51 protein-coding genes, 4 tRNA genes and 1 pseudogene are annotated in these 50,758 nt (G+C 35.0%); 3 read left to right on the top strand and 53 right to left on the bottom strand.

The window, feature by feature from the left end; genetic code table 11:
- Nucleotides 1-89: 89 nt before the first annotated feature.
- From NTU58_00840 to NTU58_00830, 3 genes are all read right to left on the bottom strand, one after another.
- A complete protein-coding gene (locus NTU58_00840; protein MCX6764242.1) occupies nt 90-1,061 on the bottom strand; it encodes an alkaline phosphatase family protein in 972 nt (323 codons plus the stop codon).
- Nucleotides 1,058-2,176 carry a DNA polymerase III subunit gamma/tau gene (dnaX, locus tag NTU58_00835; protein ID MCX6764241.1) on the bottom strand — a complete coding sequence of 373 codons (1,119 nt, stop codon included), beginning with the start codon at nt 2,174-2,176 and terminating at the stop codon, nt 1,058-1,060. Before dnaX ends, NTU58_00840 begins: the two co-directional genes overlap by 4 nt.
- Nucleotides 2,177-2,263: 87 nt before the next feature.
- On the bottom strand, nt 2,264-2,878 hold the full coding sequence (locus NTU58_00830; GenBank protein MCX6764240.1) for a GtrA family protein: 615 nt from the start codon (nt 2,876-2,878) through the stop codon (nt 2,264-2,266).
- A gap of 120 nt (nt 2,879-2,998) precedes the next feature.
- Between NTU58_00830 and cysS the strand changes: the two genes are divergently transcribed.
- From cysS to recR, 3 genes and pseudogenes are all read left to right on the top strand, one after another.
- A complete protein-coding gene (gene cysS, locus NTU58_00825) occupies nt 2,999-4,372 on the top strand; it encodes a cysteine--tRNA ligase (protein ID MCX6764239.1) in 1,374 nt (457 codons plus the stop codon).
- A 60-nt stretch (nt 4,373-4,432) separates the two neighbouring features.
- A pseudogene (locus tag NTU58_00820) lies at nt 4,433-5,697 on the top strand (replicative DNA helicase).
- Between the two features lies 1 nt (nt 5,698).
- Complete coding sequence (recR, locus tag NTU58_00815) at nt 5,699-6,328, top strand: recombination mediator RecR (GenBank protein ID MCX6764238.1); 630 nt, start codon at nt 5,699-5,701, stop codon at nt 6,326-6,328.
- Nucleotides 6,329-6,556: 228 nt separating this feature from the next.
- Here the strand turns inward: recR and NTU58_00810 are convergent, their stop codons facing one another.
- From NTU58_00810 to NTU58_00565, 50 genes are all read right to left on the bottom strand, one after another.
- The gene (locus tag NTU58_00810) at nt 6,557-6,814 is read right to left on the bottom strand and encodes a hypothetical protein (protein ID MCX6764237.1); all 258 of its coding nucleotides are present in this window, start codon (nt 6,812-6,814) and stop codon (nt 6,557-6,559) included.
- 569 nt (nt 6,815-7,383) lie between these two features.
- On the bottom strand, nt 7,384-7,695 hold the full coding sequence (gene rplU / locus NTU58_00805; protein ID MCX6764236.1) for a 50S ribosomal protein L21: 312 nt from the start codon (nt 7,693-7,695) through the stop codon (nt 7,384-7,386).
- Between the two features lie 12 nt (nt 7,696-7,707).
- Nucleotides 7,708-8,739 carry a DNA recombination protein RmuC gene (locus NTU58_00800; GenBank protein ID MCX6764235.1) on the bottom strand — a complete coding sequence of 344 codons (1,032 nt, stop codon included), beginning with the start codon at nt 8,737-8,739 and terminating at the stop codon, nt 7,708-7,710.
- A 35-nt stretch (nt 8,740-8,774) separates the two neighbouring features.
- Complete coding sequence (locus NTU58_00795; protein ID MCX6764234.1) at nt 8,775-9,734, bottom strand: sodium:calcium antiporter; 960 nt, start codon at nt 9,732-9,734, stop codon at nt 8,775-8,777.
- A 6-nt stretch (nt 9,735-9,740) separates the two neighbouring features.
- Nucleotides 9,741-10,841: a hypothetical protein gene (locus NTU58_00790; protein MCX6764233.1), complete on the bottom strand. Its 1,101-nt coding sequence runs from the start codon at nt 10,839-10,841 to the stop codon at nt 9,741-9,743.
- A gap of 263 nt (nt 10,842-11,104) precedes the next feature.
- The gene (locus NTU58_00785; protein ID MCX6764232.1) at nt 11,105-11,992 is read right to left on the bottom strand and encodes a hypothetical protein; all 888 of its coding nucleotides are present in this window, start codon (nt 11,990-11,992) and stop codon (nt 11,105-11,107) included.
- 396 nt (nt 11,993-12,388) lie between these two features.
- Nucleotides 12,389-12,715: a hypothetical protein gene (locus tag NTU58_00780; GenBank protein ID MCX6764231.1), complete on the bottom strand. Its 327-nt coding sequence runs from the start codon at nt 12,713-12,715 to the stop codon at nt 12,389-12,391.
- Nucleotides 12,716-12,871: 156 nt separating this feature from the next.
- A tRNA-Glu gene (locus NTU58_00775) sits at nt 12,872-12,944 on the bottom strand.
- 50 nt (nt 12,945-12,994) lie between these two features.
- Nucleotides 12,995-14,698: a penicillin-binding protein 2 gene (locus NTU58_00770; protein MCX6764230.1), complete on the bottom strand. Its 1,704-nt coding sequence runs from the start codon at nt 14,696-14,698 to the stop codon at nt 12,995-12,997.
- Nucleotides 14,699-14,744: 46 nt separating this feature from the next.
- On the bottom strand, nt 14,745-14,876 hold the full coding sequence (locus NTU58_00765; GenBank protein ID MCX6764229.1) for a hypothetical protein: 132 nt from the start codon (nt 14,874-14,876) through the stop codon (nt 14,745-14,747).
- Between the two features lie 210 nt (nt 14,877-15,086).
- Nucleotides 15,087-15,980, bottom strand: a complete 894-nt coding sequence (gene rsmH, locus NTU58_00760) for a 16S rRNA (cytosine(1402)-N(4))-methyltransferase RsmH (protein MCX6764228.1) — start codon at nt 15,978-15,980, stop codon at nt 15,087-15,089.
- Nucleotides 15,981-16,068: 88 nt separating this feature from the next.
- Entirely contained in the window at nt 16,069-16,500 is a 432-nt protein-coding gene (mraZ, locus tag NTU58_00755) for a division/cell wall cluster transcriptional repressor MraZ (protein ID MCX6764227.1), read from the bottom strand.
- A gap of 189 nt (nt 16,501-16,689) precedes the next feature.
- Entirely contained in the window at nt 16,690-19,239 is a 2,550-nt protein-coding gene (locus tag NTU58_00750; protein ID MCX6764226.1) for an AAA family ATPase, read from the bottom strand.
- Nucleotides 19,240-19,242: 3 nt separating this feature from the next.
- Nucleotides 19,243-19,641 carry a hypothetical protein gene (locus NTU58_00745; GenBank protein ID MCX6764225.1) on the bottom strand — a complete coding sequence of 133 codons (399 nt, stop codon included), beginning with the start codon at nt 19,639-19,641 and terminating at the stop codon, nt 19,243-19,245.
- 86 nt (nt 19,642-19,727) lie between these two features.
- Nucleotides 19,728-21,059: an FAD-dependent thymidylate synthase gene (locus tag NTU58_00740; protein ID MCX6764224.1), complete on the bottom strand. Its 1,332-nt coding sequence runs from the start codon at nt 21,057-21,059 to the stop codon at nt 19,728-19,730.
- 89 nt (nt 21,060-21,148) lie between these two features.
- On the bottom strand, nt 21,149-21,661 hold the full coding sequence (locus NTU58_00735) for a dCMP deaminase family protein (protein MCX6764223.1): 513 nt from the start codon (nt 21,659-21,661) through the stop codon (nt 21,149-21,151).
- A 4-nt stretch (nt 21,662-21,665) separates the two neighbouring features.
- Nucleotides 21,666-22,088 carry a 50S ribosomal protein L11 gene (rplK, locus tag NTU58_00730; GenBank protein ID MCX6764222.1) on the bottom strand — a complete coding sequence of 141 codons (423 nt, stop codon included), beginning with the start codon at nt 22,086-22,088 and terminating at the stop codon, nt 21,666-21,668.
- A gap of 11 nt (nt 22,089-22,099) precedes the next feature.
- Complete coding sequence (gene nusG / locus NTU58_00725) at nt 22,100-22,645, bottom strand: transcription termination/antitermination protein NusG (protein MCX6764221.1); 546 nt, start codon at nt 22,643-22,645, stop codon at nt 22,100-22,102.
- A gap of 6 nt (nt 22,646-22,651) precedes the next feature.
- Complete coding sequence (gene secE, locus NTU58_00720) at nt 22,652-22,855, bottom strand: preprotein translocase subunit SecE (GenBank protein ID MCX6764220.1); 204 nt, start codon at nt 22,853-22,855, stop codon at nt 22,652-22,654.
- 140 nt (nt 22,856-22,995) lie between these two features.
- The gene (locus tag NTU58_00715) at nt 22,996-26,616 is read right to left on the bottom strand and encodes a hypothetical protein (GenBank protein ID MCX6764219.1); all 3,621 of its coding nucleotides are present in this window, start codon (nt 26,614-26,616) and stop codon (nt 22,996-22,998) included.
- A gap of 33 nt (nt 26,617-26,649) precedes the next feature.
- Complete coding sequence (locus NTU58_00710) at nt 26,650-27,669, bottom strand: CapA family protein (GenBank protein ID MCX6764218.1); 1,020 nt, start codon at nt 27,667-27,669, stop codon at nt 26,650-26,652.
- Nucleotides 27,670-27,792: 123 nt separating this feature from the next.
- Entirely contained in the window at nt 27,793-29,778 is a 1,986-nt protein-coding gene (gene gyrB / locus NTU58_00705) for a DNA topoisomerase (ATP-hydrolyzing) subunit B (GenBank protein MCX6764217.1), read from the bottom strand.
- Nucleotides 29,779-29,840: 62 nt separating this feature from the next.
- A complete protein-coding gene (locus tag NTU58_00700; GenBank protein ID MCX6764216.1) occupies nt 29,841-30,983 on the bottom strand; it encodes a hypothetical protein in 1,143 nt (380 codons plus the stop codon).
- Between the two features lie 209 nt (nt 30,984-31,192).
- Complete coding sequence (locus NTU58_00695) at nt 31,193-31,351, bottom strand: hypothetical protein (protein MCX6764215.1); 159 nt, start codon at nt 31,349-31,351, stop codon at nt 31,193-31,195.
- Between the two features lie 69 nt (nt 31,352-31,420).
- On the bottom strand, nt 31,421-32,122 hold the full coding sequence (locus tag NTU58_00690) for a DNA alkylation repair protein (GenBank protein MCX6764214.1): 702 nt from the start codon (nt 32,120-32,122) through the stop codon (nt 31,421-31,423).
- Nucleotides 32,115-32,348: a hypothetical protein gene (locus NTU58_00685; GenBank protein ID MCX6764213.1), complete on the bottom strand. Its 234-nt coding sequence runs from the start codon at nt 32,346-32,348 to the stop codon at nt 32,115-32,117. The genes NTU58_00690 and NTU58_00685 overlap by 8 nt, the downstream gene beginning before the upstream one ends.
- A 114-nt stretch (nt 32,349-32,462) precedes the next feature.
- Complete coding sequence (locus NTU58_00680) at nt 32,463-33,800, bottom strand: hypothetical protein (protein MCX6764212.1); 1,338 nt, start codon at nt 33,798-33,800, stop codon at nt 32,463-32,465.
- A gap of 446 nt (nt 33,801-34,246) precedes the next feature.
- Nucleotides 34,247-35,176 (bottom strand): peptidoglycan-binding protein, encoded by a 930-nt coding sequence (locus NTU58_00675; GenBank protein MCX6764211.1) that lies wholly within the window; start codon nt 35,174-35,176, stop codon nt 34,247-34,249.
- Nucleotides 35,177-35,485: 309 nt separating this feature from the next.
- The gene (locus tag NTU58_00670) at nt 35,486-36,832 is read right to left on the bottom strand and encodes a HAMP domain-containing sensor histidine kinase (GenBank protein MCX6764210.1); all 1,347 of its coding nucleotides are present in this window, start codon (nt 36,830-36,832) and stop codon (nt 35,486-35,488) included.
- Nucleotides 36,833-36,839: 7 nt separating this feature from the next.
- Entirely contained in the window at nt 36,840-38,294 is a 1,455-nt protein-coding gene (locus NTU58_00665; protein ID MCX6764209.1) for an Ig-like domain-containing protein, read from the bottom strand.
- A 172-nt stretch (nt 38,295-38,466) separates the two neighbouring features.
- Nucleotides 38,467-38,874: a hypothetical protein gene (locus tag NTU58_00660; GenBank protein ID MCX6764208.1), complete on the bottom strand. Its 408-nt coding sequence runs from the start codon at nt 38,872-38,874 to the stop codon at nt 38,467-38,469.
- A gap of 101 nt (nt 38,875-38,975) precedes the next feature.
- Nucleotides 38,976-39,665 (bottom strand): hypothetical protein, encoded by a 690-nt coding sequence (locus tag NTU58_00655; GenBank protein MCX6764207.1) that lies wholly within the window; start codon nt 39,663-39,665, stop codon nt 38,976-38,978.
- 47 nt (nt 39,666-39,712) lie between these two features.
- On the bottom strand, nt 39,713-40,150 hold the full coding sequence (locus NTU58_00650) for an EamA family transporter (protein ID MCX6764206.1): 438 nt from the start codon (nt 40,148-40,150) through the stop codon (nt 39,713-39,715).
- 84 nt (nt 40,151-40,234) lie between these two features.
- Nucleotides 40,235-40,600 (bottom strand): hypothetical protein, encoded by a 366-nt coding sequence (locus tag NTU58_00645; protein MCX6764205.1) that lies wholly within the window; start codon nt 40,598-40,600, stop codon nt 40,235-40,237.
- 433 nt (nt 40,601-41,033) lie between these two features.
- On the bottom strand, nt 41,034-41,468 hold the full coding sequence (locus NTU58_00640) for a winged helix-turn-helix transcriptional regulator (protein MCX6764204.1): 435 nt from the start codon (nt 41,466-41,468) through the stop codon (nt 41,034-41,036).
- 155 nt (nt 41,469-41,623) lie between these two features.
- Nucleotides 41,624-42,091, bottom strand: coding sequence for a hypothetical protein (locus NTU58_00635; GenBank protein MCX6764203.1), 468 nt, complete (start codon nt 42,089-42,091; stop codon nt 41,624-41,626).
- A gap of 41 nt (nt 42,092-42,132) precedes the next feature.
- Complete coding sequence (locus tag NTU58_00630; GenBank protein ID MCX6764202.1) at nt 42,133-42,789, bottom strand: hypothetical protein; 657 nt, start codon at nt 42,787-42,789, stop codon at nt 42,133-42,135.
- A gap of 358 nt (nt 42,790-43,147) precedes the next feature.
- Complete coding sequence (locus tag NTU58_00625) at nt 43,148-43,453, bottom strand: hypothetical protein (protein ID MCX6764201.1); 306 nt, start codon at nt 43,451-43,453, stop codon at nt 43,148-43,150.
- Between the two features lie 195 nt (nt 43,454-43,648).
- Nucleotides 43,649-43,882, bottom strand: a complete 234-nt coding sequence (locus tag NTU58_00620) for a hypothetical protein (protein ID MCX6764200.1) — start codon at nt 43,880-43,882, stop codon at nt 43,649-43,651.
- 452 nt (nt 43,883-44,334) lie between these two features.
- Nucleotides 44,335-44,634, bottom strand: coding sequence for a hypothetical protein (locus tag NTU58_00615; protein MCX6764199.1), 300 nt, complete (start codon nt 44,632-44,634; stop codon nt 44,335-44,337).
- A 180-nt stretch (nt 44,635-44,814) separates the two neighbouring features.
- A tRNA-Asp gene (locus tag NTU58_00610) sits at nt 44,815-44,888 on the bottom strand.
- A gap of 12 nt (nt 44,889-44,900) precedes the next feature.
- Nucleotides 44,901-44,972: transfer RNA gene (locus tag NTU58_00605), tRNA-Met, on the bottom strand.
- Nucleotides 44,973-45,192: 220 nt separating this feature from the next.
- Nucleotides 45,193-45,263, bottom strand: a tRNA-Met gene (locus NTU58_00600).
- Nucleotides 45,254-45,496, bottom strand: coding sequence for a GIY-YIG nuclease family protein (locus NTU58_00595; protein MCX6764198.1), 243 nt, complete (start codon nt 45,494-45,496; stop codon nt 45,254-45,256). The genes NTU58_00600 and NTU58_00595 overlap by 10 nt, the downstream gene beginning before the upstream one ends.
- A gap of 104 nt (nt 45,497-45,600) precedes the next feature.
- Nucleotides 45,601-46,152 carry a hypothetical protein gene (locus NTU58_00590; protein ID MCX6764197.1) on the bottom strand — a complete coding sequence of 184 codons (552 nt, stop codon included), beginning with the start codon at nt 46,150-46,152 and terminating at the stop codon, nt 45,601-45,603.
- 4 nt (nt 46,153-46,156) lie between these two features.
- On the bottom strand, nt 46,157-47,578 hold the full coding sequence (gatA, locus tag NTU58_00585) for an Asp-tRNA(Asn)/Glu-tRNA(Gln) amidotransferase subunit GatA (GenBank protein MCX6764196.1): 1,422 nt from the start codon (nt 47,576-47,578) through the stop codon (nt 46,157-46,159).
- A 5-nt stretch (nt 47,579-47,583) separates the two neighbouring features.
- Complete coding sequence (gene gatC / locus NTU58_00580; GenBank protein ID MCX6764195.1) at nt 47,584-47,886, bottom strand: Asp-tRNA(Asn)/Glu-tRNA(Gln) amidotransferase subunit GatC; 303 nt, start codon at nt 47,884-47,886, stop codon at nt 47,584-47,586.
- A 5-nt stretch (nt 47,887-47,891) separates the two neighbouring features.
- Nucleotides 47,892-48,947: a rod shape-determining protein gene (locus tag NTU58_00575; protein ID MCX6764194.1), complete on the bottom strand. Its 1,056-nt coding sequence runs from the start codon at nt 48,945-48,947 to the stop codon at nt 47,892-47,894.
- Between the two features lies 1 nt (nt 48,948).
- Nucleotides 48,949-50,193: a His/Gly/Thr/Pro-type tRNA ligase C-terminal domain-containing protein gene (locus tag NTU58_00570; GenBank protein MCX6764193.1), complete on the bottom strand. Its 1,245-nt coding sequence runs from the start codon at nt 50,191-50,193 to the stop codon at nt 48,949-48,951.
- Between the two features lie 4 nt (nt 50,194-50,197).
- A partial coding sequence (locus NTU58_00565) for an acetyl-coenzyme A synthetase (GenBank protein ID MCX6764192.1) occupies nt 50,198-50,758 on the bottom strand: 561 nt, incomplete at its 5' end.

Below are 50,758 nucleotides of genomic sequence, written 5' to 3'. Positions count from 1 at the left end.
AAGAAACAGTTCTTAAATAAGGTTATGGATGTGCTAATAGAGGCGCGCCTTAAAGATAAATCGGAGTTCTGGGATGGGCATACGGGTAATTATATAAAGGCATTAGTTAAATCAAATCTCAATCTCAAAAACCAACTTATTCTTTTCAACCAACGAATGTCGTTTAAAAGTTCCTCAACTTGATGGATAATCATTCCCTTTTCAGCGTCAGTACCGTCTATTACTTCGGTCTTTAAATTGCTTTTTATTGTTTCTTTCAATGACTTTTTAAAATAATCCTTAAAGGGCAGGGATTGGATTTGGCCGTGGTCGGTAATAACAAAAAAATCGTAATTTATCAAATTGGTTTTATTAGCCAAATCATAAATTTTTTTAATCTCATTGTCTATATTTTTTATTGTCAATTTGGTTAAAATATTATTTTTACCCAATCGATGAGACCTTCGATCAAAAGCCGTAAAATTAACATACAAAGAAGGAGTCCCTCTTTTAACGGCTCTTTGAGCTAATTCTGAAGTATAAACATGTAAAATTTTTTCTATAAAAACTCCTTCAAAAAAAGCTCCTTTTTTCAATCTGGTAAATAAGGCGACAATAAGGTCTATTATTATCGCAAAAACAGCGGAAATTAAATAAAAAAATATTTCCAATTTTGAAAAAGAACTCAAAAGCGCAGCAAGCGAAGGACCATTTATGTTGGCGACCGAACCCAAGCTTTCTTTGGACCCACCGGAAAAAACGGCACCAACGGTTGCCCCGCCCTGAAAAATCCCGCCTTTCAATTTTTTATCAAACTCTTTAATGTCATTAAGGTCGTACATACTGACAAACCTATTTTTTTTCTTATCAAACCAGGTCAATCCGGGAAAATCTTCCTCTTTCCCATACATCAGACATACCAATCTTTTTAAAGGTGAAAGCCCGCAATAGGTTTTATGAATTTTAAATTTTTGGTTTTTAACCAAATATCTTAAAAAGGGGGTATTTCCCCTTTCTATCGCCCCCATAAGGTCGCCTAAAGAAAACCCGTCTATTTGAAAGATTATAAATCCTTTTTTCATCTTGAGTTGATAGCTTCAATAAGCGCCAGCTCCAGAGGAAGCTGGATAATTGATGAATATCGCATTTTTTCCTGGGCCTCAATAAAAAGATTTAGCATTTTTAAAATATCTTTTTCTTCAAAATTTTTAATCTGATTTTGAAATTTTATTTTTTCATCCTCGCTTAAGCTTAAAAGTAAGGGATTTTGCAAGCCGGAATCAATTTTAAAAAGCAGAACTTGCCTCAAGTATTCAATAAGAGTTTTGGCAAACTCCTTGGGGTCGTATCCTTTTTCCAGCGTCTCATTTAAAAAATCTATCGCTCCCCGGCTGTTTTTTTCAGCAATAAAATCCACTAATTTTGCCACCGTATTTATTTCAACCAATCCCAATAAATCTTTAATGTCTTCCATTTTTATTTCTTTTTGTTTTTCAAAACCGGCAAAAATTAAAGCTTGGTCTAAAAATCCTTCCGCGTCCCTGATTGAACCTTCTGAATTCAAGGCGATCAGATTCAGGGCTTTTTCTTCGATATTGGCTTTTTCCTTTTGAATTATGGTTTTCAATTTTTGAACTATTTCTTTGGATGTCAATTTTCTAAAATCAAATCTCTGACAACGGGAAATTATCGTTGGAATCATTTTATGAATTTCAGTGGTGGCTAAGATAAAAATGGCGTGGGAGGGCGGCTCTTCCAAGGTTTTCAATAATGCATTGGCAGCGTCTTTTGAAAGCTGATGACATTCATCGATAATAAAAACTTTGTACCTTGATTTGGTCGGCAAAAATCTGATACCATCTCTTAGCTCTCTCATCTCATCAATTCCCCGATGAGAAGCGGCGTCAATCTCAATCAGGTCTATTGATCTCCCGTGGCTTATTTCCAAGCAAGAAGAACATTTATTGCAGGGTTCCCATTCTTTTTCCTGGCGGCTGGAACAATTAACGGATTTTGCCAAAATTCTGGCTATGGTTGTTTTTCCCGTTCCTCGGGGACCCGCGAATAAATAAGCATGTGAAACCATGCCCTCGGAAATCGCGTTGCTTAGGGTTCTCACTATATGATTCTGGCCGACAATTTCGGCAAAATTTTCCGGCCGATATTTTCGATATAAAACCAAATTTTGTTCTTTCATATTTAAATAAGTTTATCACAACTAAAATCCGAATTCAAAATCAAACACCCGCTTTTTGGCGAGTGTTTTTTGATAAAATAAAAATTATTATTTCTTGAAAACAAAAAACTTGGAAGCAAAAAAATTCCAAGCTAAACCTATAAAAGCAGCTCCAATTGCCCCGACATTCGCCCAGCTTTCTTTTGAAAAACCAAACATAGGATTTATTTTTACGATAAAAGAAGCTATGGCAACGTTTATCAGCAAACCAACGATGCCAACTATGATAAAGCCTCCGAACTCTTGTTTTTGTTTCCCCTTTTCCGATTTCTCGAAAACCCATAATTTTGCCGGTAAAAACTTAACCATTAAAGCAACTATGCCCGAGATAAACTTAAAAACAGAAAACCATTTGCCGGCATAAATTTTAAAAATCCACATCAGAACATTAAGCACTCCTAAATCAACAAGGGTAATTCCGGTCCCTGTTAAAAAAAATTTACTGAATTGCAAAATAATTAAAAACTTCTTTCCTAAAATAGAGGCGATCCATAGGGCAATTATTGTTAAAATTGGAAAGGATATCGGCAAAAGCCAGTAAATTGAAGCCGGACTCATCCCGATTTTTCCTGCGAAAACGCCCAATTCTTTTATGCTTAACAAAAAATACCACGCTACCGCTTCTCCTAAAATAATACCCAAAATTATATCTAATTTTTTCATATAAGATTTAAAGATTATTAATATTACATAATTATGACATAAATAATTACATAGTTACAACATAAATAATAAAAATTGTGGAAAAATTGAAAAATATGATAATATGATAAAATCAATTTCATGCTGAAACTATATAATACCTTATCTCAAAAAAAAGAAATATTTAAACCGCGCCAAAAAAACAAGGTGAATCTTTTTGTTTGCGGACCCACGGTTTATGATTTTTCCCATTTAGGACACGCCAGAAACAATCTTGTTTTTGACATGATCGTCAATTTTTTAAGAAAAACTGGGTTTGATGTTTTTTATCTTCAAAATATCACCGATATTGACGATAAAATAATAAAAAGAGCTAAGGAAAAAAATATTTCTCCAAAAATTCTGGCTTTGCAGTTTGAAAAAGAACACTTAAAAGACATGGAAAGTTTGAAAATAGACAGCGTCAGTAAGTATGCAAAAGCCACCGAGCACATTCCCGAAATCATAAGCCAAGTAAAAAGATTAATTGAAAAAGGGTTCGCCTACCAGATAGAAGACGGAGTTTATTATAATATCAGCAAGTTTAAAGAATATGGAAAATTATCCAAAAGAACAGCTTTGCAGGCCCAAGATGGGGTTTCCAGAATTGATGAAGGAAAAAATAAAAAAAACAAGGGTGATTTTTGTTTATGGAAACTATCCAAGCCCGATGAACCCAAATGGGAAAGCCCTTGGGGTGAAGGCCGGCCCGGCTGGCACATTGAAGATACGGCGATCACAGAAAAATATTTCGGTTTTCAATACGATATCCACGGCGGAGGCCGAGATTTAATCTTCCCCCACCATGAAGCGGAAATCGCCCAAATGGAAGCTATTTCCGGGAAAAAACCTATAGCAAAATATTGGCTTCATGCCGGATTTTTAACAATAGAAAACAAAAAAATGTCCAAATCCCTTGGTAATTTTATTATTATAAGGAATTTTTTGAAAGAAAATTCGGCCGAACTTTTGCGATTATTTGTTTTTTTAAGCCACTACCGCTCCCCCATTGATTACAATTTGAAAAAAATAAAACAGGTAAAGAATACGCTGGAAAGAATAAATGATTTCTATAAAAAAATTGGGGAAAAAATTAACCATCCCGCCCCGAAGGGACAAAAATCGGCTCTTGTTAAAAAATTCTTAAAAATTCTGGAAGATGATTTTAACACTCCAAAATTTTTTTCTTTGCTTTTTGATTTAATCAGGAAGTCAAACAAAAAATTCAATAAATTGTCTGGAAAAGAAATTAAAGAAATTTACGAGCTTTTGCTTTTTACTGATGAAATTTTTAAAATTTTTAAAAAAGAAGGAGAGATTCCGGCTAAAATCTTGGAAATGGCGAGCTTTAGAGAAAAATACCGCCAGCAAAAAAATTGGGAAATGGCCGATAAAACAAGAAAAGAAATTGAAGCTTTGGGGTTTTCGATTGAAGACGCAAAAGATGGCCAAAAAATAAAGAAAAATATTTCTTAGTTTTCCCTACTTTTTCCTCTTGTCAACGATTTTAATCTTTGTTAGATTTCAAAGAGACAAATGGCAAATAATAATTACTCAAACTTTAACAATACGGATAAAATTCCTCCTCAAGACCTGGAAGCGGAAAAATGTATTTTGGGTTCTTTAATGTTGGACAAAGAAGCTATTTACAAAGTGGCAGATTCCCTGAATGCCGACGATTTTTACAAAGACGCTCACCGGAAGATCTATCAGGCGATGATAGATCTTTTTGAACGTTCTGAACCCATTGATTTTCTTTCCCTTTCCACCCGCTTAAAAGAAAAAGGAGAGCTGGAAGATTTGGGAGGTTCAGGTTACCTGACCGAATGCGTTAATACTGTTCCCACTGCCGCCCATGTATCTAATTACGCAAAAATCGTCCAAAGAAAAAGAACTTTAAGGGATTTGATTTCAACCTCTTATGAAATAAGCAGTTTGGGATACAATCAAACCGAAGATGTTGACACTATTTTGGATGAAGCTGAAAAAAGAATTTTCAGCGTCGCCCAAAAAGGATTAACTCAAAGATTTCTACCGGTAAAAGACGCCCTGGAAGAGGCTTTCCAAAGAATTGATAATTTATCAAAACACAAAAGCGCGATTCGGGGAGTTTCAACGGGATTCGTGGATTTGGATAAAATTCTTTCCGGGCTTCAAAAATCAGACCTGATAATTTTGGCTTCCAGGCCCAGTATGGGAAAAACTTCTCTGGCCATGGATTTTGCGAGACATATCGCTGTCCACGAAAAAGACATTTATCCAATTCCGGAGAAGACAATGATTTCGCAAGAATCAGGGAAGCATTGGGAGTTTTAAACGAAGCTCCTATTTACATTGATGACGCGGCAGTCACTAATGTGTTGCAAATGAGAGCCATGGCTAGGAGACTGCAGGCTGAAAAAGGATTGGGACTGTTGGTTATTGATTATTTACAACTAATAGAACCTAAAAAAACCAATGAAGATTCTATTGTCAGGCAAATAACCGACATCTCAAGGTCTCTTAAGGCCCTGGCAAAAGAAATGAATGTTCCGGTTTTAGCTCTTTCCCAGTTATCCCGCGCGGTTGAACAGCGGACTCCCCAAATTCCAAGATTAGCTGATTTAAGGGAGTCAGGCTCTCTTGAACAGGACGCGGACGTGGTAATGTTTATTTACAGGGAAGACCGCTATCGCCCCGAGACCTCCAGAAGGAATATCGCCGATATCCTTATTGCCAAGCATCGTAACGGACCAACGGGAAAAGTGGAATTATATTTTGACGAAACCAGGGTTTCTTTTAGAAACTTAGAAAAACAATAAATTGTATCCAAAATCAATCCAAAAATTAATTGATAAATTCTCCAAGTTCCCTACTATCGGGCCCAGAACCGCCGCCCGATTTGTTTTTTATTTGCTAAAATCGAAAAAAGAAGAAGTCGAGGAACTCGTTAAATCAATCTCCGACCTTTCTAAAAATATCAAACTCTGTAATTTTTGTTTCAAACCATTTGAAGGCGAAAAAACTCTTTGTGAAATTTGCTCAGATAACCAAAGAGACCAAAAAACACTTTGCATCGTGGAAAAAGAAACGGACTTGGACCCCATTGAAAAAACAAAAAAATACACGGGCCTATATTTTATTTTGGGCGGAAACGTTTCTCTTTTAAAAAAAGACGCGGAAAAAATTCGAATTGAAAAGTTGCAAGAAAGAATAAAAAATCCAAGCTCTTTTGGCTTGGCTCAGAATACTGGCTTTCAAGAACTGATAATCGCCACCAATCCGACAACCGAAGGAAATGCCACCTTCTTATTTTTGGAAAGAAAATTAAAGCCATTATTGGAAGAAAGAAAAATTAAAATTACCAAACTCGGTCGTGGCTTGCCGACGGGTGGAGAACTGGAGTATGCCGACGAAGAAACCCTAAGCGAAGCCCTTGAGAGGAGAAGATAATTTTTTAAAAAATTAGTGATTTTAAACGGAAAAAGGAGAGAAATAAATCTCTCTTTTTAGGTTTTCTAAGCAATTGCTTAGATCCTTATAAAAGTAGATTTATAATCTCTCCATAAGTCTGATAAAAAAGAAAAGGTAAGAGAAGTTAGAGTAAAGGTTCTTGTTCTGTTAATCGCTCTATAAATAGAGAGAAAACAATTACCCTTTTTACGGAAAATTACCTCAAACTCACTTCTCTAGGGTGACCATAAGGTCTTCGAAAACTTCTCTGATAACTATACTTACAAATTCTAAAGCTTCTTCTTTGGTGACGTTGATTTTTTGCATTTCCGGTTCTTTTAGAGAATTTCCAATATTTCTTTTTATTTTTTGAATATCTCTAAGAGAGAACTCGTGCCTAAGATGAGCTTTAAAGGCTTGTTTAGCTATCAGATTAATTCTTGCTTCTTCGATATTTTCACCTCCTTTTTCTTTTTTTCTTCGCACCTGACATCTTTAATTTTTTCAAGGTGCAATGTTCGGAAGTTAAGAAGAATATTTCTTCTTAATTCCATATAAATTATAGCATATTAAAAATATTTTGTCAATAAAAATATTCTTCGTAAAAAACAAAAAAAAGCAGTTTTTTGAACTGTATGAAAAAGGATGGGAAGCAAGGAGATATCTCTTTATAGGTCCTCTTTAATTTAGTGGATTTTACTCCACAAGAATTGGTATAAAGAGATACTATTGAACTCCTAGCTTCCCATAAGCCAAAAATGGCAATAAATTTTTAAAATGAACAGAGGATTCGCACAAGAATCTTGTTTAGATTACGGTAGTACTCCATTGCGGCATACTGCCTTATCCGTCTGGTGGTCCATTATATTGAACCCCTACTAACAAAATTCTTTTAATCCCATGTTGCTACTGATTCTGGGTCTTCATAGACCCTAATCATGGTTCCTTCCATCTCTCATTTCACCTCGCCTACATTATATCATACTATATTTAATTTGTCAATAGCTGAACCAAATTAAAATCCCGAAACAGCTTCTTTCGGGATTAAATTTTATTTACATCTCAATCTTGTCAATCTCTACTAAAGTAAAGGGTTGTCTGTGTCCTTGTTTTCTTTTGTGCCTGGTTTTAGATTTAAACCTTAAAATGGTTATTTTCTTGCCTCTCCCCTGCTTTAAAATTTTACCCAAAACTTTAGCTCCCTTTACAAAGGGATTTCCAATTTCCAAGGCATTCCCCTTCTCTACCAATAAAACTTCTTTAAAGGCAATTTCCTTGCCTTCTTCTTCGTCTATTTTCTCTATTCTTAATTTTTTACCGGGAGAAACTATATATTGTTTGCCTCCGGTTTTGATTACGGCTAACATAATTTTTAAATTTTAATCTTCTAAAAGAGGCGGTTCAACCTCATCAATTTTTGTTTTTGATTCACCGCCCGCAATTTTTACAACATCTTTATCAACTTTGGAAAATTCCTTGCTGGCTTTGTTATAGGTGTTTACGGTTGTGCCCAAGTGTCCTCCCAGTTTTTTCATATAGTCGCCATAAACCAATAAATGCCTGCCTAATTTTTCCACTTCCCTTATAATCTCCTGGGCTCTTTCTGAAATCTTTTGATTTCTTAAACCCTGTAATACCGTTTGCAAATAAGCCAAAAAAGATGTGGGAGAAACGATTATCACCTTTTTCCTGGCAGCGTAATAAATAAGGCTGTTTGTATCTTCGTTGATTACGCCAACCTTGTTAATCAGCAGGTCATAATAAATGGCTTCCGAAGGCAAGAACATGAAAGCGAAATCCATTGTTTTTTCTTCGGGCCTCACATATTTTGCGGTTTCCTCGATTCTGTTTTTGAGGTCGCCGACAAAAGCAACTTCGTATCTTTTTTTCTCTGACTCGTCCCTGCTTTCTAAAATCCGGTTATAGTTTTCCAGACTGAACTTCGAATCAATGCAAATTATGTTTTTATCAACAAAAACCGCCGCATCCACTATGGTTCCATCTTCAAAGGGATACTGCATTTGATAGGAACCCGGCGGTAAAACATTTTTTAAAACCGTTTCCAGATAGTATTCTCCTAAAATTCCTCGTTGCTTCGGGTTAATCAGGGTATCTTGCAATTTTTTCAACTGGTCGGCAAATCCCACAACCTGCTTGTTAGTTTCATCCAATCTTGTAAGTTTTTCTGTAACATCCCGGATTATTTTAAAGCTTTGGCTGTATTGCTCCTGAAAACTTTTATTTGATTCGGAAAGCTTATTATCCAATACCTGGCTGATACGGTCGATCTGCCCTTGAAGCATTAAAAAAGAAGAATCTGAGTTTTCCTTTTTTTTGCGCGTTAATAAAAAAATAATCGCAATTAACCCCAAAATTATGATAAAAAATAAATAAATGAACAAATTATCCATAAAACAATATTATAACAGTTTTTTTAAAAAATCAACTATTTAAAGAATATTTCGCAAATCAAAAACGCAATATATAAAAACAATAAAAATAAACCCTCTTTTTGCGTAATTTTTTTATCCGTTTTAACAAAGAAGAAAAAGAAGATCGCCGAAGCTATCATAAAAAATCTCGCTACAGCAAAAGAAGAAAAAGAAAAACCGGACATTTCTATTGGAGAAATTAAAGCGACTATCCCCAAAACAAGCGTGGCCGGAATAATGACTGCCCCCGTAATATCCCCTAAAATAAGCCAGTCTTGCCCTTTCTTGGCGGCAATCAAAGAAAAATAAATTTCAGGCAAGGCATTTCCCAATCCTACGATTAAAATTCCGACCAAGGGTAAAGAGATATTAAAAATATCGGAAAAAGCAATTGAAGATTTAATAATCCCCTGGGCGGCAAACAGTAAAACAATAACCCCGATAGATAGTTTAATCAAATCTTTCAAAAATACTCCTGATCGTTTCTTTGTTTTTTTCTCTTGGTAAACCTTACTGAATCTTTCTTTTTTAGAAAAAAGCCAATAAATATATATAAAAAAGACCGAAATTAAAATTACTCCGTCTGCCCTGCCTAAAATCCCGTCCCAAATCAAAAGCAAAGGTAAAATCGCTATTATAAAAGTAAAAACCATGGACGACTGCACTACTCGGCTGTTGGTTGTAATCCCTCCCCTTGAAATTAAAGCCGCCAACCCGACGGCAATTGTAAAATCAACAACGTTTCCCCCAACAACATCTCCGAAAGCCAGCTGCGGAATTCCTCTCAGCGCAGAAGAAATATCAACAAAAAAGTTAGGAATACAACTGGCAAAGGCCATAACAAAAAAAGCCATCACAAACTCCCTCAGCTGTAAAAAATGAGCCAGGCCAATTAAAGAATCGACCACCCATTTTCCCATTAATAAAAGCAAGGTACAAGAAAAAATAAAAATTATAATATTAAGCAAAAGCATGATTTTTTATTTTAAAAAATATATTATTTGATAAATAATTCCCAAAATAAAAATTAAAATTAAGGGATACGCGAACAAAGAAAACTTTTTTTGTTTTATTTTTTGGTACATTAAAATAATCAAAATTCCGTCAATGCCGACGGTAATTCCTCCGACAAAAGATATCACATCAATAAAATTTTTGAAACCTATTAAAAAAAGAATGAGGGGCGTGAAACAAACTATTGCGGAAGAAACTTTTTTATTTATTTTCAAGTCATAATTAAAAACTTTTCTTAAGGTCAAACCAATACTGATAAAAGAAGTAAAAGTAGTTAAAAGGCCGAAAAACAAAGCCAAAACTATCGTCTTTGGGCCAAGAATGTTTTTTAATCCTTCTATTGCTTCCTGGGAAGTGCCGGAACCCGTAACTCCCGTAACCAAAAAAGTAAAAGCCAAATAAGTGATTATTGGAATTAAAAGGGCAATGAAAATTATTTTTCTTAAAAGTTTTTTATCTTTTCCCAGCATTTCTTCCACTTCAGGAATTAAAGCCGCGCCCCATAAAGCAAATAAAATCGGACCGTATGGTAAAAATAAATCTTTTTTAGGGCTGGATAAGAATAAGTTTTCTATTTTAAAAAATGGAACAGAGTTTAAAAATATAACGAACAAAATTATGAAAAAAATAATCAGTCCCCAGAATTCCACCCGAGAAATGGCTTTAATGCCAAAATAAATAAGTAAAGAGCCGAAAATAAAATATAAAATAACGCCGAATAATTCATTTTGAAAGCCCAGCAAAATGCTTAAAAATTTTCCGCCAATGATTAAATAAGCCAAATTAGCGCCAAAAAGTCCCAGAATAATGGAAACTAAAGAAATTTTTTCCGCCGTCTTTCCAAGATGAAGCCGGGCAAAACCAGCAAATCTTAAATAATCTGGAGTCGCAATTGATACTTCTCCAAATAACAAATGAACAATAACAGTTAAAGTCCCTAAAGCCAAAAAATAAAAAAGCATCATCCAAATTCCCGCCTGATAAGCGATGTAAGGCAAAGAAAAAAGACCGACTCCGATAATCGTTCCCGCCAATGTGCAAACTCCGTAAAAAAACCTTTTATTCATGTTAATTAATTATATACGAAAAAAGAGCTGATTTGTAGCTCTTTTTATTTTGTAGACTTCGTGAGGGCAAGTTGGAACCAAATTATAGAAGATTTGAAGCTTTGGCAAGGGATACTCCAACCAGTTACTCCTCGCTCTAGCGAACGATTCTTGTCCTGAGCCCATCGAAGAACCTGTCATGAGTATTCCCGAAGAATTAAAACCAGGATTATGGAAGATAAGAGGGTTTATATAATGGATTTAGCTCCCCTTCCCAAACAGTGTTAGAGCCTGTTTGGCGATATAGAATTTATAGGTTCCTTTAAGCTACCGCTTTTTATTAATAATAATTGAGGAATAATTGTTACAAAAAGACTAATTATTAAAGAGTCTGGAATAAATTTATATAAGTAGTTTAATGCAAGAAAACTACCCTGCAATATAATTAACATTAAGGAATGCAAAGTTTTTGATTCTTCGTTTGAATATTTGGCAATAATAGGCTGAGTATTTTTTATTATTGCCTGCATTGTTTGTTTAAATGGTTGAAGTCTAAAACTTTTTCCTCCTTGAATTACAGTAAAAAATAAGAAAAAGCACAATACATTACAGGCAAGATACAGAAAGGTTGCACCCATAAAAAAAGAGTTAATTAGGGAAACCTGCCCGATTTTTTCAGTAAAACTAAATGAAAAAAAACTTCCACGAATGAAATAATGAGTTAGTAAAAAAACATCAATAACTAAAAACCATAAATAAAGCATTAATTTCTGATAATTTTTTAATTGAAACTTTGTAAAAGAAACAAAAATTACTCCAATCGTAGGTGGTAATGCACATATTATTAAAAAAGGATTAAATTGAAATCTTAGCAAAAATACATACCAAAAAATTAAAGTAAAAGACAATAAAATAAGTTCGTTAATTTGAATCAAAAAATCTTTTATAAAAACAGCTAAAAATAAAATCGTAAAAACAAAAATGAAAATAATAATGAAGCCTTGGGGGGTATAATAATTTGCTTTAATCGCAAACCAAATAAAGATAAAGAAAGTAAGAATAGTAACAAATTTTAATAATGCTAAAAATCTCTTATATTCAGTATTTCTAACTAACAAAAATGCTTGTAAAATAAAACCTAAAATAAATAATGCTAAATGTTGAATCTGCATTTGGTTTATTATTACTTTATTCTACCAAAAAACCGCTTTATTGGCGATTTTTAGAACTAAAATTATTAAATCTGGAAAGATTTATATGTCTAGTTTGGTTCTTGCTTAAAAGTATTATAAATTATCAGACATTTAAAGTTGGCTGGTTTTTTTTCCTTTATACCAATTTACCAATAAACCAACTATTCCTATAATGAACAAAAATATACCCAAGAAAAAGGTAAAAAACGTAATAATAACATCGGGTGTCCCCGTTATAGTCATGTATGCGAAACCTATTACTGCTAAAATTGCACCAATAATAGTAGTATATTTAGGATTTAAATTTTTTGATTGCATGTTTTTTATTTAATAATTTTTTTAAATAAAATATTAAAATTAATAATATTTTTATAACTAATTAATCCTAACCGGAAATCCAATTAAATAGCTCAGTGCGAGCCAAAGAAAGAAAGTGATAAAACATATTAAGTTTGCATTTTTCGCTTTTATGGGTAAACTCTTTCTCCATCCAAAATATAAAATAATGTCCGTCCAAATTGGATTAAAAAGAGCTAATATCCAAATTTTAATTCTTTCATCTTTTGTTAAAGGTTCTTGAGATACTTGCCCTACCGCTAATTTTGCTTTAATTCTTTTCATTATAATAATAGAACCTATTATGGAAACTACTATTCCTATATATATAATCAAGTCTGAGGTTGATTTACTAATAATATGCATGGATTTAAATTAATTTTTTTAATAATACGACCTTTCTCTCATTCTACCAAAAAACCGCTTTATTGAAAAGCGGCTGTTGCTGGCTTGCCATTCCGAAGCTTTAGCGTAGGATGGTGGGCTTTGTCCGTCCGAAGTTTCAACGTAGGAGGAGACTTGTAGCCCCAAGGGGATTTGAACCCCTGTTACCGCCGTGAGAGGGCGATGTCCTGGGCCACTAGACGATGGGGCCCTTATTACTTTTAAAATTTTAACATAATTTATTGATATTGTCTATTTCTCCTACTCTTCGTAATCGGGCGGTATTTGATAATAATCAACTATATATTTTGCCAAATCATGGAAAATGGGGACTGCCGAATATTCGGCGGTTTTAGTTTTGGGATTGTCCAGCTTAATTAAAATTAAAAATTTAGGGTCAAAAGCAGGAGCAAAACCGATAAAGGATTGAACGGTTTTATCGGAATAACCGGCTTTATTAATTCCCATAGAAGACCAGGAAACTTGGGCAGTGCCTGTTTTGCCTGCAACATAATAACCCGGAACTTTGGCTTTCTTGCCAAATCCGTTTTCAACTACGCTGACCAACATTGCCGTTACTTTGGAGGCGGTATTTTGAGAAATAACTGAAGGATTTTGAGTTTCCGGTTGAACCTCTATGGTTTGGCCGTTTTTTTTAATAATCTTTTCCACCAGATAAGGCTTCATTAACTTCCCGCCATTAGCTATTGAAGAAAAAGCCCTGACCAACTGAATCGGCGTCATTTCTATTCCCTGCCCGAAAGCAGCGGTGATAAAATTTAATTCATATCCTTTTTTTAATTCTTCGTTTTTGGAAGAAACTTCGCTTTGCAAATCAATGTTAGTTTTATCGAAAATTCCAAATTTTTCAATATAATTCAAAAAAACGTCATGGGGAATTTGCTCTTCCACGAAAACCGCGCCCGTATTAATTGATTTCTCTAAAACCTCAGTCATCGTACGCTCTCCGTAAGTTCTTCTGTCGTAATTGTAAATTGTGTCAGGTCCTACCTTCACAAAACCTTCATCAATATAAGTGGTTTGAGGCGTAATTTTTCCCTCTTCCAAGCCTATTGCCATGGTAATGGGTTTAAAAACGGAACCTGGTTCAAATATTTTTTGAGATACAGAATTAATAAAAATCGAAAAATCGTATTTTGAATATTCGTTGGGGTTAAAATTAAAAAGAGAAGTCATGGCAATTATTTTTCCGGTTTTTGGCTCTGCTACTATGATCTGACCGTTTTCAATGTCCAAATCTTCTTTGGCTCGCTTTAATAATTCCTCGGCTTTTAATTGAATGTAAAAATCAATGTTCAATATAAGGTCAAACCCTTCTTCGGGCAAAGAAGATTTTTCCGAATCAAAAAAAACCAAATCCCCTCTTGAGCTTTTCTCTCCCCTTATCAAACCTTCCTGGCCGCTTAATTCTTTATTGTAAAAAGCTTCAATTCCATATTGGCCAATGCCCTCTCCTCCTAAAAATCCCAGAATATTTGAACAAAACTCGCCTTCAGGATAATAACGTAAAATTTTATCGTTCAAATAAATTCCTTTAATTTTTAAATTTTTAATGCTTTCTTTTTCTTCCTTTGTTAAATCTTCCTTGATAGAAACAAAAGCGCTTCCCTGTTGATTAAATGCCTCTAAAATTTTATCTTTTTCCAAATTAATAATTTTAGATAATTTTTCAGCCGTTTCTTCTTGATTTGATATTTCCTCCGGTGAAGCTAAAACATAGCTTGATTCTTTATTGGTGGCTAAAATATAATATCCGTCGCTTTTGTCTCGAGCAAAGATTTCTCCGCGGTTCGGGTTTATCGATTCAAATAACACCTGCTGACCCTTGGCCAAAGCCAAATAATCTTTATGTTTTAAAATTTGGATATAAAACAAGCGACCTATAATAGTCGCTCCGAAAATAAAAATTATGATAAAAATTAAACTGGCTCGCAAATTCCTCATTTTATATTTTCTTGCTCTAAAACTACGGGCGTAAGCCCATGGATTTCTATTGTTTAACTGCAAAAGAAGTATCCAAAACTTTTATATAATCTACCTTAGCTATTTTTTCAAAACCCAGCTCTTCAAATGATTTTTCAACATTTTTTAAATAATTTTTTTGGGAAAAAGCCAATTCCAAGCTTCCATTCTCATTATAAAGTTCTTTTTTCTTTTCTTCAAAGTTAAGAATCAGGGATTTCTCTTGAATTTGCTGGCTTACCTGAAAAATATAAAAAATAACAAATACTACGATTCAAAGAAGGGAAATTAAACTGAGAAGCCTTAAAAAAGCTATGGTTCTCAAGGGAAAAGCGATGGCTATTGTTTTTGACGTAAATTTTTTCATTTTTTAATTTTTTTTCTCCGCGACTCTCAATTTTGCGGAACGAGAACGGGGATTTATTTTTAACTCTTGTTCGCCCGGGATTACCGGCTTTTTGGTTAAAATTTTTATTATTTCTTGCCTTTCTTTTTCTTTAAAAAAATTTTTAACGGCTCTGTCTTCCAAGGAATGGAAGGAAATTATTGCCAACCTTCCTTTTGGATTCAGAACTTCCATTGATTCGGCCAAAACGGTTTCAAGGTTTTCTATCTCTTTGTTGACGAATATTCTTAGGGCTTGAAAAGTAAGGGTGGCAAAATGAATTTTTCTTTTTTGGTACCAAAGGGGCGTTGCTTTTTCAATTATTCCTACCAGGTCTGTCGTACTTTCAATTGGAGACCCGTCTCTTTCTTTGACTATCCGAGAAGCAATCTTTTTGGCAAACCGTTCCTCGCCGTATTCTCTTAAAATTTTTTCGATTTCGCTTTGAGAAAATTTATTTACCACATCGCTCGCTTGAAGTCCGCTGCCCCCGGAATTATACCTCATATCCAGTGTTTCCTGTTTCTGGAAAGAAAATCCTTTTTTGCTGTTTTCCAGGTGCCAGCTTGAAAAACCAAGGTCAAGCAATATAAGGTCCGGTTTAAAATTATTTTTTTCAACGATCTTTTTCAAATTCGCAAAATTGTCGCAAACAAGAATAAAATTATCTTTTTTTTCCCGATCTTCCTTAATTCTTTCCTGAAAATTATTTATCATCTCCAGGTCCCAATCTATGCCTAAAATTTTTCCTTCGGGTAAAATTCTTTCTAAAATTATCAAAGAATGTCCTCCCTCCCCTAAAGTGCAATCAATTAAATTTTCGCCGGGCTTGGGGGATAAAAAATCAATTATTTCTTTTTGTAAAACTGGGACATGCATAAATAAATTATATTTCTCCCCGATAAATCGGGGCGACCAAAGGGGGCACCCCTTTGAAATTCTCATCTTTCGGGGATTCCCCGAAAGATTAAACTCCCATCTCTTTTAATCGCTCGGCGATATCCCCTACCGACATTTCAGTTTTCTTTTTATACTCCTGCCAATTTGCTTCGTCCCAAATTTCCAATTTGTTAAAAAAACCGATTATCACCGCGTCTTTTTTTAAGGAAGCATAATCTTTTAAATAATCGGGAATTAAAATTCTTCCCAAATTATCCAATTTCGAATCCATTGCTCCGGCCAGCATAATCCGAGAAAATTTCCTGGCATCAGCTTGGGTCGCCGGTAAAGAGCCAAGTTTTTTTGCGAAATCCTCCCATTCTTTTATCGGATAGACAACTAAACAATTATCAATTCCCCTTGTAATAATTGCCTTATCTCCCAACTCCTTTCTGAACTTAGAAGGAATGGCTAATCTTTTTTTTGAATCTATTGTATGAGAATATTCGCCAATAAACATGTTTTTTCCCCAGATCTGGGGTGTTTTCCCACTTTTATCCACAATTTTCCTTTACGCATTCATAATATTCCACCAAGACCCATTGTGTCAACACCAAAAAAAACGCTTTTTTTCCACAAATTATCCACAACGTAAAAATAGCCGTTTTAAGGCTATTTATAAAGTTAATTGCTGTTAAATTTAAAAATTTTACTCGTTAATCAAAATTTCAAAATTATCCGGATTAATTTTTACGCTATATCCTCTTTTCACTTCTTCTTTTAAAATGGCTTCGGCAAATTTATTTTCTATTTTATCCTGAATCACTCTTTTCATTTCTCGGGCGCCAAAAATAGGATTGTATCCCATGTCAACTATTTTTTCTTTAAGGTCCGGAGTAATAACAAAATCAATTTCTTTTCTTTTTAAATTTTCTTTTAATTTTAAAAGCAAAAGCTCGGCTATCGCTATTAAATTTTCCCTGCTCAGGGGTTTGAAAATAACAACTGCATCAAACCGATTGACCAGCTCGGGACGGAAAATTTTATTTTGGAATATAAAATCTAAAAGCAGAGTTTTCACTTTCGAAAAAGGAGTTTTATTTTTAAAGGCATCCAGAATCACCGAGTATCCGGCATTGGAAGTTGCAATAATAATGGTGTTTTGAAAATAAACCTTTCTTCCCATGCCGTCGGTTAAAAAACCTTCATCAAAAACTTGTAAAAAAAGATTTAAAATATCCGAATGCGCCTTTTCAAATTCATCTAAAAGAATGAGGGAAAAAGGATTTTCTCTCACCCTGGTAGTTAAAAATCCCTCCTCTCCTCTTTGGCCAAGCAGTCTTTTAATGTCGTCTAATGCTTGAAATTCGGACATATCCAGCCTTATCATTCTTTGGGCTGAACCGAAATAAACTTCAGCCAGGGCTTTTACGGTTTCGGTTTTTCCGACACCGGTGGGTCCCAAAAATAAAAATGCTCCCATGGGACCTTTTCTTATTGTAATATCAACTCTTGCCCTTCTTAAGGCCGCACTCACTTCGCTTACCGCTTCCTCTTGATTGATAATTCTTTGATGAATTAATTCTTCAAGATTTAACAAAGTTTCTTTTTCTTTGGTTTCTATTTCACCGACCGGAATTTCCGTTTTTTCTGAAAACAATCTTGCTACGTGTTCAGGCAAAATTATTTTTCCTTTTTCCAAAGCAACCTCAACCATTGCCTCGTTTAACAAATCAATCGCCTTTTTAGGAAAAGGAACGTCTCCCATATATTTATCGCAAAAATCTATTATGTCTTTCAGGGCAAGATAAGAAATAAATTTTTTATATTTTTTTTCTAAAATCAAAGACAGGTCTTCTATTATTCGCAAGGCCTCTTTTTTAGAAATTTGAAAAACTTCGACTTTTTCGAAAAGAGATAAAATAGCGGTATTTTGCTCCAAGCAATTATGAAGTCCTTCGGGAGTGACAATCGCTATTACCGGAAAATTGGTAAGATTTAAATATTTGGAAATAATTCCGGCAATATCGACAACGCCGGGCTTGGCTTCCTTACCAATATAATTATGAAAATCATCAATAACCAAAATAATGTTTCCGGTCGAAACCACCTCTTTAAAAACCCTGTCTAAGATAATCTCTGTTTCTTCCAAGTTTTGCGTCCTTGCCAAAAGAGTTGCCATGTCCAATTCGATGACTCTTTTGTAGTTGACTTCCGGCAAACACTTGCCTTGGGCGCTAAGCTCAGCCAAAGCCCAGGCTATGCTTTTTCTGCCCACGCCCGTTTCTCCGACAAGCAAAACATTGTTTTTTTCTGCTCGAGCTAAAATTCTTTCCACGGCTTTTATTTCTTTTTTATGCCCCGATCTTTCAGAAAAATTACTGAATTTGGTTCTTGAGGAAATATTAATTGAAAAGTTGTCCAAAGTAACGGAATAACCGCAAGCCCAATCTCTGGCTATACTGCCTTTTTTAGCCAAATTTTGCCAATCTAAAATATTTTTTATCTTTTTATTTTTCTTTTCCAAGGACTCCAACCAAGAAGTCAAACTCTCTATGTCTTCTTTTTTTATTTTTAAATTAATTAAAATTTTCTTTAAAATGGAACTGTGCTCTGAAAGGGCGGTTAATATATCGCCTATCTGAACTTTCGAGTTTTCTTTTTCCATGGCCACTTCCAAAGATTTTAAAATTGTTCGTTGAAAATCGTCCGAATAAAATCCGTTGATATTTTCTTTTTTTAAAACTTTTAAATGGGCTTTGAATAATTTCTTTACGTCTTTTAAATTCAAAAGAAGCCTGCTGAATATGAAATTTAAATTCGGATTATCTTTCAGGATAAAATAACCCAGAATCGATGAATCTAATTCCGGAATTTTTTTTAATTTGGCGAAATTTATGGATTTAGCGACGGCACTTGCCGCTTCAAAACTTAAAAATTCGGCCAAGTTAAACTCAGAAGGACTTATTATCGCCTCTTCTAAAGTATCTTTTATTTTTGGATTTTTAAGTTTTTCTTCAAAAAAAAGCTCTTTTGTCCAAAAAATTACAGTTAAGGGCAAGGAAATAAAAAAACTTCCTAGAAGCAATTGCAATATTTTTTTTATAAAAACATCCTCAAAAAATCCATAAACAAATAATAAAATAAAAGTAAAACTTAAAACTAAAAACAACTTTCTCAGTTTTTTAAACAAATCAAAAGTGCCCGACCATTTAACTGCCTGATAAATTTTTGCTTTTTTTAAATCAAAATTGAACATGCTTTAAATAAAAAAATCAAAACCTAATATGAAAAAACTGATTAAAATAAACGGTAAAAAAAACCAGATTATTAAAGCTGAAATACCGATTAAAATTATAAAAAATTCCAAAATAATCCCGAAGATAATTAAAAATAACCTGAGCGATGCTCCGATGAACCTCATGATGGCATTAGAAAAAAAAGCCTCTAAATATATTTTAAAATCAAAACCCCGGCAATAAGGCCATTTATATTTTCGCCAAGGAGAAAAAAAAGTTTTTAAAAGCAAGAGAATGGAAAAATAGTTCAAATTAAAAAGGAGTAAATTTCTCCAAGCTTTTAAAATTGCACCGGGTTTATCAATTAAATACCAAATCAAAAACTGGAGAATAATGCTTTGTTTTTTGTCTGTTTTTGCCATTATTTTATTATAATCTAAAATGAGTCAAAAAAATAGGTTTTCAAAAATAAAAAAGGGCATTTATTTGCCCTTATCGGTTTTTTTCTCTATGCCTTGAAAGTGGTATATTTCTCTTCGAGCGTATCTAATAATGCTGGCAAACTCCCTTTCCATATTCCCTGGTCGCGCAAAAAAGCTTTGCAAATATTTTTCTTTGTCTTAAAAGTTGCCGGCTCAATACATCTTCTTTCTCTATAACATCGAGGCCCGATTTCTTTATTATTCCCTGTTATTGACGGATGTTTCAACAGTTTTCTTGTTAAGGGAATTCCTACTTTGTTTCTTATTTCCCATTGAGCAACGCCTTCGCTCCTTGACTTTGAGGTTTCAAGAACGCTGAATCCTCTGCCATATATATCAGCCCAAGCCTCCTGTCCCAGTAAAAGGAAATAAACAAAGTCAGGGTCTTTATTCATCAATAATTTCATCTGTTTTCCAATGGCAATAGAAGCAATTTCTTGGTATTCTTTCTTAATGCTTTCTGGAAAACTGGCCGGAAGAACGAAAACTCCTTTACCGACAATCCTGGCCAAAGATTCAATATCACAAAGAATTTGTCTTTGTCTTACCAACTGGGCATACATTGCTAAACTCCCCTTTATTCTCATTTGCAAAGAAATCGAATGTTCTTTTCGACCATAATTCAAAGAAATTTCTTCTTTTAATGGATGACTTTTATATTCCCAAAAATTCCATTCTGAAGCCGGTTTTTCTTTAGGCATTTTCAAACCGAATTCTTTTGAAACAATTGAATTAATTTCTGATCCGATTTCTTTTAATTCAATTAAGGGTGAATCGCAGAGATTGTTGCCAAGTTTTAACAAATGGCGAGGCGGAGCCGTAAAAATCATTCTGGTTAATGTTCCCTCCGGCAAAAGATATCTTGCGTCTTGTTCTGGAACTCCTTGTTCAACAGCTTTCTCATAAACCTCAAAGGCAATTTTACCCAATTCACTGACAGCTGTATTGTATCTGTTCGGTCTCATAACTCGGAAAGAAGCTTCCAGTCCCGCTCCGTAAACTAAATTTTGAGCATTTACGTTGCGCCACAAATAAAGAGCCGCAAACCTGGAAAGACCTTCCATAAATACAGCATAAGGAAGAAATTCGCCGAAAATCAAGTGTCCGGATTTTTCAATTATGGCGTTAACCATCTCCCGAGAGTTGGCTATTCTTCTCTTAATTTCTTTTTCTAATTCTTTGGCTTTTTCTTTCTCCCCGTTTCTTTCCAACCTTTTTACTTCTTCCTCCAATTTTTTACCCCGACATTCTTCATAAAGATCTTCTATGCTTCCTTTCTCAAAAGGCGTCTGGGATATCTTAGCTGCTACAGCTGCAATAATTATAGGTTCGTCTTCTAAAAAACCAATCTTTACCATACATATCAACCCCTTTTTAATGTTCTAAATAAGTTTAGTCAAAATAAAAAAACTGTCAAATGAACAGCTTTAAATTTTCTTAATTAATTTTAATTTTGGTCTATTCCGTATTGGTTCTTATCGTCCACGATATCGTTTTCCTGCCAATCCTTTACCCAATCTTTAATATTAAAAATTTTATAATCCCCTTCTTTGTTCGAACAAATCATCCTGTTCAAACCGGCGTTAATAATCATTTTCTTACAAATAAAACAAGGGAGCCCGTCAATAACCTTTCCTTCTTTGTCTTGGGCGTATTGATACATGTCACCCCCCAAAAGACTGACTCCTGCCCTGGCTGAATTTATAATAGCGTTTTGTTCGGCATGACAACTCCGGCAAAGTTCGTATCTCTGGCCATGGGGAATATTTAACTGATTTCTAAGGCAAAACCCTCTTTCATAACAATCGAGGGTTTTTCGAGGAGCTCCGGCATAACCAGTAGCGATAATTTGGTCGTCCCGAACAATTACCGCTCCTATTTTTACTCTTAAACAAGTTGATCTTTGGGCTACTTCTCTGGCAATATTAAGATAATATTTTTCCTTGCAAGGCCTTTCCATATAATTATTTAATTTCTAATCCCATATTTTTAGCAGTGCCTTCAATTATTTTCATAGCGCCTTCTATGTCGTTGGCATTCAAGTCCTCCATTTTTCTTTGGGCAATTTCTTTTAATTGCGCCCTGGTAATTGAACCTACTTTCTTTTTATTCGGCTCTCCGGAACCTTTTTCAATGCCGGCGGCTTTTTTTAAAAGCTCGGAAGCGGGCGGTTGTTTTAAAATAAAGTCATAGCTTCTGTCTTCGTAAACTTTAACTTCTACCGGAATTACCCAGCCCTTTTGGTCTTTGGTTTGCTCGTTAAATTTTTTACAAAATTCGGCAATGTTTATTCCATGTTGGGCCAAGCTGGGACCTATCGGAGGCGCCGGGGTGGCTTGAGCGGCGGGAATATGTAATTTTACCGTAGCTTTTATTTTCTTTGGCATAAAGTTATAATTTATATTTTTTTAATTTGAAGAGAGTCCAACTCCACCGGAGTGTCTCGGCCGAACATATTAACCAAAACTCTTACCTTTCCCCGCTCGGTGTCAATTTCCGAAACCTTGCCGTCAAAATCCTTGAAAGGACCATCTACAATTTTAATAGCGTCCCCCGGGGTAAACTCAACTTTATATTTCGGTTCTTTAACTCCTATCCTTTGTTTTAAAGTATCAATTTCATTTAGTTTTACGGGAATTGGCGTGGTACCGGCTCCAATAAATCCGGTAACGCGGGGCGTATTTCTAACCACATACCAGGAGTCATCAGTCACTATCATTTCCACCAAGATGTAACCCGGATAAATTTTTTCTTCCACTGTTTTTCTTTTCCCGTTTTTAATTTTTATCTTTTTTTCTTTTGGAACCAAAACGTTAAAAATTTTGTCTTCCATTCCCAAGCTTTCAATCCGCTGTTTTAAATTTTTAGCAACAGCGTCTTCGTATCCCGAATAAGTATGGATTACGTACCATTTTTTTTCTTCGGAAATTGTTTGTCTTGGCATATTTAATTAATGTAAGATATACATTTTTAAAGCATTATTAAAAACCACATCCAATCCTCCCAAAAATAAAGCAACCAACGCTGAAAAAATAATAACAATAAAAGTATATTTTAAAGTTTCTTCTCGGGTCGGCCAATTAACTTTCTTAACCTCCAACTGAACTTCTTTCAAGAAATTAATGATTTTTTGAGGAAAATTTACAATATTCATGGGTTTTTTCTTATTTAAAAAGCCCTCTTAGGGCTCCATTTTTAGATTACCAAAATGAAGCTCGGGTGTCAACTAATTCATATTACCAAAATAAAACCGCCTCCTCAAGAGGCGGTTATCAAAAAATCAAGAAAAAAAGATTATTTTTTCATCAGCATTATGAGTTTCGCCAACTCATAAATCTTCGCAGAAATATCAGCTAATTGTTTTTCTATGCTTTTTAACGCTTCCCTAGGTTCAACAATGCTAAAATAATAATCACTTTGATCAGAAAAAGTACCGTCTATTGTTCTGGCGTAAACCTTGAAAGATCCATCTCTCGGGTAAATAAAAGAAGGAATCGTCCATTGATATTGATAAGTATTTCCAGATGTGCAATTAACGCTTGATGCTATCTGAACTACTGTTCCTCCTTCTGCTTCTTGATCTAAAAGCCAAATATCAACAGGACTAGATATTCCTTGGCTGCAATATACTTGTACTGGATAAGCAGTACCCTTTGTCCATTTTTCCCCGCCATTGGGAGAAACAACGACGATTTTAGTAACATAATAACTAGAAGAAATATTAAATAATTCGTCGCTATGATCCATTGCAATAACTTCTGCTCCTTCTGTTGTAGTATTAACGCCATCTATTCTTATTTTATAATTTCTAGGCAAGGTATCGCCCCCTGGCAACCAACCTCCAACAATTGTCCAATCATAATATCCTTGATTTGCATTAATAACTCCGTCATAAATATAATTAATTGAACCAGAACCAGAAATAGTATCATCTTCAATATAAATTCTGACATAATTTAATCCTGAAGCGGTCCAAGATACTCTTTTAGTGCTGCCGGTTTTCCATTCTTCTGCTCCATTAGGAGAAATAACGGTAACATATGGCGAAATAACATTAAAACTCATCGAATTACTTTGTCCTTTGGAGTTTTGCACTTTAATATATCTCATCCCCTCTTCGGCACTAGACGAAATTGAAAAACGTGCAGTAATTTTTGTATCGGAAACCTGATTGCAAGAAACTAAACCAAAACCGCGGTCTGAAACAGGAGATATTCCGCAACCACTATAGTTGCCTGCGCCTGTAAAATTATATCCGGTTATTATTAAATCTATAATATTCCCTTTAGCGCTTTGATTAGGGCTAATACTGGTTATAACAGGCAGACTACCAGTCGGCGATACCGCTAAAATACTGAAATAACTATCACTATAGTCTATGTAACAATTTGAGTTAGTACAAGCCGTAAGCGTAGGTACGTTAATGAAACCATCATTGCAGGCTGAACCTATGCAAGCTATGGCTTTCAATAAATAACGTCCTGCCAAAGTGTATGATGGAATCTGCCATTGAGCGCTCCCTGGATTTCCAGTCACATTCACTAAATTATACATTACAAGCCCTCCTTGTTCGTTTATCAAGTCTAGACGAATAACGGCGTTACTAGGAGCGTTCCATTTAATATTATAAGTTGAACCAATTGTCCAATTTTCTCCGCCGTTAGGAGTAATAACGGTGATGTACGGAGCAACAATAGTAAAATTAATTGTCTTAGAATAAGTGCCGTTTTTGATTCCTCCTATAATGGGAATCAAAACAGCCGTGGCATTAATTGGAGAACCCGAAGTGTTGGTAAATTTTAAATAAGCATAACTGTTCGGTGAAAATTCTATATTATTTTCCCCGCAAGCAAAATCTGCTCCCGTCACGGCATTTTTGATGCTAAGACCGGAATGACAAGATATTTTTAATTCAACTTTATCTACTGTATTATTGGTCCAATAAAATTTCACTGATCCGTTATAAGCATCTGTTTCTGTATAGTTAAACGATGTGATAGAAGAAGTAGAAGTTGAAGAAACAAGGTCAAAATAATTATCACTATCATCTGAGCCATAGCCACCTGGAGTAAATAATTCTGAAAGTATTGATATCTTCCATTTTCCAGGAGTTAAAGACATAGAAGTCCCAGAACATTTCATTCCTTCGGTAAGTAAGAAAGAGTATTTTCCTTCTTTCGCTAAAACATCTGCTATCTTACACAAAAGACCATCTGGAGATCTAAAACGAAGATAAGCATTGGTTATGCCAGAAGAAATCCAATTAATAGAAAAAGTTTTTCCGAAGTAAAAAGTTTCTCCCCCATTTGGAGCAAGAACGGTAATATAAGGGTTAGTACTGGTTGCATTTCCAAAAGCTGTAAAATAATTATCGCTTTGGTCGTAAAGAGAAGGATTGGTTGCGTCCCAAATTTTTATTTTTAAACTAGATGGAATATAGGGCGATAAAAATGGATCGTTAGGGTCTAAATACCAATTGAAAGAGCCTAAACTAGCATCAATTCCAATACTTGGAATTCCTGATAATTCATGGCAGGTATATTTTGTTGGTAACAAAGGAGTATCAGCGCATTCAGCTATTTTAATTTTATTTACCCCGGATGATTTCCATTTAATGGTATAATTTTGACCGCCGAATAAAATTTCTCCTCCGTTTGGAGCAAGAACAGTGATATATTTTTCATTAGGAATAATATTTTTATTGCCGTAAATTTTCAGCTCATCTATTATTCCGTTAAGGGGAGCATATTGTCCATCGCCCGCCGACCACCGGTTATTTCCGATGGCAGGACTGCCCGATGCTTTGCAATAAGCATGATTCACGGGCACGCTATTATCAAGAACACCATTTATATAAAGCGAGAGTTTCCCGTTGGCAAGATCGAAAACGCCGGTGATGGATGTCCAGATATTGCGAGGAACTGAGTGCAAGCTCACGACCGTCATGTAAGAGTTGTCATCCGGTGGACAAAGCAATTGAAGAAAAACACGTTCGGTGTCTCGATAAATGCCCATGATGAAACCGTAGCGCTGAATTCCGGCGCCTGCGCTTCTATTGTCAAAAATATAACTGCTCCGATTATACTCATTGGGACCGTACCAATAAATCTGATTTGTAATTGTAAAAGAATCAGAAATGCTATTGTCAAATGAGTCTGGAATAGAACTAACCACTCCTTTGCCTTTTAATTCTAATGCTTTCCCATAAACGCCATTTACCCAACTTGCATTATAAACTTTTCCATTATTAATTCCGGCAGAATCATAAGCAGTGCTTCCGGCTCCTTCATCGAATTTCCAATAAGCAATTAAACCTCCCTGAATTGCGGGCGTAGCTGGTACCGCGGGCGTAGCGGGCGTAGCGGGTATTGCAGGCGTAGCGGGTACCGCCGGTGTAGCAGGTATCGCCGGTGTCGCTGGTGTTGCGGGCGTAGTTGGTGTAATAGGAAAGGAAGCTCCGCAACCATATGTTTTGTTTAATTTTTCTCTCGTAGCCTTACCCATAAATCCTGTACCCCTTTGCAAGCCCAATGGTTTTAAAATTTCATTAAAATATTTATCTTGAAGTCCAACCAAGGCGGAAGCTGTAAATTCACCGAAAGTGGCAAATGGTTTTTTCTCGCTATTATCTATTTGAAATCCTTCTTTCTCCAAAACAACCTGTAAAACTTCCACCTCATCTCCTTTATCTCCATATTTTAAATTAACGTTGAAATTATGGCACCAAACAGATGCTATTGGAGTTTTTGTGTCTTCCAGTTGCTTTTGAAGCTGTTCTATTTGAAGTTGAAGGCTTTTAATTAAAGCTTCCAACTCTTGAGTACTTTTTGTTTGCACAATAGCTCCAGCTTCTTGAGCGAAAAAAAACGCACTAATTAAAAAAATACTGATAAAAAATACTTTAAACTTATTCATTTTTTTATTTAATTATTTTTTAAAAAATGACCTTTATTTTAAATAAGGTTGAAAATTTTTGGAAATTTCCACCTTTTTTTGATTAATTTCTTTTATTATACCATTTTCAATCAACACTTCCAATAAAGTTCCTTGCATTGTTTCTGTTGAAAAGCTTTGATCAAATATAAAATTACCTAAACTGTAAGCTATCCAGCCGTTTTTGTATTGCTCGACCGGTTGGCTGACGTGCGGATGATGCCCTAAAATTAAATCAGCGCCTCCATCAATACAAGTCCTGCTAAATTCTTTTTGAAAATTTGTCGGATTTTTACTGTATTCCGTACCGGAATGCAAGGAAACAATTAAAATATCTGCGTTTTTCTTGGCTTCGTTAATTTTTTTTTCAATTTTTTCAAAATCCTCTCTATTAAAAAAAGCAACCCCGGAAGTGCTGGTACCGGGTTTCCAAAATTTAGAGCCAAAATCAGTAAAAGCTAAAAATCCTATTTTTATACCTTTAACTTCTTTAATTTTTACTGAAAAAACTTCTTTTTCATCAAAACCCGCCCCAGTATATTCAATGCCATTTTGTTTTAGAAGATTCATTGTGTCTTCCAAGGCAACTCTGCCGTAATCCAAAGCGTGATTGTTAGCCAAAGATAAAACATCAAAACCGGCGTATTCCAAACCATTTATCGCTTCGAGATTCATTCTGAAAGAATAAATACTGCCGATTTTTTCTCCCCTATTGGAAATCGGGCCTTCCAGGTTTCCGATTAACAAATCAGCTTTTTTTAGTTCATCGGCTATTTTTAAAAAAGGAAATTTAAAATCATTTTTACCTTCTTTTTTTATAATATATTCTACTCCCCTGTCCAACATAATGTCACCCACGGCAAAAAGAGTAACCTTTGAAGGCAAATCCGAAGGTATTTTTTTGGTAATTTTAGAATAAACCAAAGAAGCTTTTGTTCTATCAAAAATTAAATTTGTTTCTTTGTTAAAATAAAGTCCGCTCCCGGCGAAAACAATTATTTCTGTTAAAATTATAAATATTAAAAATTTCTTCATTAAGCAATTTTAAACAAAAAAAATAAAAAAACAATGGCTCATTTATTACGAGTCATTGTTTTTTAAGTTCTTATTGATTATTAATTTTTATAATATATTAATTTTTTGATGGAAATACAATATTTAGATATCCAAGTTTTTCACGGCTTTAGCGTGAGTCTGGATAAATCTTTTTCGCTGGAAAACTTCTTTTCCCATTAAGGTATCGAAAATTTTGTCAGCGGCTTTCGCATCTTCAATATTTACCTTTAATAAAACCCTGTTTTGCGGATTCATTGTTGTTTCCCATAGTTGATCCGGATTCATTTCTCCCAAACCCTTGTATCGCTGGATAGAAGGTGTTTGCTTTTGTTTTTTTATATCTTCTAAAATTTCGGCTTTATCCGATTCGCTGTAAGCATACTCTATTCTTTTACCAGATTGAATTCGATAAAGCGGAGGCTGAGCAACATATAAATAACCTTTTTCAATTATTGGTTGTAAATGCCTGTAAAATAAAGTTAAAAGTAATGTTCGAATATGAGCGCCATCAACGTCGGCATCGGTCATAATAATTACCCGATGATATCTTAATTTTTCCAAATTAAAATCTTCGGCAATAGCCGTTCCCAAAGCAATAATCAGGGACCTGATTTCTTTTGAAGATAAAATTTTATCCAAACGGGCTCTTTCTACGTTTAATATTTTTCCCCTTAAGGGCAAAATGGCTTGAAAACGCCTGTCTCTTCCCTGCTTGCTGGAACCGGCCGCGCTTTCTCCTTCTACAATATAAAGTTCGCTTTCCTCGGCATGTTTTGAAGAACAATCGGCCAACTTACCCGGCAAAGCTGCTCCTCCCATTATCCCTTTTCTTAAAACCGTTTGTTTTGCCGCTCTGGCCGCTTCCCTGGCTTTCTGAACTAAAAGACAACTGTCAATGATAGCCCTGGCGTCTTGGGGATTTCTTTCGAAAAAATCATTCAAACCTTCGTTCACCACTTTTTCAACGGCAGCTTTGGCTTCCGGATTTCCCAATTTAGCCTTGGTTTGACCCTCAAATTGGGGGCTCTCTATTTTTACCGAAACAACTCCGGTAAATCCTTCTCTTATATCCTGACCGCTTAAGTTCTCGTCGGTCTCTTTAATTAATCCCTCTTTTCGGGCGTAATCGTTAAAAGTGCGGGTCAAAGCTCCCCTAAAGCCGGTAAGATGACTGCCTCCCTCACCGGTATTGATATTATTGGCAAAACTTTCTTCATAGCATTCTCTTTCTTGGGTATATTGAAAAGCCGCTTCTACTAATACATTGCCTACCTCTCCTATGGTATAAAAAATATTTTTTTGAATCGCCTCATTGTCTTCCACTAAATACCTGATGTAAGATTCTAGACCTCCCTCAAAATAAAAAGTGTAAATTAATTGCAATTCCGGCTCCTTCTTTCTCAAATCTTTTACCGTAATCTTAACTCCCTTGCTCAAATAAGCCTGCTGGCGAAGATGATTTAAAATCCTGCTTAAATCGAATTTAATTTCACCGAAAATTTCGGTATCCGGTTCAAAAGTCACGCTGGTTCCGGTTTCTTTGCATTTTCCGTCTTTTTTAACCGGATGCATGACTTTTCCTTTAGCGTATTCTTGAAAATATTTTTCTCCCTTGCGGCAAACTTCGGTTCTCATCCAAGTGGAAAGAGCGCAAACCACCGAAACTCCGACTCCATGAAGACCGCCGGCCACCCTATAAGCCTTTCCGCCGAACTTAGCTCCGGCATGCAAAGTGGTCATTACGGTTTCCAAAGCTGATTTTCCGGTATCCGGATGTTTTTCTACCGGGATTCCTCGGCCGTCATCCGTAGTCCTTATCCGATTACCCGGCAATAAAGACACCTCCACGTTCTTCGCATAACCCGCCATTGCTTCATCCAAGGCATTGTCAACGCATTCCCAAATCAAATGATGCAAACCCTCAGGTCCGGTAGAACCTATATACATGCCCGGCCTTTTTCTTATGGGGTCCAGTCCTTTTAAGACGTAAATGTCCGAGGCCTCATAAGAATCCTCTTTTTTTGTTTTTGGAGCAACCTTTTCCGTTTCTTTTTCTTTTGGTTTCGGTGAATCTTTTTTTCTTTTCATAAAAATTAATAATTTTTTAGGTTTTTTTAAAGCATTTTCAAACGCATCTTTGAATAAAAATATTATCGCAAAACTGCGTTTAAATCTTTTTGGGTTTTTGCGCGAATTTTTTCCTGAATTTTGTTTATTTCTTCATTAATTAAGGTTCTTTCAAAAGAACGATAAATAATTCTAAACGTATAAGATTTTTTATTTTTACCGAATTTTTTTTCATCTTCATATTCATCGATAAGTTTTACCTCTTCAATCAAATCATCGGCAAAATCCCTTATAATCTCATAATAATTATTTAAATTTATATTTTTATCAATTATAAAGGAAATATCCCTAAGGGTTCCGGGGTATTTACTGACTTCTTTATATTTGCTGTTTATATCTTTAAACTGACTGGTAATCCTGGGGTCTTCGGACCATAAAATCCTGATATCGGTAATTCCCATTTTTATCATTGCCAATCTGTCACCGAATCCAAAAGCCCAACCATTATAAATTTCAGGATCTAAACCGAAATTTTTTAAGCATTGGGGATGCACGAGACCGGCTCCATTCACTTCCATCCACTCATTATTAAATTTTATATCCATTTCCAAGCTTTCAGTCGTGTAGGGAAAATCATCGGGAATAAACTTCCATTCAATATCAGGGCCGAAAATTCCTTTCGCCAATTCAATTTGTACGTTTTTTAAATCTTCCTGTGTAATAATCTTTTTTGACTTTTTACATACTAATATCCCGTCAATCTGGTGAAAAGCAGGATAATGGCATCTATCAATTTCGTCTTTTCTGAAAACAATTCCGCAAGATAATGCTTTCACCTCGCCCTCTTTTTTTAATCTTTTCAAAACTTCTTTATCTTCTAAATAAAAAGACCAAAAAGCTGTTGTATGCGTACGTAAAATATGTATATCATCCAAATAATAAGTGTCTGTCTCTTTTCTGCTTGGATGGTCTTTCGGCATGTTCAAAATGTCAAAACACCGCTCAACTGTTATAATTTTAGGAAAATCAATCAAGTCAAAATCTTTAAATACGGGCAGGTTTATTATCTGGTCAAATAAAATTTTTATGGGAGAATTTTTCTTTTTGGTTAAATCCGGAAACGCCAAAAGTCTTTTTATGCGCTCTGCTTTGATATCTTTTCTTTCATTTAATTCTTTAAGTAAAGATTGTTCTTTATTATCTTTTATTACTATTTTTCTGTTCATTTTAACAATACAATTAAATGAATATCGATAATTAAAAGAGTCCAAATTATAATCGAACTCTCATAAAATTAGAGTTATTTTTACCTCTAAATATTCTCTTATTTTACCTTATTTTTACTTTATTCTCAAGCTTTTTATATGTGGAAAAAAGTGCCATTTTTGCGTTCATTTTCTCTTTTAAAAATAATAAAGGAAAGGTATGGCCTTCCCTATTTTACAGTATCGATTCCGCTGCTTTTCAAAATCTCCTCCGGAGATTTCGGTGTTCTTCCAAGAATCACCGCTACTAAAGGGTTTTTTAAAGCAACTTCGTTGGTTTTTGATAAAAAAATATTATTTATATTTTTTTCTTTCTCGATTGCACCCATTTTTCATTCCTCCTATTTAATATTTTATATTATAACATATTAAATATTGTTTGTCGATGAATTTCGTTTTTATTTATTGAATTTTTTATCGCTTAATTCTTTTATCGCGTCATAAGCTACCCATTTGGCGCTTTTTGTCGCCCATTTTGCGGACTGAATCTCTTTGGCCAATTTAATCGCTTTTTTGTTCAAAAAGGCGTTTCTCTTGCCGATTTGCCTCAACGCCCAGTTAACCGATTTTTTTACAAAATTTCTGTCATCAACTGAATATTTTTTAATAATCGAAAAAAATTTTATAAAATCTTGGTCTCGGGCTTTTTTATCATGAACAGCCAAATAAGCCATTAAAGCAAAGCCGGCTCTCCTGACAAACTCTTCTTTTCGGTCCGTCCATTCTTTAGCTTTCCTCCAAGCGAGAATACTTTTGTCAAAAAGATTCGCACAACACTGGTCGCATAAATCCCAAGAATTAAATTCTTTTACCCATTCTTCCATTTGTTTCTCAGTCAACTCTTCCGGCTCTTCAATCATGCTGGCCAGGATTCTAGCTTCGTGAATTTTGGTTTTCCATAAGTCTTTGGCTAATTCATGATTTTTTCCGATTTTTTTAGTCAAACTCCTCAATACTGGAACTCTGACTCCCAAGGCATATTTAGGATTTATCCCAAATCTCGCCATGCCTTCCTTGTTTTTTGGATTAGAATTTTTCTTTAAACGAAAAATAACCTCTTTCGGGGTCATAAATTTACCGGTTAAAATTTTTTTATTCACGATTACGTTTTACTAATGTGTAGTTAAAATCCTGCCTGTTATATACTATGGTCCAATTACGGTCCATGTGGTCTTCGAATTCAGCAAAACCGTTTAACTTGGCAGCTGAAAAAATGGTTTTGGCTTCCTCTTTTTGAAGGTCATTTTTAAGAAAATCTATTGCATTTCTTAATTCTTCTTCAAAAAGAACCCAATAACCGTGAACTTGTTCTTTTATTATTGGCATATTAAATTATAATACCATAAAAATTATTTTTCTTCATTTAAACTCAAGTCCACGCTATACTTAAAATTAACTCGCAACTTCAAATAAAAAAAGGTTGAAATTTTATTTTTCAACCTAGAATTCTTCGCTTCTTTTATTGAGCTCATCTCTTGCTATCTTTCTTGCCGATTCGGTGAAAAAAAATCCTTGTTTTTCAATGTTTTTCTCCAGCTTGTCCCATAGTTGTCGCGGACTGACATCCTTCATTCTTTTGAGATCCGCCCGGAAGCCGATTTCGGAGTACCTCCATAACTTATCAGCGTCTTTAACGATGGCGTCTTCCTGCGAGATGGTATGTTCTCTGGTGTCATGCCCGTCTATTATAGCAACTACCTGTTCTATAATTGACGGATCACAGCCCAAGATTTCCAGATTCCTACGTGTCAATTCGGCTCCGCTTTTCTCATGTTTCACTCTCACTTCGAGCTCCTGCTCCTTTGTCCTGTTAGGATCGAAAATCAAAAATCTTTCCTCTTTTAAGAGTTGACACCAGCCGTCGTCATGGGAAAGGGCGGTCAGCCGGATTACGAGCGAGTTTACCCCTGGATGGTAAGGGATTAGTTTTACAGAGAAATCTTCTACCACTTCTGCGTGACCATCATCGTCTCTGGCATCATGATATGGTGCTGTCAGTTTCTTAAACTTCTCATAGAGCTCACCCTCTCCTTCTTTAGTGCCGAATTCACTCTTGGCGATCATTTCTAGAATTGTTAGACTTTGAACGTTGATTAGTTTTTCTCCTTTAACTGCTTCGACTTCCTCCCAGAATTTTCCCCAGGATAATTTCTTTTGCTTGTAATCAAGCTCGAGAAAAACCAATTCTCCTTCTTTCCTGTCCTCGGCTGTTTCCCATTTCCGTCTCAGTTCCTCACGATTGAAGGGAACTTTGACTACCACTACGAAAGCGTTATGTAGTGAAGCAATGGGCGGCTTTACCTTTAATAAGCCGATGATCGTCAAGTTGTTTCTAGTAATTTCTACGTTGAATTCCTCTTTCATTTCTTTGATGATGTGATCTATCACTTCGGTGTTTTCCGGGGTGCAACCAGGAACCCTGATCCCCTTGCCTACGGTGGCTGCTACAGAAGCAACCTGGCATTGAAGCCCGATAAAATAATCTGTTGTTATCGGAATCATTGCCGCTCCAAGCCAACCAACGATTTGACTTACCTTATAGTCAGAAATTATCACTTCAGCTATAAGATCTCTTCCTATTTGGTGGCTGCCGGCAAAACAAATAGTGTCACCGGGGAATGCTTTTGGGCTCTTGGTCAAGATATCTTTCCATTTTTTTTCAATAGCTTCATTGTCGCCGGGATACATCTTGATTTCCGACATTTCGGCAATCTTATGAATTTTCAAATTTTCTGGTGTCCAAATTCCTTCTTCCAAAATAATCACGTTTTCTACCATTTCTATCACTCCTACTCTTTCTTAGATAATTCTATTTAATTTGGAAAAGAGCTAACTCATACTTTATAACATTATTTTAAATTTGTCAAAAAAAATAAGGTGCTTAATGCACCTTTGGAACCTTGCCAAACAGTTTTAGGGCCTGTCTTTGTTTATAGAAACAAAAAAACAATCTTCTAAAAAGACTTGTTGTTTAAAATTTTGTTACAAATTTTATTTATGCTTTCTTTTTTTTGCCCTGGCTTCAAGCATAAGCCGCTTTATTTCTAATCGCTTTTTGGTTTTATGGGAATGTGATTTTATATACTTATATTTACCCACTCCCTTAGGTCTTTGTGTCATATATTATATCCTACCGTGTCTGTCCGTAGCTAGCAAGCGAAGGAGGACCAAAAAACCGCCTTAATGGCGATTTTTATTATTAACCAAATAAATATCAAACATTATTAAGGCTTTACCAAAGCACCGGCATAGATATCACCCCTGAAGATTATAGCGGTTTCAGAGTAATCTCCGTCATCATAGTTAATACTCCAATTAATAGCTGCTCCATCATCATCTAACCAAACCTGAATAGAATCTCCTTTGGTAGTATATGCTGAAGTATCACCATAAATATATAATTTTCTGATTTCTCCGGCTGGAACGACAAAGTCTTTATTGGTGAAGTCAATCACAATATTAGTAGTAGGAGCTAGGGCAGGGTCATCCAAAGTGTTACCGTCCTGATCTTTTACTACTAAATCAATTTGAGCATGAGTACTAGCAACCTGAAGAACTAAAACGTCGTCTTCATCACCACCGGCTGGATCGGCGGCTCCATCAAAGGTCATATCTTTATTGCCCATGGCTTTAACATCAAAAATAGCTAATAAGGCGTTAGCGCTCGGGATTAAAGTCCCCGTAGGAGACATAGGGTCAATAATGAATTTAGGAGAATAGCTCTCGTATAATTTCATAGTAGGAGTAATGGGAATAGCCGGTGTTGCGAGTGTAGTGGGAGTAGCTTGTGTTATAGGTGTCGCAGGAATAGCGGGAGTAGCTTGTGTTGCAGGAGTAGCGGTAACTGCTGGCGTGCCTTGGGCGGATGAACTAACAGAGGCTAAAATTAAATCGTTGATTTTTGCTCTAGTGGCTTCTCCAACATACCCGGTGCCTCCGGTTAATCCTAAGGGAATTAATATGTCTTCGGCGTTTTTTTCTTGGAACCTTTTTACTGCCACTTCTGTTAAAGAACCGAAATAACCAGTTACTAGTCCTTCTGGGTAAATCTCAGGATATTTGCTCAAAAACTCCTGAAGATATTTTACTTCTTCATTTTTTGCTCCTTTAGATAAATTTTTGGTAATTTTAATTACTTCTTCAAATTCCCCCACTTGTCCCTTTAATTCTGCAAGTTCCCTTTCTAGCTCTAAAACCCTTGTCTTTAGCTCTTGAATTTTCCGTTGTAATGATTGGGTTAATGCTTGTTGATCTGTTGGCTGGGTAATAACCTGAGCGGCGGTAAAATTAAAAGTTAATAAAAAAGAAAAACCAATTAAAAATATTAAAAATTTTATTTTTATAAATTTTTATTTAATTTTTATTATTACCTTTATTTTTATTCTACCAAAAAAATCGGACAATAAAAGACTTGATAATCGAGGCAGTTCGTCCTTTATATAAAATAATAATAAGTTAATGTCCTATTTCTTAACAATTGGAAGATGTACGGTAAAATGAGACCCGACTCCTTCTATGCTCTCAAGGGTAATCTTTCCTTGCATTCTTTTTATAATTTCAAAAGTTATCCAAAGACCTAGTCCTGTCCCAATAATATCCATGGTATATTTATTTTTAATTCGATAAAATTTTTGAAATATATTAGATTGATCTTCTGAAGAAATTCCGATTCCAGTATCTGCAACGGTTATTAAAAAACTTCCCTTTTTTAATGCCGTATTAACCTCTATAGATCCTTTCTCTGTATATTTAATAGCGTTACTAATAAGGTTAATCAAAACCTGTTTTAATCTTTCTTTATCAGCTTTAATTTGAACGACTGATTCAAAAGGCTTAAAATTTAATTTAAGATTTTTTTGGGTGGCCTGAAAACGCATCTCATCAATAGACTGAGAGATTATAGCGTCGGGATTAAAAGCAGTTATTTCTATTGGTAATCGATTGCCTTCAATCCGCGAAACCTCAAGAATATCCTCAACAAGATTATCAAGCCTATCTACTGATAGTAGAATATTTGTAATATAATGGTCACTATCTTTATCTAACTTAAGATCTTTTTTGCTTTTTATTAAATCTAAATAACCTTTGATGGCTGTAAGGGGAGAACGAAGTTCATGGCTTGCCATTGAAATAAACATATCTTTCATTTTATCTATCTCTTTTAGTTTAGTAACAGTAGAAACATAACCCAAAAGCCTTGCTTGATTGGCCACAAAAAGAACTACCACCAAAATTGTAAGAATTAAAATCCAATATGAATTAGAAATAGTTTTATTAATTAGGGCGTCTGAATCCTCGAGAGAAAAAGACATCTCAATCAATCCTATTTTATTATTTGAATTATCGGAAAGCGATTTCGTTACCTTCCAAAATCTTCCTCTCTCGTTTCTGTCAAGAAAAGCTATTCCCTCGGGTTGATTCCAGGCGAGGATATTTTGTATCTCTTCGTCTTTTTTTTGACCAATAAGATTAGAATCACTGGAAACAATAATCTCAAATCCTCCTCGCTCGTCCTGTGATTTTAAAATTGATAATAAGATAATCTCTTTGTTTTCTTGGACTATTCGGTCCGCGGAAGACTGAAGGGCTGCTGTATTTTCCAACTGACCTTGAATCAAATTGTTTATAATATTTTCCACCAATATCGCTTTTCTCTGAGTAATTTGGTCTATGTTTTTTTCATAGTTTGAATTAATTAAATAGTTGTTCACAAAAAAAGCTGCCGGAATCAAAATAATAAGAAAAAGAGAATAAACAATGTTTAAGTTCTCTTTTGTGAACAAAATTGCTTTCAAAAAAATATTGTTCATAGAAAAATCATTTATTTATATCACCTCCGGTTTCTTTACTGGTTCCTTTCTTTATCAAGCCGATGGCTGCAAGAGCAAGAATTAATCCGCCAAATCCAACAACAATAAAAATTAAATAATCTTTTTTTAACGAAGCTTCTGTTGGGGAAATCATCTTATTTTGATCAATGCTTTCTTCCGAAGGAATTATCAGAGCAGCCTGAGCAGTTTTTATGAATCTAATCGGTTCGCTTTTGGCTGTTATTTTTCCAGTGTTATCAGTTACAGCAACATAAACTTCGTGTTTACCATTTTCCAATGGTTTATCAAGAATATATGACCAATTTCCGTCAGAATCAGTTTTTATGGTTAAAATAATCGGATCGCTATAGATAAAAATGGTTATATAAATATCGGGCAAGGCTTTACCGCTTATTTTCAAACCAGTAGTTCCCTCTTCCAATTGAACCATTTCAACATTATTAACTTGATATATTTCTTTTTTAATTTCACCGCTCTCTTGAGGGCTTTCAAAAACCATCGCATCGCTTACGGTTGCCGACTCAGCCAACAAAGGATTACGACGATTTTGTATTTCATCCGCATCAACACGCCCATCATTATCTGAATCAGGAATCTTAGGATCTGTACCAAAACGATATTCTTCATTATTATTTAAGCCATCTTTATCTGGATCGGCCTTGCCGGCACAGGTATTTAAATCTAAACAATTATCTGAACCAAAATAATAATTTTGCCATTCATTGCTTGTTCTATCGTTTAAATTATTTTGAATAACGTTTTCTATTTTTGAAGAAAGCATTGATTTTGGCGCCGGCGCCGGAGAATCAATAGAACGGATAGCCTTAGGGCTCAGAGAACTGCTATTACAAATTCTGTTTAAAACCGGAGTAGTAATTTCGTAACAATTAGAGGGTGATTTGGAAATAATCATTCGGGTTTGTTTATTTAATACGCAATTGCTCCATACGCTATATTCATAAATACATGCTGTAGCGCTGGCTTTATTACTAGAATTGATTCCACTTTCAACGACGTTATCGGTAGCTGCACTATTCGTGGAAATGGGCGTTGGAATAATATAAACACATGTCTGTGTTAAAACCGGAGATTCGATTTCGTGACAGCCCACTGGAGTTTTCGATAAAATAGTTCGTGTTTTTATTCCCAAAGAACTACAAACGCTCCATTCACTATAATTGTAAATACAAGAAGTTTGCGAAGCACCAGAGGTATCATTACAGGCTTGTTGGATTATCGGAGCTGTGGCCGAAAAACAACCGAGAGGTACTGAGGTATAAGTACGGGTTTGGATGCCAGCAATACAAAGACCCCACTCTCCATAAGTATAGGAACAAGGAGTAACTACATTTTGCGCAAAAATATTTGAAAATATAAAAATAGCAAATATGAATAATAAAATAAATATCGATAAAAATGCGCGAATAGGACTTTTTTTCATTTTATTAGTAATAAAAATTTAAATTATATTATTTTAACATATTGATAATTTTACACCATTCACTTCTACTAAAAAACCGCCATATTAAACAGCTTTAATAAAAAAAGAACCCTTTAATAGCGTTTTAGGGTTCAAAAAGTGCTGGTTAAGATTTATGGTATATTATCTAAAATTATCTTGTATCAATAAAATGCCATTTTTCTCTTTCTTCTAATACTTCGTGCTGGCAATTACCGCATTTCCCTTTTGCAACGATGACAGCATAACTACCGTAATCTTCTAATTTTCTATCTATAATCATTTTATTCCCGCACTTCGGACAAATACTCTCTTCTTTGCCCTGGTAACGCTGTAACGCTTCTATATCACTACAACTATTAAACAAATCCAAGTAACTTATAAGCTGTAATATTATTGCTACTCCTATTAAGAATCCACCTATTATCATGTATATTTTCGCTTCTTCAGCATATCCAGGAACTTTTTCCTTATATTCCGAAGGGAGAGTAGTCATTTCTAAAATACCAAAAATTAAAATTATACAACCTATTAAACCTATCGCAATCGTAGTGCTAGACATTATCTTTACCTCCTATCAATTTTTAATCTTCTGATTTTACCCTAAATCTAAGATGGCAATTTGTCAAATCAAAACTCCCCCTATTACAAGGAGACAAACTACTAAAATAAATTATTTAGTAATTTAGATAGATATTTTTTGAATTTTAATTGTTCAGTAATACTATTGTAAGTTTCTAAGGCGATAACATCTCCAAACACAAAAGCTGGCAATGTTTTTAAATAATTAAAATCTTTTAAATTTCTAATTGTATGTAAATCCTTATTTTCTTTAGGAGAATATCCATTTAAATGATTGCAATCAAAATAATGTTCTGTTTTTCTTCTTTTTAAAATGTAATCAAATTCTTTAGACCATTTGGTAGCCTCTATCTTAAAATGAACTAAGTCAATACAAAAACCGCCTAGCCTTCCTACCTTAATATAGGAAGAAACAAAATTATCCTTATTCATTTCCAAATATAAATTCTTATAAAACCCTTTCCATTCTTCTAAAAATTTAAAGCTGCTTTCGTGAATAGTAAAATAAGAAGAACCAAAATTTTTGGAAAGAAAAATGAGCTCTTCTTTTTTCATATCATTCCTAATATGAACCAAAGGAATCTCTTTAATTTTAGAATTTAAAAGAATTTGATAAATTTTCTTTCTTTGGGTTTCCCGAAATTGTTCTAAAAATAAAGACACTTTAGTGATCTTGAATTTATCAATTTCCTTCAATTTACTTCTCCAATGATTTTCTCGGTAACCAGTTACTCCGACCAATATTCTTTTTGAAAAATCTTTTTTTGACATATTATTAATTATAACAAAAAACCACCCTCTGATGGTTGTTTTTATTGCTATCTGTGTAGCATTAAAACTAAAATTCCACCAATAACAAGTATTAAACCAATAATCATCTTAATTGTTAAAGCCTCTCTTAAAAAAATAAGTGCTAATACGGTTGCCACCGCAAGAGCACCTGCTAGAGAGAAAACATTAACAATAGCTACCTTTCCTTCCGGCATACTCATGGCGTAATTTGCTAAAATCGTGCCCGTTACCATTATTATACCGAAAATTGCCATCATAAAATAACTTTTCGGATTTGCTAAAATTGTTTCTTTTGTAGGCAAAGCCTTTTGCCACCAAGCAAATAATAAAGTAGCAATAACTGAAAAAATAGCACCGAAAGTCGTAGCTGTTACGGGATGAATATTTTTTAAAGCAATTCTGGCAAGAAGTTGACCTATACCGTAGCAAAATGCAGACAAAGTTGCATAAAAAATATAGTTCATGTTCTTTTATTCTACCAAAAAACCGCCTACTTGGCGATAAACAAAAACTGCCTAATAATAGACAGTTCCTGTGTTCTCCTTTTTCTAAACCACAAATTTATCTTGGGCTAGAAAAAAAATAGGAAGAAGGTTAGATTCTGCTATTTTTTTGCGTGCTTCTTTTATTTTTTTATTAAGGTCGTCTATAGAATTAACTTTTAAATATTTTCTGCCCCAATCAATAATCTCTGGATGTTTTCTAACTATTTTTTCAAAAGAATTATTCAAAGCATATAAGCCTAATTGCTGCTTTTGAGCCACTTCTAATTCTTTCGCGTTAAGACTGCTAAAAAGACCTGAAACACCACAGCAACACCTCTTTCCTTTAACAAGCCCGAGTTTTGATAACTCACAAAGTAAATTTCTGATATACTGTTTAGAAAATTTTATTATGTTTTGAATCTCATTCACCGTCGCTTCCCTCTCTATAATTTCCAGAGCTGCTAAAACTTCTATATGACCTCTATATAAACAATTATTCTTTTTTTTAATCTACATCACCAAACTATCTACCATATATGATAAACAATTTGGTGAAGTAGATTCCTCTTCCCTATAAATTTTAATTAAAGAACTATTTTATTCTAACTTTTATATTATATAGCAATAATTTAATTTTGTCAACAGATAATACAAAACCCGAGTTAAATCTCGGGTAAAACTTTGCGGGGACTCGTAGACGTAGCGTAGTCCTGAGTATTCCCGAAGGACCTGTCCTGAGCATGTCGAAGGATTAGAACCAGGATTATGTGGGGAATGAGGGGGTTTTATGATAAATTTAGCGGGATTTAAATAAAAAAAGGCTGAAGTTTTTCTTCAGCATAGATTAGATTGAAATTATTTTTTAGCCTAGACCGCTAACGGTTAATGGATATTGCTTTTTGCAACTTATACATTCAAGAGATGAATTACCTGTATTAATATTTTCTACAACGCAGAATATTTTTTTGTGGCATTCAGAACAAATTTTTTCTATTCTTTCGTTTATTTCTTTTGTTTCGCCTTTTTCTTCCAATGCTTTTTCTAAAATTACTATAACATCTATTAATCCTATATTTTTTGTTCCTTTAGTCGTAAGAAAATATTTTACTTTTTCGTCTACTGGATCAAGATTTTTTCTTATAAAACCATGATTTTTCATCTCTTTTAGTCTTCTAGAAATAGTTGCTGTAGTTAAACCCGTTTCATCCATAATCTCAGTAAAGGTTTTCTGTTTTCCTAAACTTAAAATAACTTCATAAAAACCACTCTTTCTTAAGATGTTTTCTTTTTTATTCATTTCTAAAACCTCTTTTATATTTTACATAAAATAAATATTTTGTCAACACAAAACCCGAGTTAAATCTCGGGTAAAAACTTTGCGGGGACTCGTAGACGACGTTAGAACTAGGGTTAGGGGGAATAATGGAGTTTTTATGGCGGATTTGGGTTATCTTACCAAAGACAGCAGTTAATATTACTCAAAATTGTAGTAGAAGCCCAATTCAAAGTTTTTACCCCCTTTTGATTTGCCAACACGCTACCTACTTGAGTAGTTGTGTGCTCTAAAATTCCGTAAGCACAATACCATTGACTCACTTCTAGAACATCACAAGGCACATTGTTATTTACCCATGAATACTCATTGCCTGTTGTCGGATCTCTAGGAATTGGATTTAAAAAAGTCCCAATGCCACTAGGTATAATCGCTGATTGAAGGTATTTACTATTATTTGCCTCGTAATACATTTCCATAGCTAAACCAATCTGTCTGATATCTGATTGTCTACGAGCGTCTGTAGGTCGCCCACCGCCTCCTACTTCACCCGTTAAAACCATAAACCAAAAAAAGAGATTAAAAATAATAAGAACTATTGAAATAATTAAAATAATTGTATATTTGGATATTTTCTTATTAAGCATATTTAATTAAAAAAATTAATTATTGTTTTTTTATAAATTTATTAATTATCTAATATGCCTCCCCATTCAACAACGGTGAACCCTTCTCTTTTGGGGGTATTAATGTCTGGCTCTGTAATATCAATCTTTTTATTAAGTGGTCTAAAATTAAACATTAATCTTATTACTGTATCGGGCTTAGGAGATATGCCCAAGGCCATATTTTCATTCAAGAAATTTTCTTCAAGCAATTTTATCTCATAGTAATTTGCCTCAGGCAAACTTTCAATCCAATATTCTATAAATTGTTTTTTTTCTTTTTCGTTTAGTCCTAATTTCATTAGATTAATATCAAACCATTGATTTAAATCTTTATATTTAACCACCCAACCAGATTTCGGTAAATCCACCTTTAGTAGTTTAGTCTCGTAAAATAAATAATCGTATTTTTGATTAATTAAGCCATCTTTCGTCACAAAAACATTCCACCCATTATTATATTTAGGGATGTCTTTAGTTATTAATCCTTTAATTTTCAATTTAACATTTACAAAAGAATCTTCTGTTGGATATAAATAGATAGCGGGTTTTCTTGCGGTACCTAACGATGATATTGTAAATATTGTAAATGCCGTAAACAAAAGTGCAAAAATAAATAAAATTATTATTAATTTATTTTTCTTTGAAACTTTTTTATCTTCTTCTTTTTTTTCTTCCATAATAAATATTATTAAAATTTATATTAACGGCTTTCTTTTATTCTACCACAAAACCCGAGCTAAATCTCGGGTAAAACTTTGGCTTGCCATTCCATAGCTATCCTACGCTATTCCATATAGCTACGGAGTAGCGAAGGATGGCGGGCTTGCCTCGCCGTAGCTGAGACGAAGCTCGCCTAGCGTAGCCATAGCCTAAAGGCGACGGCTCTCCTTCGCCAAGGCTTCGGCGAAGCAAAGGCGGGGGCTCGTAGACAACGTTAGAACCAGGATTAGGGGGAACAATGAGGTTTTTGTTTTAGATTTACCTCTCGTATAATTGGCAAAAAAACAACCAGAAGAAACATATCTCTGGTTAAATTTATTTTGATAGAACTATTGATTCAAGCTTATAAATTATATTTCCATTAAAAACTAAATTAGCATATAATCCTTTTATTATAGCCTCTCTTTTTGCTCCAAATCTTGTTCTAGCAAATACAGAAAATTCTTTTCTATCTCCATTTTCTATCTTTGGATCTAGAGCCTTAAAAACGGGGATCATTTTTCCGTCTTTATGTATATGCATCATTGGCGTTTTTTCAAGCATCTCGCGATAACTTTCGTATCTTTCTTTATTTATGATTAAAAGAACATATGTAGCTATCCATTTCTTCTTTTTCAGCAATTCATCGCCTCCTTCTTATTTTATCTTTTATATTCTAAAATAAAAATATTATTTTGTCAAATAAACTTACATTAATTTAAAAACCGCTATGTTAGGAAGCGGTTTTACTTTGCGGGGACTCGTAGACGACGTTAGAACCAGGGTTAGAGGAAATAATAGGTTTTTTATGATGAATTTGACTCTTAACGAATTATGTTAGAACTTGTTTAATAAATAAAATGCTATTATACCAAAAATAATAGCAAAAATTGCCATTAATTTTTTATAAATTATTGTTGTGGAATTTATTTCAGTTTTGGTTCCCCTTAATTGATTTTCAAGTCTTATAGACCATTCTAAAAAGGGCTTATATGAAAGCGTAAGTGCTCCGAAAATAATTAGAAAAAGTGGCACAAAGAAACTTAGAATTTTAACTATTATAATAGACATAAAAAAATATTATTTATTATTTATAAATATTATACCACAAAACCCGAGCTAAATCTCGGGTAAAAATCGTAGCGGGGACTACGGGACACGTTTAGAACCTTTAAGTGGGTGGATTTAATAAGAAATCAGGAAAAATGGATGGAAAGCATCAGGGTCTGTTTTAGTTAAAAAATGGAAAAAGGAGAGAGGAATGAATCTTTTTACAGAGAGTGAACTTTTTGAATGGTCCACATCATATAGAAAGATTTTTATCCTTACTCTCCTTTAGGAATCGGATCTGTTTTGAGCCGAGGCTCAACAAGATCACGATATAAATGGTACAAAGAGATGAAAAAATATTAGAAGGTAAGAGGGAGGGGTTCTTGTTCTGTCTTTCTGTCTAATCTTTAAGAAAGATCAATTACCCTTTGACGAACCTTGCGGGTTCAACCCTGCTTTCCTTCTATCTTTTTTTACTGCGGTAGACTACTTCTTGCCCGACGAGCATTTTCATCTGCTAAATATTTTTCAGAGAATTCCGTTGCCTGTAGGCTAGCGTTAGCTTCTTGAAAAACATCGTTTCCGAGAAACTTACAATAAGCAAGAAGTTTCTCTTTTGGCATTTTTAGTTTTCCAAGAGCATCGCCGATTCTCTTTTTGATTTCAGGATCACTGAACGAAGAGATACGCATTTCTTTCTTTACCATCTCTTTAACGATCAGGTAAGATATTTCCCCGACTTCTGCCTTATTAATATCTTCTTTTGCTGTCATTTCTTTTCACCTCTTTTTCTATCACCTCTAATCTTATATTAAGATCTCAAGGTGCAATTTGGAAAGTAAAGAATCTTCTTTTTTCTTTCCTTTCCATCTTTATTATACCATTTTTATTACAGTTTTGTCAATAGAGAGACTGACACAAAACCCGAGGTAAATCTCGGGTAATTTTCTTTGCGGGGACGACGAGACTCGAACTCGCAACCTCATCCGTGACAGGGATGCGATCTAACCAATTGATCTACGTCCCCCTTATTCTCCGGTGCCGGTGACAGGGGTCGAACCTGTGACCTAACGCTTATGAAACGTTTGCTCTACCGCTGAGCTACACCGGCAGTTTTATTTAAAAAATATCGACATACCACAATAATATTTTTATCGAAGTGCTTGCACTGAGCGAAGCGGAGTGGAGAAAGTATGCCCTTCGACAAGCTCAGGGCACTTCTTTCCACTTCGCGGAGTCGAAGTGTTGCGGGGGCTCGAATTGCACGAGCGTCTTCCCGATTTATGAATCGGGACGAGATACTACCTTTGTTATAATAAACTCCAATTTTGTTGCGGGGACTGGAGTTGCACCAGTGTCTTGGGCTTATGAGACCCACGAGATACTACTTCTCTACCCCGCTATAATTTTCTCAAGGTATTTTTTATTTTTTAAGCTTTTTAAATACTTTTCGTATTTCATCGCTTCCCCTTTCGTATTAAAAGCCCTCCGCCAAACTATTTTCCATGGCCCTTTTTTCTTTGTAGAAGTAATGCGATTTTTATTGTGACGTTCTATTCTTTCCTGAAGGTTATTTGTTTGGCCTATATATAAATCTCCTTTTTCATTTTTAAGAATATACGCATAGCAATTCATAATTCACCAGTGTCTTCCCGATTTATGAATCGGGACAAGATACTACTTCTCTACCCCGCTATAATACCCATCATAATAACTAAATTTTAAACTAAAATCAATAGTTAAAAAACATCCAAATCCTTAAAAGCTTTCTCGTAAATAGCTAAAACTTTTTTCGTTTCCTCCAAAGTTAATTGATAATTAGGGTCTCGAATAATGCAACTGCGGACATTATGAGCTTTCCAAACATCCTCTAAATTTGAGATAACTTCCGGCGTTGCTATTTTTAAACGATCTCCCAAGCTTTCTCCTTTATATCCAAGCTTTTTCAAAACATCGTCCAGCATTCCATCGGCCTCAATTATGGCCAGCTTATAATTAGATTCGGTCGCCCCTCCTAATCTTTTTAAAATTTTATTCCAATCGCTATCTATTCTTTTCATCCCATAATCTTTCCGAGTAAGTCTGTCCCTTAAGGGCTCCAACCACAACCACTCAAGATAATGGCTCTTTTTAATAAAATAAACAATGCTGATAAAAAAATAAATAAAAGCAAGGATAAAAATAATTTTCAAAACCAAAAAGAAGCCTTGATAGGGAGGATTGGTTAAAAAACCAATCAAGTCGCCGGAACCTGAAAAAAGCTCAGAAATATTTAAAAATTTATCAAACATATGATTATCTTATTTTCTCAAATATTTTACCAATTTTCAAAAGATTTTTTTCCTCAAATGGTTTCCCAATCAAGTGCAGCCCTACTGAAAAGTTTCCAATACTGCCGGCGGGAAGGGAAATTCCCGGCAAGCCCGCCAGATTAACCGCTGTTACAAAGATATCCGAAAGATACATAGAAAGGGGGTCTTTTGTTTTTTCTCCTATTTTAAACGGCAAGGTCGGGGCAGTGGGTGTTAAAATAATTTTAACTTTTTTAAAGGCTTTTTGGAAATCTTCTCTGATTAAAGTTCTCACTTTTTGAGCCCTTAAATAATAAGCGTCATAGTATCCGGAAGACAAAGCAAAAGCGCCCAGCATTATTCTCCGCCTGACTTCTTCGCCAAATCCCTGTTCTCTTGAATTAAAATAAGTTTCCATCAGATCTTTGGCGTCTTTGACGGAAAAGCCGTATTTAATCCCATCATAACGGGCCAGATTACTGGAAGCTTCCGAAGGCATAATAATATAATAAGCTGCTAAAGAATAATCCGTGCAATTGGGCAAAGAAATTTCCTCAATTTTCGCTCCCTGGTTTTCAAATTTTTTTATTGATTCTTTTATAATCTTATCCACCTCCCTATCAACCCCTTTAATAAAATATTCCTTGGGCAGTCCAATGACCAAATCTTTCAATTCCAGGTCTTCGTTTCTTCCTAAAAAATCCACGCTGGTAGAATCCATTTTATCTCTTCCTTTTATTGCGTTAAAAACAGTTTCAACGTCTTCGATATTTTTTGCCAAGGGACCTATTTGATCCAAGGATGAAGCCATGGCAATTAATCCGTACCTGGAAACAGCTCCGTAAGTGGGCTTTAGCCCGACAATGCCGCAAAAGCTGGCTGGCTGGCGAATTGAGCCTCCGGTATCGGAACCAAGAGAAAAAATCGCCAAGTCCCCTGCCACGGCTGCTGCCGAACCGCCCGAAGAGCCGCCCGGCACTCTTTCCAAGTCCAACGGATTTTTTGTTACTCCAAAGGCCGAGTATTCGTTGGAAGAGCCCATGGCAAACTCATCCATATTCGTCTTTCCCAAAATCACGGCTTTTTCTTTTTTTAGTTTTTCAACTACCGTGGCATCGTAAGGGGCAATATAGTTTTCTAAAATTTTGGAACCGGCCGTGCAGCGTAAATCTTTTAACAAAATGTTGTCTTTTACGGCGCAGGGAACTCCGGCCAATAAAGAAATTTCTTCTTTTTTGGCAATCATTTCGTCGACTTCTTTGGCTTGGCTAAGAGCCTGTTCTTTATTGAGAGTTAAATAAGAAAAAATTTCAGGGTCTTTTAATTGAATTTTTTCAAAAAAACCCTGGGCCAGCTCAAATGCTGAAAATTCTTTATTTATCAAACCCTGATGAACTTTTGAAATAGTAAGATTTTTAACCTCCATAAAAATTACCTATTCGAGTTTTTCAAAATTTTCTTAACTTTAACATAAGCTCCCTTCACAAAAGGAGCTAAATCCAGGAGTTTTTTTGCCGTTTTTTCTTCGAGTTCTTTGGGCAAATCTCTTCTTGTTACATTTTCAATGTCAAAAGGATGGCTTGTCGGTTTTACGTCCTTGATATTTACTTCTTTCAGCTTTTCGATGTAATCCAAAATCAAGGAAAGTTCTTTTTGAAATTTTTCCTTTTCTTTTTCAGTAAGGTTTAACCTTGCCAATTTAGCAATATGCTCAACCTCCTTAAGATCAATCATAAAATTTATTTTGGCGGTTCCAAGTATTCGATATCAGTCAAAACTTCTTTTAGTCCGTCCATATTCTCTAGAACCATTCCCGCCCCTCTGACTACGGCCGTCAAGGGGTCGTCAATTATTTTAGTTGCAATTTTTGTTTTTTTGGTAATCAAACTGGATAGCCCCCTCAACAACGACCCGCCGCCGGAAATATAAATTCCTTTTGACATAATATCCGCTAAAAGTTCGGGCGGAGTTTCTTCCACAGTAGTTTTAATAGCATCAACTATTTTGGTGACCGACTTTTCCAAGGCCTGTCTTACGTCCTCGCTGGAAATTGTTACTTCTTCGGGAAGCCCTGTGATTAAATTCCTGCCACGCATCGGCATCTCTTTCATCTCTTTAAAGGGATAAACGGAGCCGATGGTAATCTTAATTTTTTCAGCGGTTCGTTTTCCGATTAAAAGCTTGAAGCGCTCTTGGGCATAATTAATAATATCTTCATCCAGTTTGTCCCCGGCGACTCTTAAGCTTTTACAAACAACAATTCCGCCCAAAGAAATAACCGCGACCTCGGTTGTTCCTCCCCCGATATCAACAATAAAGTTTCCGCCGGCATCCTGAACTTGTAATCGAGCTCCAATGGCCGAGGCCATGGGTTGCTCAATTAAATAAACCTCTCGAGCTCCTGCGTTTTTTACCGCATCCTGAACAGCCCTTCTTTCAACCTCCGTAACTCCACAGGGAATTCCGATAATTACCCTGGGCCTGAAAAAAAATTTTAATTTGCTGTTATTGAAAACTTTTTCAATAAAGTATTTTAGCATCTGCTCGGTAACCTCGAAATCGGAAATTACGCCGTCAACCAGAGGTTTAGTGGCTGTAATATGAGCCGGAGTTCGACCGACCATTTTTTGGGCTTCCTCTCCGATAGCCAAAATTTGGCCGGTTTTTTGGTTAATCGCAACCACCGAAGGTTCGGAAATAACAATCCCCTGGCCTTTAACATAAACCAAGGAATTAACTGTTCCCAAATCAATGGCAATATCTTTTGAAAATTTTGACCAAATTTTTTCTAACATATTAATCTTTCAAAAATTTAACCAAGCTTTTGAGCCCGATTATTTTTCCCTCTTTTTCATCTCTTTTTTTAAGCTCAATCGAATTTTTTTTCAGAGTTCTTTCGCTCACCACTATTCTCAAGGGCCCTCCGATCAAATCGCAATCAGCGAACTTCTCGCCCGGACTCTTCGCCTGCCTGTCATCATATATTACTTCTAGTTTTTCTTTTTGTAAAGTTTCGTATAAACTTTGAACAATTTTTTTAACCTTTGGACTTGATTCAATCGGAATTAAATGAATCTTAAAAGGGGCGATTGATTCCGGCCAAATTATTCCTTTATCATCATGCAAAATCTCAACAACAGCTCCCATTAATCTGGTTAAGCCTATTCCATAACAACCCATTAAGACCAATTTCTTTTTTCCGTCTTTATCGGCAAAACTTAAATCAAAAGGTTCTGTGTATTTTTCTTTTAATTTAAAAATATTTCCCACTTCTATTGATTTTTGTTCTTGCGAAAGATTCTTGGCGCATTTCCAACATTTATCGGTTTTGCCGATTATTTCTTTATTAATCGCGGTTTGGCATTTCGGACAAATAAAAATCGCGTCCTCTCCGGCCGGGGTAATTGTCTGAAATTCGTGGGAAAATTCCGAAAAAGTACCGCCCGAAGCCAAGGTCAAATAAGTTTCCTTGGCGATACCCATTCTTTTAAATATTTTTTCGTAAGCTTTTTTAACCTTCTCGTAATAATCATCTAAATCTTTTTCTGTAGCATGAAAAGAATATAAATCTTTCATTAAAAATTCCCGCGTTCTCAAAATTCCCGATTTTACCCTTAGTTCATTCCTGAATTTATTTTGAATTTGAAAAACCGCAACAGGCAAATCTTTATAAGAAGAAATATAATTTTTCATCAAAGGCACCACCACTTCTTCGTGGGTGGCTCCTAAAGCATATTCCGTATCGCTTTGGCCTTTTAATTTAAACAAAGCGTCAAAATTAGACCATCGGCCGCTTTTTTCCCAGTTAGCTTTGGGGATTAAACCCGGCATTAAAATTCTTTGACCCGAGATCGATTCCATTTCATCGGAAATTATTTTTTCAATTTTGTCTAATACTCTTAAACCTAAAGGCAAAAAAGTATAAACGCCGGCCGTTAATTTATCAACGAAACCGGCTCTAAGCAAGAGCTTGGCGCTTTCGCTCATTTCGTCTTTGGAAATATCCCTGATTGTCTTGGTAAAAAGTTTTGATTGAAGCATATTTCTACTTTTTAATTATTTGCTTGATTTTTTCCACGCTTTCAGGATTGGACAAGGTGGAAAGGTCTCCCAGTTCCTCGCCGATAAAAATTTTCTTTAAAATTCTCCTCATTATTTTTCCCGACCTGGTTTTGGGCAAATCCTCAACTATATAAATTTCTTTTGGCAAAGAAATCGGCCCTATTTCTTTCATGATTTGATTCTTCACGCTGGCTTTGATTTCCTCCAAGGGCTTTTCTTCTTTCAAGGCCACGAATGCCAAAGGAACTTCTCCTTTTATCGCGTCTGGAATTCCAACCACGGCTGACTCCACAACTCCAGGAATCAGGTTAATAGCCGCTTCCAATTCTCCAGTTGTTACTCTGTGTCCTGCTATTTTTATAACGTCATCAACCCGTCCTACGATTCTGAATAATCCCTTTTTATCCTTAAAGGCTGCATCGGAAGTAAAATAAATTTTATTACCGTATTGGCTCCAATAAGTCTCAACGTATTTTTCGTGGTTCTTATAAATTCCGCCATAAAGGCCCGGAGAAAAAGGCGGTAGAATTACCAGATTTCCTTC

It is taken from the genome of Candidatus Nealsonbacteria bacterium (genome assembly GCA_026396195.1).
Taxonomy (GTDB): Bacteria; Patescibacteriota; Minisyncoccia; order Minisyncoccales; family JAGGXC01; genus JAPLXH01.
Note: the sequence above shows the minus strand (reverse complement) of the source record. Positions and strands in the feature narration are given on the sequence as shown.

Bases quoted from the DNA above. Each gene is read 5' to 3' on its own strand.
- NTU58_00840 (MCX6764242.1), bottom strand. From the start codon at position 1,061: ATGAAAAAAGGATTTATAATCTTTCAAATAGACGGGTTTTCTTTAGGC.
- dnaX (MCX6764241.1), bottom strand. From the start codon at position 2,176: ATGAAAGAACAAAATTTGGTTTTATATCGAAAATATCGGCCGGAAAAT.
- NTU58_00830 (MCX6764240.1), bottom strand. From the start codon at position 2,878: ATGAAAAAATTAGATATAATTTTGGGTATTATTTTAGGAGAAGCGGTA.
- cysS (MCX6764239.1), top strand. From the start codon at position 2,999: ATGCTGAAACTATATAATACCTTATCTCAAAAAAAAGAAATATTTAAA.
- rplU (MCX6764236.1), bottom strand. From the start codon at position 7,695: ATGTTAGCCGTAATCAAAACCGGAGGCAAACAATATATAGTTTCTCCC.
- NTU58_00800 (MCX6764235.1), bottom strand. From the start codon at position 8,739: ATGGATAATTTGTTCATTTATTTATTTTTTATCATAATTTTGGGGTTA.
- NTU58_00795 (MCX6764234.1), bottom strand. From the start codon at position 9,734: ATGCTTTTGCTTAATATTATAATTTTTATTTTTTCTTGTACCTTGCTT.
- NTU58_00790 (MCX6764233.1), bottom strand. From the start codon at position 10,841: ATGAATAAAAGGTTTTTTTACGGAGTTTGCACATTGGCGGGAACGATT.
- NTU58_00785 (MCX6764232.1), bottom strand. From the start codon at position 11,992: ATGCAGATTCAACATTTAGCATTATTTATTTTAGGTTTTATTTTACAA.
- NTU58_00780 (MCX6764231.1), bottom strand. From the start codon at position 12,715: ATGCATATTATTAGTAAATCAACCTCAGACTTGATTATATATATAGGA.
- NTU58_00770 (MCX6764230.1), bottom strand. From the start codon at position 14,698: ATGAGGAATTTGCGAGCCAGTTTAATTTTTATCATAATTTTTATTTTC.
- rsmH (MCX6764228.1), bottom strand. From the start codon at position 15,980: ATGCATGTCCCAGTTTTACAAAAAGAAATAATTGATTTTTTATCCCCC.
- mraZ (MCX6764227.1), bottom strand. From the start codon at position 16,500: ATGTTTATTGGCGAATATTCTCATACAATAGATTCAAAAAAAAGATTA.
- NTU58_00750 (MCX6764226.1), bottom strand. From the start codon at position 19,239: ATGTTCAATTTTGATTTAAAAAAAGCAAAAATTTATCAGGCAGTTAAA.
- NTU58_00745 (MCX6764225.1), bottom strand. From the start codon at position 19,641: ATGGCAAAAACAGACAAAAAACAAAGCATTATTCTCCAGTTTTTGATT.
- NTU58_00740 (MCX6764224.1), bottom strand. From the start codon at position 21,059: ATGGTAAAGATTGGTTTTTTAGAAGACGAACCTATAATTATTGCAGCT.
- NTU58_00735 (MCX6764223.1), bottom strand. From the start codon at position 21,661: ATGGAAAGGCCTTGCAAGGAAAAATATTATCTTAATATTGCCAGAGAA.
- rplK (MCX6764222.1), bottom strand. From the start codon at position 22,088: ATGCCAAAGAAAATAAAAGCTACGGTAAAATTACATATTCCCGCCGCT.
- nusG (MCX6764221.1), bottom strand. From the start codon at position 22,645: ATGCCAAGACAAACAATTTCCGAAGAAAAAAAATGGTACGTAATCCAT.
- secE (MCX6764220.1), bottom strand. From the start codon at position 22,855: ATGAATATTGTAAATTTTCCTCAAAAAATCATTAATTTCTTGAAAGAA.
- NTU58_00715 (MCX6764219.1), bottom strand. From the start codon at position 26,616: ATGAATAAGTTTAAAGTATTTTTTATCAGTATTTTTTTAATTAGTGCG.
- NTU58_00710 (MCX6764218.1), bottom strand. From the start codon at position 27,669: ATGAAGAAATTTTTAATATTTATAATTTTAACAGAAATAATTGTTTTC.
- gyrB (MCX6764217.1), bottom strand. From the start codon at position 29,778: ATGAAAAGAAAAAAAGATTCACCGAAACCAAAAGAAAAAGAAACGGAA.
- NTU58_00700 (MCX6764216.1), bottom strand. From the start codon at position 30,983: ATGAACAGAAAAATAGTAATAAAAGATAATAAAGAACAATCTTTACTT.
- NTU58_00695 (MCX6764215.1), bottom strand. From the start codon at position 31,351: ATGGGTGCAATCGAGAAAGAAAAAAATATAAATAATATTTTTTTATCA.
- NTU58_00685 (MCX6764213.1), bottom strand. From the start codon at position 32,348: ATGCCAATAATAAAAGAACAAGTTCACGGTTATTGGGTTCTTTTTGAA.
- NTU58_00680 (MCX6764212.1), bottom strand. From the start codon at position 33,800: ATGGTAGAAAACGTGATTATTTTGGAAGAAGGAATTTGGACACCAGAA.
- NTU58_00670 (MCX6764210.1), bottom strand. From the start codon at position 36,832: ATGAACAATATTTTTTTGAAAGCAATTTTGTTCACAAAAGAGAACTTA.
- NTU58_00665 (MCX6764209.1), bottom strand. From the start codon at position 38,294: ATGAAAAAAAGTCCTATTCGCGCATTTTTATCGATATTTATTTTATTA.
- NTU58_00660 (MCX6764208.1), bottom strand. From the start codon at position 38,874: ATGTCTAGCACTACGATTGCGATAGGTTTAATAGGTTGTATAATTTTA.
- NTU58_00655 (MCX6764207.1), bottom strand. From the start codon at position 39,665: ATGTCAAAAAAAGATTTTTCAAAAAGAATATTGGTCGGAGTAACTGGT.
- NTU58_00650 (MCX6764206.1), bottom strand. From the start codon at position 40,150: ATGAACTATATTTTTTATGCAACTTTGTCTGCATTTTGCTACGGTATA.
- NTU58_00640 (MCX6764204.1), bottom strand. From the start codon at position 41,468: ATGAATAAAAAAGAAAACATCTTAAGAAAGAGTGGTTTTTATGAAGTT.
- NTU58_00635 (MCX6764203.1), bottom strand. From the start codon at position 42,091: ATGCTTAATAAGAAAATATCCAAATATACAATTATTTTAATTATTTCA.
- NTU58_00630 (MCX6764202.1), bottom strand. From the start codon at position 42,789: ATGGAAGAAAAAAAAGAAGAAGATAAAAAAGTTTCAAAGAAAAATAAA.
- NTU58_00620 (MCX6764200.1), bottom strand. From the start codon at position 43,882: ATGTCTATTATAATAGTTAAAATTCTAAGTTTCTTTGTGCCACTTTTT.
- NTU58_00615 (MCX6764199.1), bottom strand. From the start codon at position 44,634: ATGACAGCAAAAGAAGATATTAATAAGGCAGAAGTCGGGGAAATATCT.
- NTU58_00595 (MCX6764198.1), bottom strand. From the start codon at position 45,496: ATGAATTGCTATGCGTATATTCTTAAAAATGAAAAAGGAGATTTATAT.
- NTU58_00590 (MCX6764197.1), bottom strand. From the start codon at position 46,152: ATGTTTGATAAATTTTTAAATATTTCTGAGCTTTTTTCAGGTTCCGGC.
- gatA (MCX6764196.1), bottom strand. From the start codon at position 47,578: ATGGAGGTTAAAAATCTTACTATTTCAAAAGTTCATCAGGGTTTGATA.
- gatC (MCX6764195.1), bottom strand. From the start codon at position 47,886: ATGATTGATCTTAAGGAGGTTGAGCATATTGCTAAATTGGCAAGGTTA.
- NTU58_00575 (MCX6764194.1), bottom strand. From the start codon at position 48,947: ATGTTAGAAAAAATTTGGTCAAAATTTTCAAAAGATATTGCCATTGAT.
- NTU58_00570 (MCX6764193.1), bottom strand. From the start codon at position 50,193: ATGCTTCAATCAAAACTTTTTACCAAGACAATCAGGGATATTTCCAAA.